The following is a 57,671-nucleotide window of genomic DNA, read 5'->3' on the forward strand; positions in this document are numbered from 1 at the left end:
TCGCATTCTCCCGGTGTCGTGACTCAAAAAACGTAGCCAGTTAAGACTTAGGCCCGTCAGAACGGCTTGTTAGATTTTTCCTTCAAGCCTCATGCCTTTAGGCTGAGGTTCCTGACATCTACAAAGTTTATGGTTGTTCTTTCGTTTATTGTATCTATTTTCTGATTTGTTGCTCGATTAATTAGGTATTTTTTCTGTTTTTTTTGTTGTGGCTAACTGTACTTTTTCTACTTGTTTGCTAGCGTCCATTTCGCTAAAGAGTTGAATGGCGCGCTCAAAATTTTCTTGACTTTTCTCGATGTTACCCAGTTTTTGTTCTGTTAGTGCTAGTTGATAGCAAGCTTCGGCTCGGTCTAATTTAGCGCTGGCTCGATCGAGTATTTCTATTGCTTCTGCATGGTGCTGCAGGGCTTGGTCAAGTTCTCCCCCTTCTCGGTACAGCGCGGCTGTAGCGCTGAGAGCTTTGGCTTTGATGGTGTTGTACTGGTTTCGGTCGGCTTGGGCGATCGCTTGGCGGTACAAACTCAAAGCTTTCTCTGTCTCTCCCAGGTTTTGATAGGTGGCGGCGAGAAAAACTAACTTGTATCCCGTACCCACCAAATGACTGTTTTCCCGATCGGCATAAAGTTTTTCGGCGAGCTCTTCCGCCTCTTTTTTGGCTCCGACACAGGAGTTGAGGAAAGCTAACCCGACATCGAGCGAATAGCTATTAATCCCGATTTCGTCCCGCGAATTTTTCAGCTTGACAAATATCTCCATAGCTGATTCTAATTCGCGCATTTCTATTTGACAAAAACCTATATTAATTGCAGCGTTAACTTTCCAGAATTCCAGATTAGCTTGTTTACCGTTTTCAGGTTCGCTGCTTTTCGCTAGAATTTGCAAAGATTTAGTGGCTTTTATTTCTGATATCTGGTGGCATTCTATGGCTTGATTTATTTCGCCTAAAATCCGGTAAGAAATGCCTAATATACTGTATAAACCGCTCAAATAATAATCCGAAGTCACATTGTTGACGATACGAGTAGTGGCTGAAATTACTGGCTGCAAGAAACCTAATTTGTAGAGCGCTCTACCGAGCTTGTAATCTTTGGCAAACTGGATATTGATTTTTTTGAGGATAACGCTAGCGGCCTGGTCGAAACAGCTAATTGCCACATAATGATAGTAAGCTTCAAAAGCTTTCAGGGCATCTTCTACAGTCTCAATATTTTCAACACCCTCTGTCCAGAACTCGGCTGCTTTGCGGTTGGCAGTTTCCCAGTCTCCGGGCGAGAGCCGATCGACCGCTTCTTCGCGAATTGCTGGATGCAGCCAGTATTCGCCCTTCTGAGACTCAACTAGCGATCGGTGCAACAGCGATTTAATGATTTGTCGGCGTCCGGCTTCGGGCACGTCCCATAGCAAACACAAAACTCCGTCAGTAGGGACTGTCGGCACGTCTTGATACCGATAACAGCCCAAGCGACAGAGGAGTTGATAGGCTTCGGCATCGAGTTCTTGCAGGCGGTTAAACTGACTGGTAACTAAATTTTTTAAGTCAGTTTCAAGGAGCGGATCTTCGCTGTTTTCCCGCCAGTAGGCCGCCATATCTCCGTCAAAATCTTCTCGGATCGTGCCGCAAATAATGCCCATTGCTTTGGCATTGCCGCCGTAAACTTTGTGCATTTCCTTGAGGGCGACATCATCTATATTGATGTTGCGGCCGCTAAAAAACTGCCGCCAAACTTCAACTTCCAATCCCGGAAGCAAGTAGTGTTCGACGGTGACATCAGAATCGCACAGTCGATCGCGACTGGTAATCAGCGTTACCGACTGCACCGCTGCGTCCGCCAAAACTCGCAACAGTTCCACGTAAAGGCGGTGCGGTTCAATAAACTTACCTTGTCCGTCGAGTGCGGCTTCCAAATTGTCAATCAATACGCCGACTTTGTGAGTCTGAAGCTGTCGCTTCAGCCGCCCCAGGGTGACGCCAAAGTCGGGCCCTGGTTCTTCCTGAAAGTCTTGCTTGAGCCATTCTTCGATCGCGCTTTCCAAGGCCGTGATGTTTTCTGTCTCTTTTGCCATCAACAGTTCAATGGTTCGATCGAACCCTTGAGATTTGAGATACTGTCTGGCCACAGTCGTTTTGCCGATACCGCCGGCACTTTGGATGACAATCACTTTAGCTCCTTGGGCGACAAGAGTATTGAGATCTTCGATCGCCCCGAAGCGGCCCAAAAAGTTCGGGTTTTCCATGTCCAACTCCGCATCAAGTCCAGGAGATACTTGGGCCGGAACAGTTTGTCCCGACTGCGGTTCAAGTTTCGAGTAGCTGCGCCAATACCGCTCTACAACCGCCTGAAGGTTGTCTCTTTTGATTTTTTCGCCTTCTCCAAACAGCGCTGAAAGTCGCTTCCACAAATTAGAGGCAGCATCCTTAACAGTCCCTACTCCATACCCTTCACTATCTGCAACCTGTTGGTACGTCCTGCCTTGCACGCCTTGCCAAGCTTCGCGAAAGATCGCGCTGTCAAGGTTGTCGAGAGTTTTCAGGTTTCGAGCCACAAGTAACGAGTTGGTAAAATCCAGTGCACGATCGGCTTCCATTTAGTCACCAGGTTTAGCGTTACCGATCTGAGACAACTTTAACAGACTTTTTCCGACTCGCTTACACGCTCAAACAGTGGACTTGTATAGACTTTTCCCGACTGACACGGCCGAGGTTGGCCGGGGATACTGTTGAGTGTGGAGGGGAAGTTGACAGACAAGCTTCTAACTTACACACCGATCGAGTCGAGTTTATATTTAGGAGCAAGCAGCGATGTCTATTAACGATGTTGAAACAGCGATCGTAGATGAACAAATTCGCCCTCAAGAATGCGGCCGGGTTCGTTTCCAAAACAGTTGGTGGCCGGCGAAGTGCGATAGAGACATGACTTTTGAACCCGGTGAGGTGGTTCGCGTCGTGGGAATTGAAAATATTACTTTGATCGTTGCAGCGTCGTTTGCGCTCAGTTCTGAAAGTCAAGACAAATCTACAATCGGGAGTAAGCAATCATGAATTTTGACAATTCTGAAAAAGCGATCGTTGAAGAAGAAATTAAACCTAATCAGTCCGGCAGTGTGCGATTTCAAAGCAGTTGGTGGCCTGCCAAATGCGTTCGAGAAATAACTTTGCCACCCGGTGAAGTTGTTCGCGTCGTGAGACTGGAAAACATTACTCTGATAGTTGAAGCCTAGTTGGGAAACAATCTGTAGGTGGGGAGTTATCGGAGGGTATAAAAAATAAATTTGCGATCGCGTTTCTATTTCGATACATTTCTCTTCAAGCGCGCGATCGTACTCATCACCTCTGTTAATTTCCAGATTCTAGAGTTTGACCTCAACCACAACTCGTCGCTGACAGTCGCCAGTCCGCCAGACCGCCAGGGAATGAATTCCCTGTCTAATAGCTAAAGTCCTCTGAAGAGGACTAATGAGTTTTTCAGTCCTCTTAAGAGGACTTTAGCTTTGAGGCAGGGGTTTCAACCCTTGCCGGACTGCGGGTTTGACCTAGTTGTTGACACGAAGAAGGACACGGCATTGCCGTGTCCCTACTTACGCAAAGCCTATGTGTCATGCTGAGTGAAACGAAGCATCTCGCTCGATGCTTCGCCCAAATGCCTAAGTCCTATTTTTCATAACGAACTAGAAGATGCCAGAGAAAAATATCCGGGTCGTCATGAGCTATCATCTCTTTAAACATCGAAACAAAAGGCTCATAGTCCAAAAACTGCATCTCCAAACTGAGTTGTTTTAATCCCGCTTCTTTAAAGATGCGATTTAACCGCAAGGGAGTGTAATAAATCTGGGCAGTTTGCCACTCAGCATCCCAAACTTTATTGCCGTAGACATCGATAAATCCCTCTGTAACACAGTGAGCGTGTTTGCGACTAAAATAGGCAATTTCTAAGAAGCATAACGTGGTTGGAAAATATCCGTATATCTTGCCACCTGGCTTGAGAACTTTACCAAATTCCCGAATCATCTCGCGGTTGGTTTTATCCTCACTGGAAACCACGGAATTTGCGAGTAGGACGTAATCAAATTTCTCGTTCCACTCCGGTTTTAGTTCGGTGGTTCGCGTGGAGTCTACTTCGTCAAACACGATTTGCTGATTGTTGAGTCTGGAATCTCCATCTGCTTTTTTCCAGTCTGCTTGTGCTTTTTCAATGGCTGTTTTGGAAAAATCGGTACAGTAGATTTGTCCAATTTGCGGGCAAAATTCTAGTAAGGTTTTCTGAAGATAAATTTCCGAGCCACAACCGGGAATTAGGACTTTGATATCAGGCGAGTTGGGAATATCATAGCCGGGAGAACGCTCTGGACGGATTAAGTTTTTGCAGATTTTGGGGTCTTGGGTGAGGCTGAAAGAGGTGTTAGTATAATCTTCGTGATTTTTATCCCAGAGAGCTTTCTCTTCTTCAAGAGATTTCGAGCCTAGGTTATGAGAAGAGGGAATTAGCCATTTGTAATCATTTGTGCTGGTCATAATTTTTAACTCCAAAATATTCAGTACAGGTCAAATCTGTGTGTCATACCAATTTAATGTGAAGTTGCACATATCTCGATCCCCCTAAATCCCCCTTAAGAAGGGGGACTTTGAGCGGAATCTTGTCCCCCCCTTATTAAGGGGGGCTAGGGGGGATCGGATTCTATGCAGCCTCATAAAAAATTGGTGTCAACCGCTAACAACCAAGCTGCCGTTTTCCAGCACGTACATGACATCCGCACGCAAGGCATGGGCCATGCGGTGGGTGATCAAAATCACTGTGCGTTCTTTGGTGATGCGCTCGATGGTGGCGAGGATTTCGGCTTCTGTGGCGGGGTCAAGGGCGGATGTGGCTTCATCCAGAATCAGAATTGCTGGATTTCTTACCAAAGCTCTAGCTAAAGCGATTCTTTGCCGTTGTCCCCCTGATAACTGTCCGCCCCTGTCACCAACGGGTGTGTCGTAGCCTTGGGGTAAGGACAAAATAAATTTGTGAATCTCGGCGGCTTTGGCTGCGGCTTCGACTTGTTCGTCAGTGGCTTCTAGATAGCCCATGCGGATGTTTTCTCGCACCGAGCCATTAAAGAGAATTACATCCTGAGAAACCAGTCCAATTTGAGAACGGAGGGAGCGTACTGTTGCATAACGTAAATCGATTCCATCAAACAGAATGCGTCCTTTATCCGGGTCATAAAATCGCGTCAGCAAGTTGACAATTGTACTTTTGCCGGCTCCACTTTGACCGACAAATACCGCGAAGTCTCCTTGGCGAATCTTCAGGGAGAGATTTTTAACTCCTCCTCTATCTTGGGAGTAGCTAAAGGTAACATCGTCAAAGTTAATATCACTGGAAAAGTGCGGTAAATCAATCGCATCCGGTGCATCCTGAATCGCCGGGGTTTCTGATAAGATATCGCTGATGCGTTGCAGCCCTGCCACTCCATCAATAAATGCAGGTATTGACGAAGTTAAACCGAGGATATTGAGATTCAATCCTAGCAGTAAAACTTGAAAGGAGGTCAGAGTTCCTACAGAAATTATATTCCTGTAGGTCATCACTGCACCGATACTTAAAACGATAAGCTGCGTCATGACAAAACCAATCATGGGTACTTTCTGCACTAAGTAGGAGAGAAAGGTTGCGCGGACATAAACCTGTTTTAAGTCATTCAAATCGGTGGAAAAATCCTCAGTCATTTGGTTTTCCAGCCCGAATATCTTGACAACGGTTTGCGAGAGGATATTCTCTTCGACGACGCTGGCAATCTGTCCTTCTTTTTGCAGCAACTTATAGCCGACTTCGGTGGCAAGGCTGGCTATTTTTGCTGGGGCAATGGTGCAGAGGGTTAAACCGATTAAACTGAGCAGGGCTAATTGCCAGTTGAGGAAGAAGAGGAAAACCAGAGAAAATAGGAAGTTACACAGTTCTAAAACAACGACTGTCAGCCCCATTGTAATTACACCATTTTCCACCTTTTGGACATCGGCGATCAGACAATTGACAATATCCCCGGCTGAACGTCGCCCAAAAAACTCCATTGAAAGGCTTTGGAGATGCTCGAATAGAGAGTGTCGGATATTGTTAGTTATCAAAATGCCTAAACGCGCTCCTAGGAAAATTCCTAGCAAACCGATGCAGGCATATAGAATTGCTCCGACAACTAGCAATGACAGGATTAGAACCAGAAGACTATAGTTTTGGGGAACGATGGCGGCATCGATGATAAATTTTAAGCTGGCTCGGAAGACTGAATCAAAGGCTGCGTCGAATATCAGGCAGGTAAAGAGTAAAATGAATTGCCATTTGTAGGAGGCAATGTATTTGTTGAGGGTTTTAAAGAACCAAATAAGTTCCATGAGTTATGGGAGTTTGTCTACAGGCACGATTTATACTTTGACGTAGCATTTATCCAGTTTTAGATTGGATTCAGTTGCTCTTTTTTTGAGGCTGCATCCTTTCTATGTCTCTATCATGACTCCCCTACCTTGCTCCTGTCAGTCGGAAAAGTCGGATCGTAAAGTCGGAAAAGTCGGATCTTTGCCTAATTGAGATATTTCTGAGTGACTGCAATATCACTCACTAAAAGACATCGGTAATAATACTGAAAATTAATCGAGTTGTCTGCGCTAATCGGCGTATATTTTTTAATTTATCTAAAAAATAATTCTGCCTTGTCTTATGGATAAAGACAAGGCTTGACACTGAGTTACACAGTTGTCCGCTAGGTGGCGAAGTCAAATTTATTTAGATGCAGAAAATTTTCGCCTACCCAATTCTACCCACTCGTGACTACAGTCAAGCACACTATTTGTACTCAGGGCTAACGAGTAGGTTATCAGAATTCGAGAGGTTTCTTTTTTTGACCTCCTCCCTTAAGCCACAGTAGCGGCGCTCATATTCAGTGAGCGTAGCCCCTTGCGCCCGCTTGGCATCTTTACAAACGAAGACCTCGCCCAGTTGCGGATGGCTGATAGGCTGATAACCAAAATGAGTAAGTCCGATCAGTTCTCGCCCGGTAACGGTGAATTGATATGTGTCGTGGTAGATATTTTGGCGTTGCCGTGGAGAAGCGACATAGAAAGGAAGCAGGGCATTGATTCCACCGATTACCCAAGAATCGTTGATCATAACTGTCCACTTTTTGTCCTCGACCCTGAGAATGCTACCCGTGCGCTGCTCATTAGTGAACAGGAAATTCTTCTCCTCTAGTTCCGACAGACCTATGGGGGGTACTCCATCCTTGACTATCCGACCAATGACAAGGAACTTCAGAGCCGAATCGTAAGCATTACAGTAGACCTGATAACAAGTCTTTTCATAGCCCTCCTTATAACTCTCAAGATAGTCTGTATTGCTGGGAATTACACCACCTAGATAGGCAGCGCGAAAGTCCGACTCGAAATTCGCCGAGATCTTTTTCATTTTGCTTTCTCTTTGTGTTCAATTGAAATTCTTTCAGTTAGAGAGAGTGCAAGAAGATGGTGCAGCTATCTCTAAATTAGTTGCGATTTGCGAGTATGTGGAAGCTGGTTCAAGGAGCGATCGCTCTCCCGACTCCTGAACCAGATCGTGTTGAGGAGCGATCGCCTTTCAGCTAGAGGGAGTACAAGCAGCTATCCTCGAACTTGTTGCGCTTTGCAAATATGTGGAAGGGTTCAAAGTGCGATCGCCCTCTCTCACCTCAAACCGGAGGATGTCAAGCCTTAGTTACAGAGTAAACCAGCGTGTAAATACACCCCTCCGAGTCGTTCTTCATCACATAGGTATTAATTTTTGGTTTCATAAGCTTCCGACGCACCTCATCCTCTTGTTTTTCGTAGTCGGGTGCGTCATCAGGAATTTTAGCCAATGCTTCCTTTAAAGCTACTCGTTGTTTAGCCTTTGCTTCAGGCGTATCTTCCTGGAGAGCAAGTTCTTCTGAGACGACTAACTCTCCGAGAAAGTCATCACTCATCATGTCCCACTCCCAAAGAGTGAGCTTAATTTCGTTGTCGAAATTAAAAGATATATCTGTTTTTATCTCCTGTTCTTTGGAGATATCGACATATTTCTCGTCTGTGGGAAATACTTTTTCATCCCCGCGCTTAATGTACAACTGATCGGCAAACTTTTGTCCAATAGAAGTAAGAACGCCCGTCAAACCTTCCGCTTGTTTTAAGACGTTTTGCACACCCAGCAAAGCTTCGCCGACTGTAAAAAATCCCCCGACAACTTGACCGCCTGGTAAGAGTTTTGCTACAGATGATGCTTGCTCTACATAACCGCCAATTTGTTGTAACAAACCGCTATCAACTCCAGAACTTGGAATTTCGCACCGAACAGTGTGAAGTGTAAATGTTGCAGTCATAGGTGGTTGCTCTCCCTGTAAAGTAAAACGATGTAGAAAGGAGAACCAATGTCTCTGTTCTACACCTATAAGACGATTCCAGAGATCAATTTCTGAATTTTTCGAGTTAGGCGCTGTTTTTTCCTAACTCAATGCACCCCATGAAACCCACCTCAAACACGAGAACTATAAATTCCACTCATCCCACCAGATTTTGTCATTAACTTAAGGTCAGCAACAAAAAATGTAGGGTAGGCGCTGACGGCAGTGCCTACCCTACTACATCAATTTTTAATCACTGATGTTCACTTACTGATAAATGTTCCACTATCAGAAGTGATTTTTAATGTTAGAATATGCGGGTTCTCATGATTTTTTTCTCGTTTTTGCTAGTTTTACTTGTGGTTTTTGATTGAGTTTTTATCCTCAATCTTTTTCAAAATTAGTCGAGACAAAATTGTATTTTTGTCTCTACACCTATAAGACGAATCCAGAGGTCAATTTCTGAATTTTTCGAGTTACGGGCTGTTTTTTTCTATATCAATGCACCCTCAGCACAAGAACTCTAATTTCCACCCATTGCACCAGATTGTGTCATTGAGTTGAGGTCAGCAACAAAAGATGTAGGGTGGGAAGGCCCACCCTACATCTTTAAATCACATTTAATCAGCTTACCAATGTAGTTTTGCTGAAAAAATATTGGTTTTAGAAGAATCTACGAATCATAATTAGCCTCCTTTTAGATTAGTTTGATAGTTTTTTTTATTCGAGACGAAATTGTATTTTTGTCTCTACACCTATAAGACGAATCCAGAGGTCAATTTCTGAATTTTTCGAGTTAGAGGCTGTTTTTTCCTAACTTAATGCACTCTGAGAGGTTCAGAACCCCGACTTTCCTAAGAAGTCAAGGCTCTACGCTTTAGCCCGATCGCCCTTTCGCCTCTTACCTTTGAACCGTTTCACAGCCTCCTCAACCTCCCCGCGAAAAGGGTAGAGCAACCGCCGACTCAGCGCACTTCGATAAGCCTCCACTGCCTCCGTCACATCCCCCAAGCCCAACAACGCCCTCCCTTGCCAGTAACCAGCCATAGCCGGGTCAAACTCCATCAATTCCTGAGACTGACCAGCCTTTTCCAACCATTTCCGACTCGCCACCTCATCCCCCAACACTCCATAACTCTCCCCCAGCCACACCGCAGCAGATACAGATTGCAGATAACCCCCCTCTTCCGGTAGCAACTGCCATCCTTGCGCCAAAGCCTCCACCGCTTCCCGGTGTTTCCCCGCCAGCGCCAACACCCGCCCGTGACAAAACCAAGCTTCAGGTAACTGCGGTTCAAGTTGCGTCCCCTTCGCAGAGACAGCACACCCCCGATCGATTTCCTGAAAACTTTCCACCAACACCCGCCCCGCCGTCGTCCAAACACTCCAGCGTTCGGGAAAACGATCGAGCATCTCTTCTACTATTGATGCAAGGGTTACTTGAGGGTTAGCTCCCCCTAAATCCCCCAGGGCTGTTTCATTCTCTTGTAGGGGCAAACCCCCCGTGGTTGCCCCGATCGCTGAAATGCCCAATTTCTGCTGTCTGGGCCAGGGCGGGCACGGGGGCACCGCCCCTACAAAATCTTGGTTTTTCTGAGACTGAAACCGCCCTGCTGTGGGCTGGGGGGGATCGAGAGGAACTGGGGGAGATGTTAAAGGCAAAATCTCACACAACGCCCGATAAATTTCACAATCCTGGGGATAGAGACGATAAGCCTTCAGCATCGCCTCAGCCGCCCTCTGATATTCCCCCGTATGGAACAAGCACCGCCCATAGGAATACCAGCCCCTAGGATGATTCGGGTGTTCCTCAGTAAACCGTTCCAACACCCCAACCCCGTTAGCCGACTCCCCTCGGAAAACGTGATAATAGGCCAGCAACTCGCGGGCATCCGCCGCATCAGGAGCCAGTTGCAGCACAGAATTAATTATCTGTTTAGTCTGTTTGCCCTCCTCACCCGATACCAATCTCATCCGGCAACGAGTATCCGCCAGTCGTTTGAGCGATCGGAAATCACCCGGAGCCACCTCTAGCACTTTGCTCAACCGCCGCTGCGCTTGGCGCACATTCCCCACCGCCTGACTCGCGTCGTAGCTGTCAATCAGCGCTACAACATCATCTGGCTTCAGTGACAAAACCGTATCAAAGGCTCGCAAAGCTGCAACCGCATCCCCTCTCCCCCTTTGCACCTGCCCCAACGCCAGCCAGTGAGCCGCATTATCTGGTTCTAGGGAAGCCGCCGACTCAAAAGCCAGTATCGCTGCCTGAGTGTCACCTCTACAGAGTGCGATCGATCCGCTGATATGCTGTCGAGTCGCCTCATTGCGTGCATTGGCCAAGGCACTTTCATAAACCGCTACTGCCTCAACCTCTCGTCCCATAAGCTGCAAGAGTTTCCCCAATTGCAACCGCACGCCAATCAATGGTTGCTGCCGATCGATCACTTGGCGATACTGCTCAACCGCCTGCTCAATACGACCCATTGCATACAGCAGATTCGCCAATTCCAACCGTTTCTTCCATCCAGAGGGATACTGCTGCACGTACTCACTTAATGTTTTCAGCTTCTGGTCAATTCGGGCTGGCTTTTCGTCTAGAACTAGGTAAGCATTCAACTCCACCCCAGAGGACTGAGTGAGGGATACCACCCGGAGTGTAGTGTTTCTAGACATATTGCTGTTACCTGATAATTAATTGTCTCGCCAATGTTCTGAGGGATGGGGGCGATCGAGTCGGATGCGATCGTTTCATCGAATTGTAGGGGCAATCCCCCCGTGGTTGCCCCAGCCGTGGCTGTCCCAACCGTGGCTGTCCCAACCGTGGCTGTCCCAACCGAGGCTGCCTCACCCGTGGCTGCCCCAACCGAGGCTGCCCCACAATCTTGACGGGGTAGGCACGGGGGCACTACCCCTACAGCAAAATCATCGCTGCTCAAGGCAACGGCAACGTCCCCCTTTTTAGACGACTCGGAGGAATCTAACAAAGCATCATCCAACCCTGACAAATACCTGCTCAAACGCTTTTGCAGAAGTTCTCGTGCCTGTTGGATGCGCTTGTAAACGTTATTGAGCGAGAGAGCAAGTTGTTGGGCAATATCTTGATAGGCAATCTGGTGGCAGTAACGCAGGATAAACGGATTGCGTAATCGAGAAGGAAGAGTATCAATAGCGCGGCGAATGTACTGTCCCAACTCATGATGTAGAAGTGCTTCTTCAGGAGAGTTCAAACCAGAAATAACTGCTGAGCTTCCTGTTGCAGCTACTTCTTCAATATCCTCCATTTGCATTGCTTTCCGGCGACGTTCTCGGTGTATATCTATACATAGATTATGGGTTAAGCGGGTGAGCCAAGCTCGGAGGTTGGTGATTTTTTCGGCATAGTCTGGCAATTTATCCAAAGCTTTGAGCATGGCGCGACTGAGCACCTCTTCAGCATCAGTAGCATTCCCCCCCATCCACCTGAGACAGCAACGGTAAAGATAATCTCGGTTCTGCTGCCATAGCTGCCAAAATGCTTTCTCTATATCTTCAGGACAATACCGAATGTCTCTTGCAATAACGGATTGAGAATTTGACATGATTTTAAAAGTGGTGAAAGATAAATGTGAAGGAACATTCCTCTGTTGCTTTTTTGGTTGCACCCCAATCCCGCAAACATCTAGCTCAGTGTGGTCTGAGTATTTATGCGGATAAAGATTGGATTCAGTTGCTCTTTTTTTGAGGCTGCATCCTTTCCATGTCTGTATCCTGGTTCCCCTCCCCCGCCCCTGTCAGTCGGAAAAGTCGGATCGGAAAGTCGGAAAAGTCGGACGCCCTGGTTTTGCTATCTATCTTTAGATAGAGGCGATCGACAGCAGGAGTGGTACTCTTCTATGTCTTTTGGTAGATTCTATTAAGAGTATGTTTGGCATTTCGGCATAAAGCAAGTCGGAAAAGTCGGATCGTAAAGTCGGAAAAGTCGGATCATTTGGATCTGACGGGGTGACAAGCAAATTAAAAGCCTTGTGCTGACAAGGGTTTAAGCCGATCGCCCTCACAAAGAATTAGGCGGGCGCGATGGCATTTTTCGGGTTTCGACAAGGTGGAATCAGGATCGGGGGCGATCGCCCGGATCGTAATTGTCAATAAGTCTGTCATAATAGCTATTAGAAATTTTTCCACCGACTTACTACGGTGCATAACTCAAAGTTAGGGTGTAAAACTGAAAAACCTTACCCGATGAGATTGATTGGTACATGACTTTTGAAGAAGCCCTAGAATTTATCGAAGCAGCCTTAGAGTCCAAGACAAGTAAACCCTTAAGTTTGCTTGAAAAAGAAATCTTAAAAACAGCTTGGAAAAACGCAACTTATAGTGTCCTTGCTGACAGCTTGTACCTGAGCATAGGACATATCAAAGATTTAGCGGCCATCCTGTGGCAGCGCCTTTCAGACGTAATGGGAGAAAAAGTTAGTAAGAATAACTTTCGCTCTCTGCTAGAGAAGCAAAGCACCACAAGTGCGATCGCCGATACAAAAGGCGAATCTATGACGATGACGGAGGCCGGAGGAAGTGACATCGATCAATTAGAAACTTGCAAAGGTAACATTTTAATTGTTGATGATCTCCCACAAAATCTGCGTTTTCTAACAGAAATTCTCACTAAGCAGGGGTACAAAGTTCGGGGCGTCACCAATGGTTCGATGGCTTTGAGGACAGTTCGCAATCATCCCCCCGATGCTATATTGCTGGATATTAAAATGCCAGACATGGACGGCTATCAAGTCTGCGAAGCCCTCAAATCCGATGAAAAAACCTCAGAAATTCCGATTATTTTCTTAAGCGCACTTGACCAAATTTTTGATAAAGTCAAAGCTTTTAAGGTAGGGGGAGCTGACTACATCTGTAAACCTTTTCAGCCGGAAGAAGTGCTAGTTCGGCTAGAAAGTCAGGTCACTATCCAGCACCAAAAGCGCCAGCTAAAAGAAGCAATCGAGCGACACCAGCAAACCGCAGAAATTGCCTACCAATCTCGCACCCTGTTGGCAAATTTGCTAAACTCATCTCTCGATGGAATAGCTGCGGTGCAGGCGATGAGGGGGGATATTGCTGGAGAAATTGAAGATTTTCGCTGCTTGATAGTTAACCCTGTCTTTGCCAGACTTTTAGGAAAAAAACGAACCGAACTCGCGGGCGAACCCGTTCTGAAAAAACTGCTCAATCAATTGAGTCCAGGATTGTTTGATTTGTTAGTAGAAGTTGTTGAGACTGGAGAATCGCTTGAAGGAGAGGTTCATCTAGAAAGTAATTACAGCAAATGCTATTATTTCACTGCTGTGAGATTGGGAGACGGTTGCTCAATTACCATCCGCGATCTTACAGACTTAAAACAGTCGGCATTAAAGTCAATGATTGAACAGAACCAACCGCGTACTAGCATCAAATAGGATAAACCTGAGATATTGCATCATTCTCAATAACCCTTCTATGGGCGGGAGCTCCTGCCCACCTCACAAGAAAATGCACTTCTTGTGGAACAGGCCGGAAAACCTGTTCTTGAGAAGGGCGCAACATACAGCGTATCGCAGGTTTATGAAGTGCAGCTTTAGACACGGCAGTGCCGTGTCCCTACGGAGATCGATCGATAGGCGGGTGTACTTCACCAACCAAGGGTTCAGTTAAATCGAGAATCTTCTCAAACTGAAACTGTGTCACCCAACCCCTGAGAGTTTGAAGCTCGGAAGCGTGAGATTCAGGAATCTCCTCAAGGAGTTGAAAAACTGATTCCGAATCCGCGTCAATAGCTGCTTCATATAATTTTACCATCCATTTTTTTGACATCGCTGCTAATAAATCCGTTAGATTTAACGGTTCTCCAGTCACATTAGAGGAGTGGGATGGTAGCTGTTGATCCTGATAAATATAACCGACTCCCAAATGTTTAGCCATAATGTCAAAGATGGCTTCTGTGTGGAACGGTTTTCGTACAAAATCATCACAACCAGCCGATAAAATAACTGCCTTTTCTTCTTCCCACACGCTAGCAGTAATAGCAATAACAGCAGTAGGTTGACCTTTGATGGTGCCTTTAATGCGTTTCGTGGCTTCATAACCATCCATAACGGGCATTCTCATGTCCATCCAGATCAGATGGGGTGAGTATGAATCCCAAATTTCCAGCGCTTCAATACCGTTAGTCGCTTCTTCAACTTCAAAACCAACAGGTTTAAGGAGTTTAACTAACAGTTGCCGATTGTAATCTCGATCGTCCACTACTAGGATGCGATATGGGGGTTGGTTAGGCGCTAAGGCAACGACGCGACGATTGTAGGGTTGGTTGTGAATTGCGCTGGCATCAGCGATGCCCACAGGAATGTCAAATTTAAATGTTGTACCCGTCGTGTCTTCTAAAAATTCCTTAAGAGGCATTCCGGGAGTGAAAGCTTTACCGTGACTAATGACTGTTATTTCACCTCCCATCAAGCGGACAAATTGACGGCTAATGGTCAGTCCTAATCCGGTTCCTTGCTGCACTTTTTGACCGGATGCTGTTTGCACGAAGGGTTGGAATAGTTTCTCCAGTTCCTCTGCCGCAATGCCAACTCCCGTATCTTTGACTTCAAAGGTAATGGTTGTTGGTTGTTGGTTGTTGGTTATTTGTGTTCCGGCTTCAGTTTTGGCTTTTGCCTGTTTACTTTTTACTTCTACAGACACGCTTCCAGAAGAAGTAAACTTAACGGCATTACTGATCAAGTTAATCAGCACTTGCCGCAACTTAACTTCATCAGCGCAGATATATTTAGGAACATCAGCAGCACATTCAAATCGTAAGCGTAAGCTTTGATCGTTTGCTTTCAACGCAAACATATCCTCAATATCAGCTAATAAGTGATTAATGTCTAAATTATTTTCAGATAGCGTCATGCGTCCAGCTTCAACTTTGGAAAGGTCAAGCACCTGATTAATTAGAGATAATAAATGCTCTCCACTGCGCTGAATGATGTTGAGGTTCTCTTTTTGTTCATTTAACAGATTTGTATCCTGATTCATCAGTTGAGAAAAGCCGAGAATGGCGTTCAGGGGAGTTCGCAATTCGTGGCTCATGTTGGCAAGGAAAGTGCTTTTGGCGAGGTTGGCGGCAATGGCTGCTTCTTTTGCCCGTTCGAGTTCTGCTTCTGTTTTTTTGCGAGCGCTAATTTCCTGTTCTAAGCGGATATTTTCGATCAGCGCTTTTTCGGCCTGCTTGCGATCGCTAATATCTTGAAAAGCTGCGATCGCATACTCTACACTACCCGTTTCATCGAAAATTGGTGTGCTGGTTACTTCTAAGGGAACGATTCGCTCACTGTAGTGCAGTTCCAAATCATCCGCCCATGTTTTTTCACCGCCAAGCGATCGCACCAAGGGTAGCTGTTCCACTGGATACATCTGGCCTGTGCCTGCCCGATAAACGTGATAGGTTTTTGAGAGTTGCTCGATTTCGGCTTTGGGTAAATCTTGAATATTCAGTAACTGCTGTGAAATTGGATTGGCGTAAACCAGTTGTCCTTTGGCGTCGTGAACGGATATGCCAAAAGGAATGGCATTAAGGAATTTATTCAGGCGATTTTGCGTCGATTGTACTTGGGTGTAGAGTCTGGCGTTGGTAAGGGCGATCGCCGCCTGAGTTGAAAGCAATTGAATCACTTCCAGGCGATCGGGTGTAAAAACGCCATCTGCTAAATTATTTTCCAAGTAAACAATGCCAATTAATTGCCCTTGATTGAGTAGAGGGGCGCAAAGGATAGACTTGGGCTGCTGTGTTTTGATATAAGCATCTTGGGTAAATCGGCCTTCACGGGCAACATTGGTTTCAATCAGTCCTTGTTTAGTCCTCTCAACATAGTGAATAATCGACAAAGGAAGACAGGTTTCTATAGGAGTAGATTGCAACACCATCACTTGATTTGAGTTAGCGTCACCTGACGCTTCGACTCGCAGTTGTCCTTGAGACTCTAAAATTAGATAGCCAGTTTCTGCCCCGCAGCTTTCCAGCAGGATTCTCATCAAAGTCGTGAGGAGTTTATCCAGCTCAATTTCACTGGCAATTGCCCCAGATGCTTTCATCAAGGCTGCCAAATCCAGGAGTTCACCTGAAGTGCTGCTAGATGTATCAGACACGTTGCTGCGGGAATTTATGGACATATTGGCTGTCGTAAAACGCTTTAAAAGTTCTGGATACTGCCGTTTCAAATCTGTCATTTTAGCTGTGGCGCCCCAACGTACATAGCAGTAATAAGCATTTGTCATATAGGCTTGGGCAACTTGCTCTTTTCCCCAAGCGAGGTAGAATTTGGCAGCCAGTTCATTAGCCAAAGCCTCTTCGTTGATGTAGTCATGTTCTTTGGCTAAGGCAATGGCGCGATCGTAGTAGTCGATCGCCCTAGCATTTTCACCCAAAACTCGATATCGCTCTGCCTCCACTAGATAGAATTTATGGAGGTGAGTCATCGGAGCTGAACTCGCCCATTTCTCGATCTTTTTCTGATTGGATTCAACCTTTTTCAGGATTTGTTTTTGCTCAAATTTAGAAACATCAAAATATATAGCAAGATGAGTAAGGGAATTGTAAAAATGAGAAAGAGGAACAGAACCCACAGCACTGTTTATATTTTTTTCGACCAAGGCGGCATTTTCCCGGGCTTGCTGATAGTCTTGAAAAAGATAGCCGAGGTATAATTTAAAAAAATAGATGGAGTGACAAATATTTGTAGTATTCGCCGCCAAATGAATGGGCAGCATTTTTATTTCATCATAGCTTTCACCGATTAAACGGCACTTATCTTCAGCCCGACCCATTAAGTTCAATACGACCTGCCGCTGGAGTTGATTGTAATAAAAGAAGGTTTCTTGATTGAATTGCCGGAAAACGTTACTGTACATAGCCATCTCGCGTTCCAGCCTTGTCAGTTCCTTGCCCGCTACCAGGGAATAGTAGCAGTATGCGCCGGCTGAAAAACTCGCATATTCTAAATCTCCGGTTTCCCGTCCAATCAAGTAAGCATCTAGCAAAGGGGTTAAGCTTTCCCTAATATGCTCGTGCCAATGTCTAATAAAGTAATTAAAAATAAATAAAGTCCGAGATTTAAGTTCTTTGGTCTTGAATTTCTCGACTAACAAGAGAGCAATTTTCCCAAATTGATAGCCGGAGTTAACATCGTTTACAACTTCTCCAGAAAGAATTAGTCCGTAGGTAGCATAAGCATAGGATGACACAGAAGTATTACCATATTTGATAGACAAATTAACCTGTTTAAACACAATCAGCGGAAACAATTCTGGTGTAGCGAAATAGGCAGCCGACAACATAATTGATAGGATACGCATGGTGGCTATCTTGTCAGGATCGGTCATTTCTGGCAGGTCGATTAAGTCCTCGATTCGTTTCCCGGATAGCCCGATCTTTGTCCTGGCGAGTGCAATGATAATATCTAATTTATTTGGCTTCTTGGGAAAGCGAAACCCTAACAGTTTTAATACTGAAAGTGCCGTATCTATCGCTTCTAACGGTTTGTTTTGTGCTGTATAGGCTTGAATCTTGACTTCATAGACTTTCACTTTGTCCAGCAATGAAGTAGCTTGTTGAAGCACAAGGTTAGCCAATTTTTCCATTTCCTCAACATGGCCACTCAAGATAGCAGCTTCTACTGTTTCCACATACAGTGCTAGACTTAGGTCATACTGACGAAGCCAACTATCTGCACTCAGGCAATTTATACCAATGCTTAAGTAATTCCAGGCCGGTTTCCAAGCTGCTGATGCCTTCGCTTTTTTGCCAGCAATCAGATTTAATTGAGCAAGTTTATCTTTTTCTAGCTGAACGTCAATTGCTTCAATACCGAAGTTGAGCTGATTGACAATATCAAAAATCTTTTGTTGGAGTACCTGTGGTGGTGTATTTTGTAACAAAAGTTGCCCGACTTTCCAGTGAACCGCTTGCTTGTCGTCTGGAGGAATTAGAGAATAGGCGGCTTGCTGGATGCGATCGTGAGCAAATTTATAAGTAATTTTTAAGTCATTCGCCTCGCAGTTTGTTTTCAGGAATTTGTAATCATCCCCAACGGGTAATATCAATCCCGCTTGAATGGCATCCCATAATTCAGTTGCCGCTGCTTTTTGAGAAGTTTCATTAATAATTGAAAGCGTTTCTAAATCAAATTGGTTGCCAATGCAAGCGGCTAATCGTAAAACTTTTTGTGCTGACTCTGATAATGTTTTAATTTTATCTGCCATGAACTCAACAACGTTATCAGTAATATTCCTCGTTATAATTTGCTCTAAATCCCAATGCCAAGCCCTAGCATTAGTATCAAATTTCAACAAGTGCTCTGTATAAAGTGACTTGAGAAACTCTTTAATAAAAAAGGGATTTCCTTGTGTTTTTTGCCAAACCAACTCGGCTAATCTTTGCGTAGGGACGCACTCGGTTTTCAGCGTATCCGCAATTAATTCATTAACCTGGTTTAAATTCAATGGTGAAAGAGAGAGATGATTAATTACTACTCCCTGTTTTTTCATCTCAGATAAAGTCAGCATAGTAGGATGAGTTGCACTGACTTCGTTATCTCGATAAGCTCCGATTACAAACAGATATTGAGTAGTATAATCGGTCATTATCAACTGGATCAATTGCAACGTAGCGCTGTCTGTCCACTGAAGGTCGTCTAGAAATAGAACGAGGGGATGTTCTTTTTGGCAAAAAACCTGAATAAAGTTTTGAAAAGTTAAATTAAACCGATTTATTGCTTCTGTTGCAGGTAATTCGGGGACGGGATTTTGTTTGCCAATAATCAGTTCCACTTCGGGGATGACATCAATAATAATTTGTCCGTTGATTCCTAATGCACGTCGAATCTTCTCTCGCCACAGTTGTAATTGGGGTTCAGTTTCGGTGAGCAATTGCCGCACCAATTCTTGGAAGGCAGCGACTAAAGCTTGATAGGGAATATCGCGTTGCAACTGGTCAAATTTACCTGCAATAAAGTAGCCGTTTTTTTGAGTTATGAGCTTGTACAATTCCTGAACTAAAGCTGATTTTCCAATACCAGAGTATCCAGAAATTAGCATGAGTTCAGTTTGTCCTTCTACGGGCAGATTTTGTGACTGAGTTGTCGTTGGGTTACTCAGGTTATTTGCTAAACCAGCCCCTACTTGTTGTTCTTGTCCCGACGCTACGCGAACAAAAGCAGTCAATAAGGAGTCAATCTGTGATTCTCTGCCGTACAGTTTTTGAGGGAGTTGCAATTGAGGAGAAATATCTTGGTCTCCCAATAAAAAAGCTTGAAATTTACCATTTCTAAATTGAGCGAGACAAGTTTTTAAATCTGCCTTGATTCCCCAAGCACTCTGATATCTATCTTCCGCACTTTTTGCCATTAACTTCATGACAATTTGTGAGAGAGTCAAGGGAATTTCTGGATTATTTTCATGAGGTGGAGTGGGTTGTTTGGCAATATGGCAATGGACTAACTCAAGTGCATCGACGGAAGCAAAAGGCAACTGGTTGGTTAACAGTTCATAGAAAGTAACGCCAAGAGAATAAAAGTCGGTGCGGTAGTCTAGTGAGCGATTCATCCTGCCTGTTTGTTCTGGAGAGATATAAGCCAATGTCCCTTCTAGAAGATTAAGACTTTTGAGGCTGGGATTCTCTTGGGATAGGATGGTAGATAAGCCAAAGTCAATAATTTTTAATTGTCCGGTTTGAGGATTCAAGACAATGTTAGATGGATTGATATCTTTGTGAATGACATTTTTTTGATGAACTTTGCCTAAGGCATCTGTGATTTGGATGGCTAGGTGGAGAAACTCTGGTAAAGCCAAGGGACGGCCATCCAGCAGGATTTTTAAGGACTCTCCTCCAAAATCCTCTAACAACATGACTTGTGTGTTTTCGTATTTTCGCAGTTCGTAAGCTTTAATCGTTTCCTCTAGGTTGAGACGGCGAGTGATTTCGTATTCCTGCTGATAGCGGTAGAGTTCGGCTGGTGTGGGATAATCCTCTTTGAGGAGTTTCAAAATCAAAGGTTGCTGATTTGATTTGAGGATGCCTCGGTATACGAGGGAATTAGCACTTTCGTAAATCTGGCTGACAATTGTGATATCTGGCAGTGAAATCATGTTGGGAATTATTGCTGCCTAAAAAAAATGAGTATACAAATAAATATAACATGGGTAGGAGCGGGTGAGAGCAGCAGTAAACTCGCTCCGAATATAAATCCTTGCCTTACCCGCCCCTAGAACTCCCGATGTTTTATTATCGCTTTTTTGCTCTGGACTTACTTACGCTATATGTAGCGTACAAGTGTACTGGCACTTGAAGCCTCTAGCTACTGTGCGATCGCCAAAACTCGAAAATCTAGAAACGGACAATAATTAATGATAAAATAGCTTAAGGATTCAGCTCCCCAATTGTGGTAATCTGACCACAATCCACTTTCATTCTCGATCGAGTGCGTGCAGCTATGCGAATCGGTAAAAATTTACAAAAGTTTCTGCTTTTCACCATAGCGTTATTTTTCGCAGTATCGCTGTTGATTAAATTTACTAAATTTTACAATTATTTCGGCATCAACCGCGCCGATACCGAAGTGAAAGTTGTTGCCCTCACCTACGACGACGGGCCCTATCCTCCCTATACAAACCAGCTTTTAGATATCTTAGACCGCTATCGAGTTCAAGCAACTTTTTTTGAAATAGGCCGCAATATTGAGAAACATCCAGAAATCGTGAAAATGATTGTCGCGAGGGGAGATGAGTTGGCAAACCATTCCTACTCTCACACATCGCAGTTGCCATCCTGCTCTGGCTGCAAGATAATCTAATTGAGGCATCAAATTCGGAACTAAAGCTGCCCGAAACTGCACCGGTACAGTAGAGTTACTAGCAATTTCTTTAACCAGTTCCAGGAGCAAAACGAGGTTGTTAGTGGCTTCTGGGAGGCGAGAACCTGGGAGAAGGGCGATCGTCCTAACTCCGGGCATTAACTGCAAATCTTTGCCCGTAGAATTGAGGTTGTCCATGACAGGATTGCCGACAAACTGAGCTTTCTTTAAACCCTGTCGGTTTAAGTCAGCAGCAGTCAAAGCATCTCTATTGACACTCCCCGCCCTATAAGGACGGGGATTCTTTCATCGCCGGGAGCGCAATCGCTTTACCCTCAGAAAGCATCTTGACCGTGTGTCCCACGGCTGCAAGTCCTCGAATGAGAACTACTTGAGCGGCTGCAACGTCTCTATCCGTCGTATAGCCGCAATGTTGGCACGAATGAATACGCTCGGATAGCTCTTTCTTGCCCGTCTCGACTAAGCAGTTAGGACATATCTGACTGGTTTTCTTGCTGTCAACCTTAAGAAAGAACACTCCGCGTTTGCGACAGCACTGCTCTAATACTTGAAAAAATTGTCCCCATCCAGCGTCTAAGCAGTGCTTCCCTAAGAAGCCTCGCACTAGACCTTTGAGTTTCAAATCTTCCACAAATATCATCCCCGCCCAATCGCAGAGATTGTGAGCTACGAGCCAGTAGTAGTTTTTCCGAGTATTTGCAATTCGTTCGTGCAGTTTGCTGACTTTAACTTGCGCTTTCTTGCGGTTATTCGACCCCTTAACTTTTCTCGATACTCTCTGTTGCAGTAATCTAAGCTTGCGTTTGAGCTTCTTGAAAGGTCTTGGATTGGGGAACAACTTACCGTTAGAAACCGCAGCAAAGTGACTGATTCCAACGTCTACTCCAAGCGCTTCGCCATGTGGCATGACATCTGGAACGGATACATCCCACTGCAATGTCAACATGGCAAACCATCCGCTAGCACGTCTCACTATCCGAACCTGTTTTAGCTTTGCGCCATCAGGAATAGAACGCGATTGGCCCAACTTGATCCAGCCAATTACAGGTAGCTTGATAGCGCCATCTCTTACGGCATCTATCCCAACTTGAGGAAAAACGAAAGAGCGCATGGTTCCACTCTTCTTGAATCGAGGGAAACCATGTCCTTGCTCCCACATGCTGACGAATGCTTGTTCTAACCGACGAAGCGTCTGTTGTAGAACTTGAGATTGCACTCGCTGTAGGTTGCCAGAAGTTTTCCTATAGGCTGTTAATGTCTTGCATTGACTGGCATAAGTAGGGCGTTTGGTTTCTGCTGGAATGATGTATTCGGACTGGAGAGAACAAGCATTTATCTGACAGCTACGAGATTTAAACCAATCTTTGCGCTCGGCTAATGCATAGTTGTAGACGCGCCGACATTGTTCGAGCCAGTCTTCAAATATGGCAACTTGCGCTGATGTGGGTTTGAGTTTGTATTCGTATGTCAGACTAAACACTTGCATCACCTCCTCTATTTACTAGAGCTTAAAAAACGTTGAATCGCTTCTTAAGCTATAGTATTTAAAGAGAAAGCCGTCCTAGAAGGACGGGGCTTTAAACCCAATTTTTAGGTAAAAACCGCCAGACATTTCTCTGAGCAAAGCAACTGCCACAAGATTAAACCCAAATCGACTCGCCCCTCGTAATAACTAGAATGAGCGGATAGAAAAATTATATAGGGGCGGTCGGTCGATCGGGCGATCGCCGCCGCGACAATATCCCCAGTCGCCACCACCAAATCGCAGTGGCGCGAATGCCTCCAAACAGCCTGCAATTGCTGCCAAGTCAAAGCATTCAGCCCCGCGCCAATATCTTTGAGGAAAAACAGGGGATTCATGTAAAAAACCCCCCAGACGGCATTTGACTGGTGGGCCCAATAATTGGCACGGTCGATCGGCGGTAAGCAGCCCCGTCACCTACAATCGGCATTGCCGAAACATCAACATCCGCGCCAGATACTCTCAAAGCTTTGAGAATTTGACAGTTAATCGAGTCTTCCCCGTGGCCGTTGCTGAGGAAAAGTATCCCCTTCGATTTCATATAATCAGAATACAATCAGAATCAGTGCCGAGCTTTTTTTAAAGACAGCCGTGCGATAGCTAAACTCGGGCGGGCTAACTTTTTGTTAGTCTAATTTAAATACATTGTGGAAGTGAAACAGCGTGAATATTGAAATTGGGCGGGGCAAAAGCGCTCGCAGAGCTTACGGCATAGATGAAATTGCGCTTGTACCCGGACAGCGCACCCTCGATCCGAGTTTGGCAGATACCAAGTGGCAGATTGGCGGGATCGATCGAGAAATCCCGATCATCGCCAGCGCCATGGATGGAGTAGTCGATGTCCGCATGGCCATTTTGCTGTCGGAATTGGGAGCAATGGGCGTGCTCAACCTAGAAGGAATTCAAACCCGCTATGCCGACCCCCAGCCTATATTAGAGCGCATCGCCAGTGTCGGGAACCACGAATTTGTTTCCCTGATGCAGGAACTCTATGCCGAACCCATCAAGCCAGAATTAATCGACCTGAGAATTAAAGAAATTAAAGCAGGAGGAGGGATTGCCGCCGTCAGCGGTACACCTGCCGCTGCGAGCAAATACGGCTCAACAGTTGCTGAATCGGGAGCCGATATATTTTTTGTGCAAGCAACAGTAGTCTCGACAGCTTTCCTTTCCCCTGAAGCGATCGCGCCTCTAGACTTAACTCAATTCTGTCAAGAGATGCCGATACCAGTAATTTTGGGCAACTGCGTGACCTACGAAGTCGCCCTGAATTTAATGAAAACTGGCGCTGCGGGCATTCTCGTGGGCATTGGGCCGGGAGCTGCTTGCACATCTAGGGGCGTATTGGGTGTCGGTGTTCCTCAAGCCACAGCGGTAGCAGACTGCGCCGCCGCGCGGGACGACTACTATCGCGAAACTGGCAAATACGTGTCGGTGATTGCTGACGGCGGTTTAATTACCGGCGGCGATATCTGCAAGTGCATTGCCTGCGGTGCCGATGGAGTGATGATTGGTTCGCCCTTTGCCAGGGCCGCCGAAGCTCCCGGCCGCGGCTTTCACTGGGGGATGGCGACTCCCAGCCCGGTTTTGCCGCGCGGCACTCGCATTCGCGTGGGGACTACGGGTACTGTGGAGCAAATTTTGCGCGGGCCGGCCCTCCTAGATGACGGTACGCACAACTTGCTCGGAGCTCTGAAAACTAGCATGGGCACCCTGGGCGCTAAGGATCTTAAGGAGATGCAGCAAGTGGAAGTGGTAATTGCTCCTTCTCTGCTGACTGAGGGTAAAGTCTATCAAAAAGCTCAACAATTGGGCATGGGTAAGTAGATTTACCGATCGAATACCAGCATACCTTGACAAAATTTGTTCAAGAGTCTCGAAATTTACAGAATATTGTGGAATTATCGAGAAGTAGGTGTCACAATATAAGAAGCGGAGACGCATGTTTCCGTTCACTCCTCACACCACACTCCGCCCGGACTACTGTTCGGGCGGTTCCTTTTTTGCCGGACATCTTGGCTCTTGCTTACTAGATACAGAACAGAGGCTTGTAGCTCCGGAGAGGCCCAGAGTGGGAGAGTGGGAGAGTCTGGGAGTGGGAGAATTTTTCTTCTCCATAAGTGCCTTCTACCTTCGGAAACATAAGTGCCTTCGGAAACATAAGTGCCTTGTTCCTTCAGAAACCTTGTGCCTTCTTCCTTCTACCGTCTTCCCTCTTCCTTCTACCGTCTTCCTTCTTCCTTCAGAAGCCTTCTGTTAAAATCGTTGACGCAAGTGGTTACACTTTTTGCTAGACTTGTTATCCGAGAAATAGTATTTACAAGGATGGCTAGGGATGTCAGCAGCCGCGCAAGTAACCGACTCTACCTTTAAGCAGGAAGTGCTCGATAGCGAAGTTCCAGTTCTAGTGGATTTTTGGGCTCCCTGGTGCGGGCCCTGTCGGATGGTGGCGCCCGTCGTAGACGAAATTGCCCAGCAATATGAAGGGCAGGTCAAGGTAGTAAAAGTTAATACCGACGAGAATCCTAACGTGGCCAGCCAATACGGTATCCGCAGCATTCCGACGCTGATGATATTTAAGGGCGGTCAACGTGTGGATATGGTGGTTGGGGCAGTTCCGAAAACTACTCTGGCAAACACTCTGGAAAAGTACATTTAACCCAACTGCGAGCGGTTTCGCGCTGTTCTTTGTGGGCCGCGAAAGCTAACTCGCTTCAGAACCGGGGCAAAGCTACTGGAAAAGTTATTAGTTGCCAGCAGGGCAATTTGCTGGTGGCTATTAGCTTCTAAATTTAGCTTGCCCCTTAATTTTTAGTAGCGACAATTTGTTATTGTTTCGGAAAAATTCATGATTCGTTCTGAGTCTGGTCAAGGTTTTGAGTCCCTCCAAGCTGAATTGATCGATTTGATCGATCGCTTCCCAATGTTGAAGCACTCTGAGTGGATCGAACGATCGCTCTCTACTATAGTGCAAATGGCAGGAGAGGAGCTCGATCGCCTAGACTGGAAAATTATGGCTGCGTCGCTCCGAGATATGGAGAGCGCTTTTGAGATGTTTTATCCTTACCGCCACGTTCGCAAAATTGTGATTTTTGGTTCGGCGAGGGTGTCACCGCAATCGGCGGAATATTTGATGGCCAGAGACTTTGCGCGGGCGATGGCCCAGCAGGGGTTTATGGTGATTACTGGCGGGGGCGGGGGAATCATGCAGGCGGGGAACGAGGGGGCGACTGCTGAACGTTCTTTTGGGCTCAACATTCAGTTACCTTTCGAGCAGGGTTCTAATCCTTTTATTGCGGGCGATCGCAAATTGCTCAATTTTAAATATTTTTTCACTCGCAAGTTATTTTTTCTCCGGGAGAGCGATGCTTTAGCTCTGTTTCCGGGCGGTTTCGGCACACTGGACGAGGCTTTTGAGTGTCTGACTTTGACTCAAACTGGCAAGTTCGGGCCGGCTCCTGTGGTATTGATCGATCGACCGGGAGGAGATTATTGGCACGATTGGAATTATTTTGTGCAAAAACAATTGCGGGGCCGGGGTTTGATTTCACCCGACGATCGCAGCCTGTATACGATTACTGACGATATAAATGTCGCTTGCGAGGCGATCGGCAGTTTTTATCTGGTTTATCACTCCTGCCGCTACGTGCGCGAAAAATTGGTAATTCGCTTGAAAACAGAGCTTTCTGAGGAGAATGTCGATCGGCTAAATACTGATTTTAGCGATATTGTTGTCACTGGAAAAATTGAAAAAAGTAAAGCTTTGGAACCGGAAATAGGAGATGAAACTTTCGATCTGCCGCGCCTGACTTTGCATTTCAACCAGCGGGATTTTGGGCGGCTTTATCAGCTAATTGCTGCTATTAATCAAATGGGTGCAGCTTCGCCGGCGGCGGCCCATCCAGAACAAAAGTAGTTATTAGTTATCAGTCATTAGTCTTTTTAAATATGGGTGAGATTAGATAGAAGTTGGACAACTTGTATTTTGACAAAAGCGCTCTGCTGAGATAAGTTTTTGTAAAAAGTAAAAAAAAAAGCGTCCAAGAGCTAAAGAAAATCTTGTCAATACCTTGATGGCGTTGTTTGGGAAAAAACAGCAAAATGCTAGACCTGCTGCTAATTGCAATTTTGGGATTTCTCGGCAGTTTCGGTCACTGTGCTGGGATGTGCGGCCCGCTGACAATGGCGTTTTCTCTTTCTAATTCCCGCAACGATAAATTAGCTGCTTTCCGCTTTCATTTGCTGCTAAATTTGGGGAGAATTACTGCTTACGCTTTGGTTGGTGCTGCAATTGGCGGACTGGGTTCGGTGTTAATTGCTGGCGGACTTTTGGCAGGTACGGGTAGCGAATTGCGGCGGGCGATCGCACTTCTAACGGGCACGATGCTGATTTGGTTCGGAGTAGGGCAAATTAAACCGAACTTGCTGCCGGGATTGCCCCGATTGCACCCGCTGTCGCACGATCGAGTCGGACAAGCAATGAGCCAGCTTTCGGCACAAAAAAACTGGTGGGTGCCGATTGCTTTGGGTTTGCTTTGGGGTTTGATTCCCTGCGGTTTCCTCTACGCAGCGCAGATTAAGGCGGCGGAAACCGGAAACCCGGTTTTGGGTGCGGCGACGATGCTGGCTTTTGGACTCGGCACGCTGCCAACTATGCTGGGAGTGAGTTTTTTTGCTGGCAGATTGAGCGCGGACAAGCGCAGTCAACTGTTTCGGATGGGTGGCTGGGTGACGGTGGCGATCGGGATTCTTACCTTGCTGCGAACCGATGAAATGGTCGATTTTACCGGCCACGCAGCGCTGCTGTGCTTGATGCTAGCACTGTTGGCCCGTCCGGTTAGCAAGTTTTTGCCGCAACTGTTGCGCTATCGCCGCGTCTTGGGTGTGGGCGCGTTTGTCCTAGCAGTCGCCCACACGTTTCATATGCTGGATCATACGCTGAAATGGAATTTTGACGCGCTATCTTTTATGTTGCCGCAGCACCAGTTGGGAATGGTGGCTGGGATGCTGTCGCTGCTGTTGATGTTGCCGGCGGCGGTTACAAGTTGCGATCGTATTCAAAATTATTTAGGCCAACTGTGGCGAATGCTTCACCTGTTAAGCGTTCCAGCTTTCTTGCTGTGCGCTGTACACGCTGCACTCATCGGTTCCCACTATCTCGGCGGTTTTGAATGGAAGTTGCACAATCAACTGCTGACAGCCGTTTTAGCGGTGGTTACGGTGTTAGTTATGTTTGTGCGATCGCGCTTTTTTTGGTCAATTTTATCACTCGACAAGTTCTATGTTTCGCCTGTCAAACAAAAGTAAAAGTTTAGGATTGTTAGTTTTTTTGGGATTGCTAATTGAAGCAGCAATTCCCACTGCGCCGCAGTTAAACTCGATTTCAGTTTTGGCGCACCAAGTCGAAGTCTCGGGAGATGTAGCCGCTACCTTTCACCTAGAACCAAACCACAACCCCCGCGCCGGACAGTCTGCGAGAGTGTGGTTTGCGCTGACTCGCCGGGGCGGCAAAATTATCCCCTTAGAGCAGTGCAATTGCAAATTAGCGGTTTATCCAAAAGAGCGCCAAGAAGGGGATAAGCCACTGATGCAGCCGCCTTTAAAAGCCATATCAGCCGAGAAATATCAAGGGATTCCCGGGGCTGATATCGTGTTTCCCAAGGCTGGCATTTACCAGCTTGACTTGAGCGGAACAGCCAAAAACCAAGCTAATTTTAAACCGTTTAAACTGAGTTACACTGTTACCGTTAGGTAATACCATTTGAGATTTTAAGGACTAATTCGGGAGAGAGCTTATGTAAATTAACCGCAGAGAGCGCAGAGAGCGCCGAGGGGAGAAAAGAAGAGGAAGATTGACAGCAAGTTTTCTATTTTAGTTAAGGGGGACAGGGGATCTATAATTTAGTTAAATTACTAATATAGCAACTACCAAGAGGCTTAAGACGTGCTTAATTGCTGAAACCATTGATTTTATTTCGCTTTGCTTCTTCCTTCTTCCTTCACACAAAAAATCTTAATTTTTAATAAAGATAAGTCCGTACATTTTGCACTAAGTAAATTTCTGCGTTACCTTGTCAATGTCCATTATGGAATTTGTGCAAGCTAACCTCTCTGGAGCTGACCCAAGGATATAACGATGGATATCTTATCTAACACCGTGGCGCTATCGCGGATGCAATTTGCGCTAACCGCCATATTCCATATGCTGTGGCCAGTTCTGACCACTGGAATGGGGATTTATCTGGTAATTGTTGAAGGAATGTGGCTGAAAACTCGCAATCCCGACTACTACCATCACGCTCGTTTTTGGTCTAAACTCTACCTCCTAAACTTCGGTATAGGAGTAGCTTCAGGAATTCCGATGGAATTTCAGTTTGGCACGAATTGGGCACCATTCTCTGAAGCTGTTGGTGACTTTTTTGGCAGCATTTTAGGCTTTGAAGCTTCAATGGCATTTATGCTAGAAGCCGGCTTTTTAGGAATTATGCTGTTTGGTTGGGAGCGCGTTCACCCAATGATCCATTATTTCGCTACAATCATGGTAGCGTTCGGCGCTAACCTATCCACAGTCTGGATTTTAGTCGCTAACTCTTGGCTGCAAACTCCTGCGGGCGGAGAAATGGTCAATGGCAAGTTTATTGTCAGCGATTACTTTCAAGCAATTATGAACCCGTTCGCATTAAACAGCATTCTTCATATGTTTTTTGCGACGTTAGAAACTTCGCTGTTTGTCATTGGCGGAATTAGCGCTTGGTATATTCTCAATAAGCGCAACCAAGCGTTTTTTTCCAAGTCTTTAAAAATTGCCATAGCCACAGCAATCGCCGTTGCACCTTTGCAGATATACATCGGACATTTGAGCGCCGAACAAGTTTATCACTATCAACCCGCTAAATTAGCAGCAATTGAAGCTAAGTGGGAAACCTCACCAGCGGGAGAGTCAGCAGATTGGACTTTGCTAGCTTTGCCTAATGAAAAAGCCCAAAAAAATGACTGGGAAATTAGCGTACCCAATGGCTTAGGATACGTTCTGGAATTCAAACAAAAACTCTCCGAACCCGTACTAGGTTTAAAGGAATGGAAGCCAGAGAATAGACCACGGATGGTGGGTTTAATCTACTATTGTTTCCGCATCATGTCCGGTATTGGATTCTTCTTTTTAGGACTGATGCTGTTCAGTATAATTCAGTGGATGCGAGGCAAACTTGCTGCTGAAAATATCGGCAGTCAAGCTTGGCTGATGCGCGCTTGGGTATTAGCTGCTCCCCTAGGATATATTGCTGTAGAATCGGGTTGGATTGTCCGCTGTGTCGGCAGACAACCGTGGGCTTTATACGGGCAAATTCGCACTGCTGACGCGGTGTCAAACATCCCCGCCAGCAATGTTTTAACTTCTCTCAGTTTCTTTGCCGTTGTTTACAGCTTTTTGTTTGTTTGTGCCTTGTATTTTGGCAGCAGAATTATCCGCCAAGGCCCTAATTTAAGTCTGCCTGTGCCAGGTTTAGACAATCAAGCCGAAATCGAAAATCAACCTGCAGGACACATTCCCGATCAACGTCCCGTAGAAGCACAACACTAGGAGATTGTATGCAAGCTTTGGAGCATTTTCTCCCGCAAGTTTGGTTTGTCATTTTGGCTTTGTTTCTCTTGCTCTACGTCATGCTAGACGGTTTTGACTTAGGAGTAGGAATCTTGTCTCTGACTTCTGACGACGAGGAACGCAGGGGCATTTTAATGACGAGTTTGGGCAACGTTTGGGACGCGAACGAAACGTGGCTGGTGTTGATGGCAGGCGCTTTATTTGGTGCATTTCCACTTGCTTACGGCACCATTTTAACGGCATTGTACATACCGATTTGCGTGATGCTGTTTGGTTTGATATTTCGGGCTGTAGCCTTTGAGTTTCGCGAGCATTGTAATCGCAAATTACTCTGGAATTATGCCTTTGGTGCAGGCAGTTTTTTAGCAGCTTTAGCTCAAGGATTTGCCCTCGGTGCGGTGCTCGAAGGCATTGCGGTTGACGAAGCCGGTCACTTTGTGGGTACTACTTGGGACTGGCTGGATTGGCGATCGCTCTTGGTTGCTTTGACGCTGATTCAAGGCTATGTTTTGATCGGTTCAACCTATCTCATTATGAAAACGGAGGGCGAACTGCAAACCAATCACTATCGCACGGCTAAAATTGCGGCGGTGACAACTTTAATCGGAGCGATTTTAATTACGATCGCCACTCCCATTTTTTACGAAAGCGCTAGAGCCAGGTTGTTCGATAAACCGCTAGTTTATGTCTTTGCCGCGATTCCTTTACTGGGAGTGCTGTTGGTAGGACTGCTGCTGAAAAGTCTCGCAAACAAAGAAGAACGCACGCCGTTTGTCTGGACGATTCTGATTTTTTTGCTCAGTTTTATCGGCTTGGGGTTGATTGTTTTTCCCTATATTATTCCCTCCAAAATCACGATTTATCAAGCCGCAGCTTCGCCCAGCGCCCTGGTATTTATGATTGTGTTCATGGGCGTTCTGCTCCCGATTATGATTTTTTACAACATCTACAATTATGTTGTGTTTCGGGGTAAGGTTGTCGGCGGCCACTACGGGGAATAAAGCATAATAAAACCGCAGATGCAGGCAAATATACGCAGATAAGCTCAACTCTAGATCCGGGTTTATCTGCGTATATTTGCGGTTAAAAATTACAAATTATTGTTTTCCGATACCATCACAACTTACGCAACCATACTATACATAACATAGCGCCAATAGTGCAGAATAGCGAAAGGAACTGGTGGAGAATTAGCGATCGCAGGTCATGCGATTTGAAATTTGAGATTTGAGATTGCTGCCACGGATGAGTCCGGAGGATTGCGATCGGGATGCGGAGCTTTTTTCAAAGCTACACAGATAAATCCGGGGACTTGTGACCAAGTAGATTTCGGTCAAATAATAATTGATAAACATGGGGAAAAAATTACAGTTAATTCTGTCCCAACCGAGGGTGCAGAATTTGCGATCGCTATCTTTGTCACATAATAAAATACAATGGAATGGAATGTTTTAATTTAACTGTTGTATAAACGAGTTATGGATGCGATCGCCAATTTGTCAGATTATGAGATTACAGAGCAACTTTATGCAGGTACACGTACCCTAGTCTATCGAGGCATCCGTACCCGTGACCAATACCCAGTCGTCCTCAAACTGCTGCGAAACGAATACCCCACCTTCAACGAACTCGTCCAGTTTCGCAACCAATATACCATTGCCAAAAATCTAGACTTCCCTCACATCGTCAGACCGCTGACGCTGGAAGTATATCACAATAGCTATGTCCTAGTAATGGAGGACTTTGGCGGAGTCTCCCTACCTACTTATCTCAAAACAGCAACAAATCAAACCCAATCATTTCAAGCTTTACCTTTAGCAGAATTTCTCCAAGTCGCCATACAACTAACAGATATTATTCACTACCTTTACCAAAACCGAGTCATTCATAAAGATATTAAACCCGCTAATGTTCTCATTAATCCAGACACCAAACAAATTAAACTAATTGACTTTAGTATTGCATCCCTCCTACCACGAGAAACCCAAGAAATCCAGAATCCCAATATTTTAGAAGGAACATTAGCCTATCTCTCTCCCGAACAAACAGGACGGATGAATCGAGGCATTGACTATCGTAGTGACTTTTATTCCCTGGGTGTGACCTTTTATGAATTGTTGACAGGAAAGTTGCCATTTATCTCGGATGATCCGATGAAAGTGGTGCATTGTCATCTCGCCACACAGTCGAAACCGATCCATCAAATAAATCCAGAGATACCCCTAATTTTAGCAAAAATTGTCAGTAAGCTGATGGCAAAAAATGCCGAAAAACGCTATCAAAGTGCATTAGGACTCAAGCACGATTTAGAGATTTGTTTAGTTCAGTTACAAAAAACAGCCAAAATTGAAGATTTTGAACTCGGAAAGCGAGATATGAGCGATCGCTTTACTATCCCCGAAAAGCTCTACGGTAGAGAAAAAGAAGTTGATCACCTATTAGCTGCCTTTGAGCGAGTCAGCCTGGGAGCAACGGAAATGATGCTAGTAGCAGGTTTTTCTGGAATTGGGAAAACCGCCGTTGTCAATGAAGTTCATAAACCCATTGTCCGTCAGCGCGGTTATTTTATCAAAGGCAAATACGATCAATTTCAACGCAACATTCCCTTCAGTGCCTTTGTGCAAGCCTTCCGCGACTTAATGGGTCAACTGCTATCAGAATCGGATACCCAACTGCAAACATGGAAAACCCAGATTTTAGCAGCAGTGGGAGACAACGGACAAGTCTTGATTGATGTGATTCCTGAGTTAGAAGGCATAATTGGCGATCAACCTCCTGCAACAGAATTGTCAGGAAGTGCCGCCCAAAATCGCTTTAATCTGCTGATGCAGAAATTTGTGCAAGTTTTCACGAGCCAAGAACATCCTTTAGTGATGTTTTTGGATGACTTGCAATGGGCGGATTCAGCATCCCTGAATTTGCTACAATTATTGATGATCGATACAGGATATTTATTAGTATTGGGGGCCTATCGAGATAATGAAGTTTGGCCCGTGCATCCATTTATCTTAAGAGTGAATGAGATAGTTAAAACGGGGGCAACAGTGAATACAATTACTTTGAAACCGTTAAGCGAACTAGATATGAATTTGTTGGTGGCGGATACGCTGAATTGCGAATCATCACTTGCCCAACCTTTGACAAAATTAGTCTCTCAAAAAACTCAGGGGAATCCTTTCTTTGCAACTCAGTTTCTCAAGACATTACATGACGAGCAGCTAATTAGCTTTAACTGGGAGATTCGGCATTGGCAGTGTGATATTGCCCAAGTGAAAGCCTTAGCTATCACTGATGATGTCGTTGAATTCATGGCGTTGCAATTGCAGAAGCTGCCCAAAGGAACTCAGTATCTTCTCACCTTAGCTGCTTGTATAGGATCACAGTTTGATTTGAATACGTTAGTAATTGTCGGTGAGAAATCGGCTGGAATGACGGCTATGGCTTTATGGAAAGCATTACAGGAAGGTTTGGTGATTCCCACGACGAAAATCTATAAATTCTTTACGGAATCGGAGAGTGATGAAGTTTTAAATGCTTCAGCTAATCCGACTTATCGATTTTTACACGATCGCGTCCAGCAAGCTGCATATTCGCTAATTCCTGATTCGCAGAAAAAAGCAACTCATCTCAAAATAGGACAGTTACTCCAGCAAAATTGCGCCGAGATAGAGCGAGAGGAAAAACTGTTTGATATTGTCGGGCATTTGAATCGAGGAATTGAGTTAATCACCCAACCGACCGAACGAGAAGCCTTAGCTAAACTAAACTTGGCAGCCGGTTGTAAAGCCAGAAATTCTACCGCCTACACCGCAGCCAGAGTTTATCTACAAGTGGGGGTTGAGCTACTGAGGGCCAACTGCTGGGAAAGCCAGTATGAATTAACCCTGGATCTCTATGTTGCTGCTGCTGAAGCCGCCTATTTGAATGCTGACTTTGATGGCATGGAAGAGATGGCAGCACAGGTGTTACAGAATGCACAGACAATCTTAGACAAAATCAAAATTTACGAAATTCAAATCGTCGCACAGACAGCACAAAGCAAGACGTTAGAAGCCATTGCAGTAGCAAGAGATGCACTGTGGCAATTGGGGGTTGAACTCCCCACCGAAGCTGACGAAGCCTTGATTGGTAAAGCGCTACAGAGCGTTGCGGAGCAACTAAGCGGCAGAAAAATTGATGAACTAATCGATCTGCCTGTGATGAGTGATCCTCAGACTCAGGCAGCTATGCCAATATTGGCCATGTTATTTGCACCCATTCTCCAGGGAATTCCAGGCTTAGTGCCCCTACTGAGCTCCACGATGGTAAGTTTATCACTCGAATTTGGGAATGCACCCGCATCGACGGTGGGCTATGCGATTCACGGGCTTGTATTAAGTGCCTTTTTGGGAGAGGCAAAAACGGGCTATAGCTTTGGTAAATTGGCACTCTCATTGCTCGATCGGGTCAATGCACGAGAATTTAAGTGCATTACTCATAATATGTTTGGGGCATTTATTCAGCATCATCAAAATGCTATGAGGGCAGGGCTACCAACGCTGAAAGAGGGCTTTATGGCGGGCATGGAAACTGGCGATTTTCTTAACGCTGGCTACAACATAGCTACTTACAGCTACATCAACTTTTTCAGTGGGGTAGAACTGGATACTTGGGAACCGGAACTTGCAGTCTACAGTGCTACCTTGGCTCAGGTGAAGCAATATTCGGCTCGGACTTATTTGCATATGGAGCGGCAGATGTTGCAGAACTTGAGGGAAGTTGGTACTCTGTCGGATTGCTTAATCGGTGAAGCCTATGATGAAACGGTAATGATTCCTAACCACTATCAGGATCGTGAATTCAGTGCGCTCGCCCTTGTCTACGTCTACAAACTACTGCTTGCCTATTCCTTTGGTAATTATCCGGCTGCTCTAAACTACATTAGCCGAGCCAAAGAGTGTGTGATGGCATTATCAGGATTGGTTCATGTTCCCATTTTCCATTTCTATGCAGCCCTGACGCATCTGGCAGTGTTTCCCACACACCCAGAAACCGAGCAAGCTGAAATTCTCGCCTCTGTGGAAACCCATCAAACGACTCTGCACCAGTGGGCGCAAAATGCTCCCATGAATCATCTGCATAAATGGTATTTGGTTGAAGCAGAACGGCAGCGGGTTTTGGGTAATAAAGCAGATGCCCTTGAAATGTACGATCGCGCCATCCAACTAGCTCAAGAAAATCAATTCATCAACGAAGAAGCCCTCGCCAACGAACTAGCAGCTAAATTCTACTTGGAATGGGGCAAAGAAAAAGTAGCTCAAGCCTACATGATTGAAGCGTATTATTGTTATGCCCGATGGGGAGCTAAAGCCAAAATAGACTATTTGGAAAAAAGTTATCCTCGCCTACTCGGTATTATCCTTCAGCAAGCTCAATCATTTAGTTCCTTTAAAGAAACGATCGCCCGGGGAACGATTACTTATACCCACTCTTCTAGCAGCAACTCTGAATTTCTAGATTTGCCTACTCTGATCGACGCCTCTCAAGCCATTTCTGGGGAAATTGAACTAGATAAACTCCTGACTACTCTTTTAAAAATAGCGATCGCGAATGCTGGGGCAACTAAGTGTGTCTTATTGCTCAAACAAGAACAGTATTTACAGGTAGTGGCTCTTGTAGCAGAGGGACAGGAACCTGAGCTATTACCATCAATACCTCTAGAATCAAGTCAGGATGTAGCGATTAGTTTGGTCAATACTGTCAAGCGTACTTTGAAACCTTTGGTAATAGTTGATGCTAGGCTAAGTTCCAAGGTTGCGAGCGATCGCTATATTGAACAGCACCAGCCGATAAGTGTTCTGTGTATTCCAATTCTTAATCAAGGGCAGTTGATAGGAGTTTTATACCTGGAAAATAACCTGACGGTTGGGGCATTTACCAGCGATCGCATTGAAGTGCTAAATTTGCTAGCTTCTCAAGCTGCTATTTCTTTAGAAAATGCCCGTTTGTATCAAGAATCTCAACAAGCCTTTACCCATCTCAAACAGGCACAAATAAAAATAGTTCAAAGCGAAAAGATGTCAGCCTTGGGAAACTTAGTGGCTGGGGTTGCTCACGAAATTAATAATCCAGTTGGTTTTCTTGTTGGTAATATTCAACCAGCCTTAGATTACATCAAAGATTTGTTTGGATTGCTCGATTTGTATCAAGAAAAATATCCCCAACTCGATCCAGATATTCAAGAGGAAATCGAGAACATCGATCTTGACTACATCCGCGAAGATTTACCGAAATTAGTAGGTTCGATGCGGGAAGGCGTGAAGCGGATTCGGGATATTAGTACCAGTCTACGGACCTTCTCCCGTGCCGATACTAACTATCCCGTAGCTTGCAATATCCACGATGGCATCGATAGCACCATTATGATCCTGAAACATCGGCTCAAGGCTAACGAAACTCGTCCAGAAATCAAAGTGATTAGGGAATATGGAAATTTGCCACAAGTCGAGTGTTATGCCGGCCAGTTGAATCAAGTATTTATGAATTTGTTAGGTAATGCGATTGATGCTTTGGAAGAATCAAATCAAGGACGACCTTATGCAGAAATTGCCAATCAAATTACCATTAATACCGACATTTCTCGGGACAAGAAACAAGCAATAATTTGCATTAAAGATAACGGTGCGGGCATGAGTGAAGCAGTGCGAGAGAAGATTTTTGATGAGTTATTTACTACCAAGGGAGTAGGGCAAGGGACGGGGTTGGGATTGGCGATCGCACGGCAGATTGTAGTTGAGAAACACGGCGGTACAATCGAGGTAAATTCTGTATTGAGAGAAGGGACGGAGTTTACGATATCATTGCCGATGAAAGGATAAGACTATCTTGATAGCTCGCCATCTTTCTCTTCAAAAGTAAAAAGAAATAAAAGCGGTAGAGTCTGTAGGCTGGGGATGTGGCAGTTCTATTTTCCTGAGACTAAACCAATAAAAGTGTATAATTAGTTACAATAGTCAATGTCTGAGATGGGGTAATCCAGATGAGTGCAGCAGTGGATTTGACGAAGCGAGTTTCAGGATATCATCTGGGTGAGCAATTATACTGTGGTTCCAGAACCCTAGTTTATCGAGCCATTCGAGAAACAGACCAGATTCCGGTTGTCATTAAACTATTAAATCGAGACTATCCCAGCTTCAGCGAACTGCTGCAATTCCGCAACCAGTACACCATAGCCAAAAATCTACGTTTGCCTGGAGTCGTTGAACCCTACAATTTGGAATCCTATCGCCACAGCTATGCCCTAGTAATGGAGGATTTTGGCGGCATTTCTCTGCGAGACTACGCCCAAGAAACCTCGCTGACTCTGGCACAAATCTTGGAAATAGCCATTCAAATAACTGACATTCTAAACGGACTGTACCAAAACCGAGTCATCCACAAAGATATAAAGCCAGCTAACGTCCTCATACATCCAGAAACTAAACAAGTCAAACTGATTGACTTTAGCATCGCCTCCCTACTGCCGAGAGAAACTCAAGAAATTCAAAATCCCAACGTCTTAGAAGGAACCCTCGCCTATATTTCTCCCGAACAAACTGGAAGAATGAACCGAGGCATCGACTACCGCACCGACTTTTATTCTCTGGGAGCCACATTTTACGAACTGCTGACAGGAAAACTGCCATTTGAATGTGACGACCCGATGGAGTTGGTTCACTGCCATATTGCCAAACAGCCTCCTGCAATAAACAGCAAAGAAATCCCGCAGGTGGTTTCGGATATGGTGATGAAGCTGATGGCGAAGAATGCCGAAAAACGCTATCAAAGTGCCTTGGGATTGAAGTATGACTTAGAACGGTGTTTGCAGCAGTGCCAAGAAACTGGAAAGATTGAAACATTTGAGTTGGGAACGCGGGATATATGCGATCGCTTCCTGATTCCCGAAAAACTCTACGGTCGAGAACGAGAAATACAGCAACTTTTAGAAGCCTTTGAACGAGTAGCACAAGGCAACAGCGAAATGATGCTGGTTGCAGGCTTTTCCGGCATAGGAAAAACCGTTGTGGTTAATGAAGTTCAAAAACCCATTGTCCGACAGCATGGCTATTTCATTAAAGGTAAATTTGACCAGTTCAATCGCAATATTCCCTTTTCGGCATTTGTGCAAGCATTCCGCGATTTAATGACACAATTGCTCAGTGAAAGCGATCTCCAACTCCAAGCATGGAAAACCCAAATTTTAGCAGCCCTTGGTGACAACGGACAAGTCATTATTGAAGTCATTCCCGAACTAGAACGGATTATCGGGCAACAACCCCCAGCCCCAGAATTGTCAGGGAGTGCTGCTCAAAATCGGTTCAATTTACTGTTCCAAAAATTTATCTCTGTTTTTACCACAAAAGACCATCCCTTAGTGATGTTTCTGGATGATTTGCAGTGGGCTGATTCAGCATCTTTAAAGTTGATGCAGTTGCTTATAGGTGAATCCCAGTCCAGTCACCTGCTACTAATTGGAGCCTATCGAGACAATGAAGTTTCCCCTGCTCATCCCTTAATGTTGACTTTAGATGAAGTCACAAAAATCGGGGCAATAGTCAATACCATTACACTAGCACCTCTGGCTCGAACCAGTTTGAATCAATTAGTAGCAGATACGCTGACTTGTTCTCCTAAGTTAGCAGAACCGCTGACTGAATTGGTGTATAAGAAGACAAAAGGAAACCCATTTTTTGCGACGCAGTTTCTCAAGGCGTTGCATCAAGATGAGTTGATTATTTTTGATGTTAAAGCAGGATATTGGCAGTGCTGTATTAGCAAAATTACCGAAGCAGCACTGACGGATGACGTAGTTGAATTCATGGCGCAGCAGTTACAGAAATTGCCAGTAGAAACTCAGGAGGTTTTAAAATTAGCCGCTTGCATTGGCAATCAGTTCGATCTGACAACATTAGCAATTGTTTCGGAAATCTCGGAGACGGGAACGGCAACGGCTTTGTGGAAAACTTTACAGGAAGGTTTTGTTTTACCTCAGAGTGAGATTTATAAATTTTATGTAGGGGAAGAAGAAAATATCGATCGAGGTACTTCTCAAACAGTTGTCTATCGCTTCTTGCACGATCGCGTCCAACAAGCCGCTTATTCTTTGATTCCGGAAGAAGAACGCGCGCTCGCCCATTATCAAATCGGGCAACTGCTGCTGCAACAAATTTCAGCAGAAGCTAGAGAAGAACGCATTTTTGAATTAGTCAATCAATTAAATTACGGCACGACGCTGGTTGTCGAAAAAACAGAACGAGACGATTTAGCACAACTCAACCTGATTGCTTGCCGCAAAGCGAGATCGGCAACTGCCTATCAAGCAGCCCGCGAGTATGCCACAGTGGGGCTGCAACTGCTGGGAACAGACGCTTGGGAACGGCATTACGAAATGACCCTATCCCTGCACGACTTAGCTGCCGAGGTGGCTTTCTTGGCCGGCGATTTTGAGCAGATGCACCAGTGGATTGAAGCAGTGATTCACCATGCCAAAACACCTTTAGAACAGGTGCAAGTTTATCAAGTTAAAATCCAGGCATTGGTAGCCCACAATAAATTTGTCGAGGCGATCGCGATCGGTCAATCAGTCTTCCAAATGTTGGGTGTGAATCTGCCAGATGAACCAACCCTAGACGATATTCGGCAGGTGAAGCAAGAAATTGATGCCTTAATTGAGGGTCGCTCCATTGAGTCATTCATTCATCTGCCGAAAATGACCGACCCTCAGCAATTAGCCATTATGCAAAATGCGGCTCGGCTGACACCCGTCTGTTATATGTCAGGAACAAAGCTCTATTTCCTAGTCGTGGCGCTCCAGGCCAAGTTGTCCATTCAATTTGGCAATAGTCCGGTTTCCGCTTTTTGCTACGTGGGTTACGCCTTCCAACTGAGGATGCTGTGGGGCGACATGACAATGGTGCCTCAGTTTGGGCAATTAGGATACCAACTCGCCTTAGAACCCGATGCCAAAAACATTCGAGCCGCAACCGCCATGTTAATGGGGGCATATGTGGGTTCTTGGACGATCCACCTGCAAGAAACGCTGCCGATTCTTCTCGATGGCTATCAAGCTGGATTAGAAACAGGCAATCTCGAATTTATGGGCTACGATGCCCAGTTGTACTGTTTCAATGCTTATTGGTACGGTCAACCCCTCCCTGAACTCGAACCGCAAATTCGCGCCTATTACCAACAGTTGTGCGACCTCCACCAAGTCACAGCAGCAAACTGTGTGTTGGCCTACTTGCAGGCGGCTCAAATTCTCTTGGGTCAGTCAGAGGACGAAATTCCCTTACGCCAGGATGACTATGAAGAAGAAGTCCTGGCTCAGGCAAAAGTCGATTTTTACCGACTATCCTTCTTCTACTTGTATCGATTCACATTGAATTACTGGTTGGAAGACTTTGCTAAAGCAGAACACGATGCCGCTCAAACGCGACACTATTTGGCTGGAGGGATGGGAAGTATTGTTGAACCGATCTTCTACTTCTATGATTCTCTAAACGTGCTGGCCACTCCTGGTGAATCGATGTCCCAGTCGGAGCCGCGATGGCAGCGAATGGAAGAAAATCAAGCCAAGCTCAAAGACTGGGCAGATTATGGCCCTATGAATTACTTGCACAAATATCATTTAGTTGAAGCCCAAAAGCATCAACTCCTCAATTGCAAAACAGAAGCTATCGAATTTTACGATCTAGCAATTAAAGGAGCCAAGGAAAACGGTTATATCCAAGAGGAAGGATTAGCTAACGAACTCGCAGCAAAATTCTACTGGGAGTGGGGCAAAGAAAAAGTCGCCGCCAGCTATATGCAGGAAGCATATTACTGTTATGCCCGTTGGGGAGCTAAAGCCAAAATTGAAGACCTAGAACAACGTTATCCCCAATTACTTCTACCTATTCTAAATCAGCCCAAACTTCGCTTTAATCCTCTAGAGACGCTGGCAACGATTACCCACTCTTCGCAGACTTCCAGTAATAGCAGCACCAGTATTTCCGATGCCCTAGATTTCGCATCTATTGTGCAAGCTGCTCAAGCTTTATCCAGTAAAATTCAGCTTGATGAATTACTCGATACCCTCAACCAAATTATTTTGAAAACGTCTGGGGCAGAAACTTGTGCTTTGCTGCTCCCCCATGAGAAGGAATGGCAAATCCGGGCAATAACTCACATCAATCCAGATAACCAACCACCCACAACCCTGCTGCAAACCCAACCTCTAGATGGCTCGGCGGTGATTCCGCTCAAGCTGGTTTATTATGTCAAACACACCCTGGAAACTGTGGTTATTGAAGGTGGCAAGACCGATATTCCGGGTTTAATGAATGACTGTACGCTCCAGTATCACTCTCAGAGTATGCTATGTACTCCGATTCTCGATCGCGGGAACTTAGTTGCCATACTTTATCTGGAACATAGCTCGACAAAAGGAGTGTTTACTCGCGATCGCCTCCTCATCCTCAACTTCCTCTGCACTCAGGCTGCCATTTCCCTAGAAAATGCGCGATTGTATCAGCAAGCCCAGGACTACGCTCACCAGGTGGAACAATCTCAACTGCAATTAGTACAGAGCGAAAAAATGTCGGCGTTGGGGAATTTAGTAGCCGGGGTTGCCCATGAAATTAATAATCCAGTCGGATTTATTTCTGGTAATATTCATGAAGCGATCGCCGCCGTCAAAGATATTACAGAATACTTGCAACTGTATAAAGAAAAATTTCCCAGTCCGGGTGAGGAGATTGAAGAAAAAGCTGAAGATAGCGATATCGAATATCTCTTAGAAGATTTACCCAAAATGTTAACTTCGATGCAAATCGGGTGCGATCGCATTCAAGGTATCAGCACCAGTCTTCGTACCTTCTCCCGCTCCGACAAAGATTACAAAGTTCCTTTCAATATTCATGACGGAATTAACAGTACGATTTTGATTCTCAAACATAGATTGAAAGCGAACGAACAGCGTCCAGCGATTGAAGTTGTGAAAGAGTACGGGAACTTGCCATCAGTTGATTGCTTCCCCGGACAATTAAATCAGGTGTTTATGAATATATTAGCCAATGCGATTGATGCACTGGAAGAATCAAAGCGGGAACCGAGTTTAGAGAAGACTAAAGCCCCAGCCCATTGCATCACGATTCGGACAGAAATGAAGTCTAAGGATTGGGTGAATATTCGCATTTCTGACAACGGGCCAGGGATATCAGATGAGATAAAAGGTCATATTTTTGACCACTTATTTACAACTAAAGGTGTGGGTAAAGGCACGGGATTGGGTTTGGCGATCGCGCGGCAGATTGTAGTTGAGAAACACGGCGGTATGCTAGAAGTCTACTCAACTTTAGGTCGAGGTACAGAATTTACCATTTCACTGCCATGTTGATTATTACCTAGGTAATTTATAGCCAATTTTTGGATTTTTCTGGAAAATTAAAAGTTTTTTACACCCCACTTTACAATTTATAGTGAGCGATAACTTCGGCCAAATTATTGATACTTCCGTTGCACTAATTTATAAAGGAATCTCGATCGCAAATTCCGTACCTTCTCCTACGGTGGAACAGCAGCTCAAGGCTCCGGCGTGTTTTTCCGCGACAATTCGGTAACTGATGGCTAACCCCAAACCCGTGCCTTTTCCCATCGGTTTAGTCGTGAAAAACGGATCGAACAATCGGCTCCGCACGTCTTCTGTCATGCCGATCGCATTATCGGCAATGCGGATGCAAATACTATTTTCGTTCAGGGCTTCTGTGCGAATCCTAATAGTTGGTTTCCAATCGTCGCCGCCGGCCGCAGATCGCCTTTTTTGGTTGCAAGCATCTTCCAAAGCGTCAATACTGTTGCTAAGCAGATTCATAAATACCTGATTGAGCTGACCTGCATAACATTCTATTAAAGGGAGTTGACCGTAATCTTTGATTATTTTTATTTCTGGATAGTCGCCTCTGGCTCGGAGTTTGTTGTGCAATATTAAGAGGGTATTATCTATGCCTTCGTGAAGGTTAGTAAGTTTTTTTACCGAGTCGTCTAAACGCGAGAAGTTTCGCAAACTCAGAACTATTTCGCGAATGCGATCGGCTCCCATTTTCATCGAAGATAATATTTTTAGTAAATCTTCTGTCATAAATTCTAAATCGATATTGTCAATACATTGTCGAATTTCTACCACGGGCTGAGGATAGTGTTTTTGGTAAAGTTCTACAAGCTGCAACAAGTCTCGGATATATTGGGTGGCGTAGGAAATATTGCCGTAGATAAAACTGACAGGGTTATTAATTTCGTGAGCTACTCCAGCTACCATTTGACCGAGACTTGACATTTTTTCGGTATGAATTAGGTGAGCTTGAGTTTCTCGAAGTTCTTTGAGAGCGATTTCTAGCTGCTGGGCTCTGTTGTTGGCGATCGCCTCGGAGAGCCGCAAAGCATCCTCGGCTGCTTTGCGCTCTGTCATGTCAAAAATGGCGCCGTTGAGGGATAAAACTTCACCGTCTGCGTTGAAAAGGGCTTGACCTTTCTCTGCAACCCACCGCACATTTCCGTCGCAGTGAATTAGGCGATATTCGATGATGTAAGGTTGTTTTGTCTTAATAGCCCGATCGATAATTGTCTCGATGTGCTCAGCGTCATCGGGATGAACTATACTCGGAAAAGCCTGCACCGGTTTTTGCATAAAGTTAGCTGCGGGATAGCCAGAAATAGCTTCGATGCCACTGCTGATAAAAGTTAGGCTCGATCGCCCAGCAGCACTGCATCGGTAAACCGCACCGGGAATGCTAGAAACTAATGACCTAAATTCTTCTTCTCTTTCTCGCAAAGCTGCCTCAATCCGCTTGCGTTCGCTAATGTCGCGAGCAAACGCGCACTGATATTCTTTGCCGTTAAATTCCAAATGGTTGATGGTAATTTCTACCGGAAAAATGCGACCGTACTTAGTGAGGTGGTGAACTTCAATATTAACCGAACCGCAGCGTTTTAAGACTTTCCAGTGCAAACTCCAAGCAGTTTGGGGAAAATCTGGATTGATGTCGTGCACGGTCATCGAGAGCAATTCTGCTGCAGAATATGCCAATGAAGTGCAAGCAGCGTCGTTGACGTACAAAAATTTACCGTCGGGCCCGATCCAGAATATCGCATCTGCCGATCGGTCGATCGCAAATTGAGTCAGTTGCAACTTTTCCTCAACCCGTTGGCGATCGGCAATTTCTTTTTCTAACTGTTCGTTAAGCGAATTGAGAGCTAAAGTGCGATCGACAATAGTATCTGAAGCGTAAAGATCGATCGATTGTTTTGGCAATTCTCCTTTCTCGATATCATGCTGGTGCTGATTTTCTTCTACCTGTTTTAACGACTGTTGTTGAAATTTTTCTCTTTGATTGAAACCAGACTCGGCAAGTGCTTTCGGCATCAGGGCGAGGGCGACTGCGGCTAAAAGCCAAGAAATCAAAGCACTTGTAGCTTTGAGAGTTACCGACAGCCAATATATGGAATGCCAAAGCGTCCAAACTTCTGTCAATTTAGCCGCGCCCCAGACAAAAAAAACAACGGCAAACACCCGGAAAATCCTGCGGTGAGAACCTTGGCGGGTAAAATAAACTAAAGATAGGGCGATCGAGCAATAAGCCAGTGCCGTCAGCGAGTCAAAAACAGCGTACAGTCGCAACTCCGGCACCGCATTGCACCCGAGTGCCGAAGATACAGCAAGTGGTGAAAAAAAAATTGTTAATTGTTCTTGCATGAAGTTCAAGAAAAAAATTATCTGTACCAATGCAAATCCGATCAAATCTAATTATTTGATTTTGGCTAGTGAAATATTTACATAATTATATACTTTTTTCATTTTTTCTGAAACCGCTATTTTTTCAGCGAATGTCAAAACTGTCGAGGTTTGGCCCCGCGAACGAAGCTTTATCCCAAGTATGAGCAATGCCGATCGTCACTGCTCGCAACGCTTACGTTCCTCGCAGTGAGGGAATAGATAGGTTCGCCTCCTTATGGCTTCTGAAACATTTAAATTTTTAATGATCGTTATTAAGTTTGCTTTTAGATGACTTAAGCTGTGAGCCTGGGGTCTTAAACCCCAGGCTCTCTCATGGACTAGCAGACTTTTAAGGCAGAGAAAATCTCAATTTATGCGCTCGAAATCCACACTTAAGCGCCGCCCAGCGCCCAATGCACCAAAGTCCGAACTCCAAAACCGGTAGCCCCAGGGCCATTGTAGCCATTTTCTTTGTCACTCCAAACCGGGCCGGCAATATCTAAATGCGCCCATGCAGTATCCTTTACAAACTGCTTCAAAAATAGCGCCGCCGTAATCGAACCGCCGGGACGCGGGCCTGTGTTTTTCATGTCGGCGTGCAATGCTTTCAAGCCCTCAAAATATTTTTCTTCCATCGGCATTCGCCAAAATTTTTCGCCTGCCAATTCTGAGGCGGCGACTATTTCGGCGGCGACGCTATCTTGAGGACTCCACAAACCCGCGATATCGTCGCCTAAAGCAATTACGCAGGCCCCGGTTAGAGTTGCTAAATCGACAATCGCGTCAACTCCCAATTTATCAGCAAATACCAAAGCATCAGCCAGGGTTAAACGGCCTTCTGCATCGGTATTGTTGACTTCAATTGTTTTGCCGTTGGAAGCTGTAAGGATGTCTCCAGGGCGCATGGCGCGGCCGCTGATCATGTTTTCAGTGACGGCGCTGATAAAGTGAACTTCCACATCGGGTTTGATGTGTCCGATCGCCTTTGCCGCTCCCAAAGTAGCGGCAGCGCCGCCCATATCTATTTTCATCATTTCAATGCCGCTGCCCGCACCTTTGATGTTCAAACCCCCAGAATCAAAGGTCAATCCTTTGCCCACAATAGCTATTTTGCGGCGCGGTGTGCCTTCGGGTTTGTAAGTTAAATGGATGAATTTTGGTGGTAAATCCGATGCTAGGGCTACGCCGAGAAAGGCTCCCATGCCTAGTTTTTCACAGTCTTCCCGCTCCAATATTTCTAATTCTAAACCGCATTCGGCAGCCAGACTTTGAGCAGTTTCTGCCATGGTAATCGGGGTGACAAAATTTGCCGGGGCTGCGACTAATTCCCGTGCTAAAATGACTCCGGCAGTGATTTGGCGGGCGCGGGCGATCGCACTTTCGGTACCGGCAAAACCGAGCAAATGAATTTGTTCGAGTTGCGGGCTTTTGTCTTCATGTTCCGATTTGAAACGGTTGTCTTGATTCAAGGAGAGTTCTACACCTTCGGCGATCGCGCTTGCTGTAACATCCGGTGCGTTTTTCCACACCGGAAAGCTAATTCCGAGCGTTTTGCATTTCTCTTTTTTGGCTAACTTGGCGCAAACGCCTGCTGCTTGCCGCACGGTGTCTAATTTTAAGTCCTCTGTTTTGCCCAAACCGACGATCGCAATTTTGCGAATGGGATTATTGCCGCCGACACGGGTGATGGCGCTCGTGCCCACTTTGCCCTTAAAATCTACTTCCAGTAGCAGCTCTTTCAAAGTGCCTGCCAGCTTTTCATCTAATTGTGCCAGATCGCCCGTGAGTTCCAGGGCGTCCTCAAATAGACCAATTGCCAAGGCGTCTCCGGTCCAAACAGAGCGGGGCGTATCGGTGACTAGAAATTCCATGTTTTGATTTAGAGTTGAGATTTTAGACTTTAGATTGTACTTTTTGACACCCCCCCGGCCCAAGCGCGAGGGATTCTAGCGGTTGTCTAAGACGAGGCTGAAGCCGTCGTCAAAGACGCATCACCAGTTAAGGGACTGTCATTGACCCCATCCTCTGAATCAACGATTTCCATTGCAGATACCGCTTTCTGAAGATTCAAAGGACACGCAAATCCTACCCACTGCCCAATATTTTGCGAAGCGTTCCAGTCCGCGTTACAGCGATACCCATCAAATCCTTTGAATTGGTGCTTGACTCGTTTGCCGATAACACCATTTCGATGATCCGATTTACTGGTATAGGGTGCCGGCACCGACTCAACGGGAACACCTGCACGAATCGCTTTATAGCGGGTGAAGATTTCAAGCTGATAGAACGCCCAAGCATCTCGGTTCTGAGCTGCATCCGATTTGGTTTTCTTGCGTTGCTTTGAGGTACTTCTGATTTCAGAAAGATCCTCAAACCGCAATCCCATTCCGAAGTATGAAGCAAACTGAACCAACTGCCTAGAAATCTCGTGATTGATCTGCGTCATGATGCGACGCTCACGCGATTCTAGCTGCTTAACCTTTTTCAGCTTTTTCGCTTCTTGGAGAACCTTACGGGTTTCCTGAAACCGTCGTCGGGCGGCTTTAACTTTGCGACCATTCCAGAATTTGCCGAAGGAGTTGGGCAGTGCTGCGACTGCAATATTGTTTTGTCCTCGATCGACTCCAATCCAACCTTTAACATCACCTGCATCGGGAACTTCCATCGATACAGAAATGAGTGCATACCAAACACCTTTTTTGGACTTGCATAGCTTCAGACTGCCTAATTTGGCAGAACCTTCGATCGCTTTATCCAAAACTTCGGTATGCGAGGCGGCATGAACATCAAGAGGAATTCTTCCTTTCCGCCCTCGATAGAGACTGAAAGAGACAGTGAATAAATTGCCAGACTTGAGAACCTCATAACCTTGGTTGTTCACTTCAAGCCACATTTGCTTAAAGTGCTTCACCTTAGTTTTTGCATGGGTGTTCCGAATGGTTTGATTGATCCACATCGATCCAATCTCAATATGTCTAAACGCGGCACTCGTCAGCTTTTTACGCTCCTTGTTGTCAACTGCCAGCAAATCATTTGCAACAGCCGTATTGACGGCGGTTAGCCGCTCAAATTCAAGTGCTTTGCAGGCATTCAACCTGTGAAACGGAAGCTTTAACGTTAGTGTTAGCTGAGCCATATTAAGAACGACCTTAACTTGACCTGTTAATTGTATCCTGCAAATAGTCGTAGGATATGAAGAATGGTTAAATATCCGACCCATACTGCGGGAAGACAGCCTGTGGTTAGCTTTCCTCTCCCGGCCCCAGCACGGAGGCTCTAAGCATAAGTTTTGGTAGTTAGTGGTTTGTGGTTTTTCGTTGGTGCGGGTAAATAGATCGATCGCACAAATTTTCCGCTCCACATCAAAATAAATTCTGCTACTATATCAGCCAAGTCCGCCTGCGATCGGATCTTGCGCCAATCTCAATAATCTGTTTTGGGGTCGGGCCAAACGGCGCGCCCCACTCTTAACATTTATTTCTCGTTAAACAGGTATCCTGCCTGTGAGGGCGTGGAACACCCATCCTGCCTGTGATGGCTTTTGACAAACGATCGGTTATCTATTGTTATTCTCTTAAATTTTCCCATGCTAAAACGACGCCGGGTCCGATTTTCTGTTTTAATCAGCGTTTCAGTTTGCGTTATTGCGATCGGCTCTTTGGTTGCTGCGATGAAATGGATGGGTTTGGGCTCATTCCAGAAGGCCGGGCAGTCCCTGGAGGCAGCGAATTCCGAATCGCAAGTCAAGATGCTGGTGTCGCTGTCACCGAGCGAGCGATCGGCGAAATTAGTTGAACTCGCAGCCAGTCAGTCTGCAAGTACGAACCCGCAGCAGCAAATCTCCCCTCAAAGCCGCGCCCGCTACCTGCTTGCCAGCGATTTAATCCAACAAGGAAATGCGGCCAAAGCATTAAAATTATTGGACAAATTAGAGCAAGAATATCCGGTTTTAGCTGCTCACATTGCCTTAAAAAGAGCGCAAGCTTACCAATTGAGCGGCGACAAAGGCAAAGCCCAAAAAGCTTGGCAGGAACTGCTCAAAAACTATCCGAGCGATCCCGTAGCAGCGGAAGCTTTATATGTTTTAGGCAAGTCAAAACCGGAATATTGGCAACAGGCAATTACTGAATTTCCGGGTCATCCCCGCAGCGTAGAAATTGCCCTCGGCAAGTTAAAAGAAAATCCCAATCAGCCGCAGTTGATGCTGCTCGTAGCAAAATACGGTCATTATGTCAAAGACTACGGGACAATTTTGGAACAACTGGTGCAGCGAAACAGCGCCACTTTAAAACCGGAAGATTGGGAAGAAATTGCCTTTGGCTATTGGGAAAAACAAGATTACGGCAAAGGAGCTATTGCTTACGGGAAAGCCCCCCGCAACGCCAAAAATCTTTACCGAAAAGCTCGCGGTTTGTGGCTCGACGGAAAAATCCCGGAATCGAGAATTGCCTATCAAGAATTAGTGCGCGAGTTTCCCGATGCCGAAGATACTGGTTTGGGTTTAATTCGGCTGTCGCGACTGAGCGATCCAAAGGATGCGATGGTTTATCTCGATCGAGTTATTAGCAAATTCCCCAATTATGCCCCCGAAGCTTTGTTAGATAAATCCCAACTTCTCGACAAAGCACGCAGCGGTCAATCCGCCTCAGATACCCGCAAGTTGCTATTGACAAAATACAACAATTCTGATAAAGCAGGCGAATTGCGGTGGACGATCGCCCAGCAGTTTGCCAAAGGCGGAGATTTAAAATCAGCTTGGCAGTGGGCAAGAGAATTAACCACCCACAATCCCGACAGCGAACAAGCTCCAGAAGCAGCATTTTGGGTCGGAAAATGGGCACAGCAACTCGGCCGCCAACAAGACGCCAAGACTGCATTTGAGTACACTATCTTACGTTATCCCGAATCATATTTTGCGTGGCGATCGGCTGTACTTCTTGGCTGGCCCGTCGGCGACTTTACCACAGTCCGAGATTTGTCTCCCAATGTAGTCCGACCGCCTCAGCGCCCCGAACCAACTGCGGGTTCTCCTGCGTTGAAAGAACTCTATCAATTAGGTCAAGATAGAGATGCTTGGACGCTGTGGCAAATAGAATTTATCGACCGCGTAGAACCAAGTATTGCGGAACAGTTTACCGATGGTTTAATGCGAGTAGGAGTCGGAGACAATTTAGACGGTTTGTGGATGGTTGGTAGTTTGCGGCAGCGAGACCAACCAGATGATAGAACCCAATACCTGGAACTCAGACAGCAACCAATTTATTGGCAAGCACTTTATCCTTTTCCTTACTTAGAAACCATCGTCAAATGGTCGCAAGAACGCAAAATAAATCCTGTATTAGTAACAGCATTAATCCGGCAAGAATCGCGGTTTATGCCCGCCATCAAATCCTCAGTTGGCGCCACTGGTTTAATGCAAGTAATGCCGGAAACAGCAGCTTGGGTTGCCTCTCAAATCAGTCTCAAAAAGTATTCATTGGAGAATGTGGACGACAACGTTAAACTCGGTACGTGGTATTTAGATCACACTCACGACGAGTACAAGAATAACTCGATGTTAGCTGTGGCGAGTTATAATGCCGGGCCAACGGCAGTATCAGATTGGTTGAAGAGGTTTAATTTTAGTGACCCGGATGCTTTTGCGGAAAAGATTCCGTTTCCTGAAACGAAAGGATACGTGAAATCGGTGTTTGAGAATTACTGGAATTATCTGCGGATTTACAATCCAGAAGTTAATCAGTTAATGAGTGAGCATTATGCGGCTGCTCAGAAAAAAGCCAAGCCTTAGTAAATTTGGTTTAGGCTGTCAGAAGCCTGACCTCCCGTTCCACAAACAAATTTATTTGTTGTATTTATTGATTGTGGGGTGGGCTTCTAGCCCGGAACAGGCAAGATGCCCGTTCCACAAAAAAATTTATTTGTTGTATTTATTGATTGTGGGGTGGGCTTCTAGCCCGCCCTAAACGGACTCTCCGGCCCGTTCCACAAACAAATTTATTTTGTGTATTGATTTTGTGGGGTGGGCTTCTAGCCCGGAACAGGCAAGATGCCCGTTCCACAAATTGAAATTATGGAATTATAAAATAAATCAGCGGCATCCCAAGGAATCGCGAGTAGAAATCCCTGTTTGAGAATTAATACCGCTCGCTTTTGTGCACAATTCTTTAACTTGTGAGCCGTCCATAATTGCGTCGGTAAAGTCAGCGCCGGTGATATCAACCCCCTCAAAAGTAGAACGCAGCAAAATTGTTTCCGCTAAAATTGCATCACTTAAATCGGCATTAGTAAATTTAACTTGATCTATCATGGCATTAGTTAAATTGGCGCCGTGCAAATTTGCCTGAGTCATCACCGAAGCGCTCATAATTGCTCCCCGCAAATCGGCATTAGAAAAATTAGTCAAGTCCATATTAGCGTTAGAAAACTCGGCAGAGCGCAGCATTTGACCGGAAAAATCGCGTCTTGTCAGTTCGGCGTTGCTAAAGGACAACGGCGGAGCGTAATATTTAGATTGAGCCTGGGCTGGCTGCGGCAGGATGAAGATAGTTAGCGCCAAAAGGAATGCTGCTAGTTGCCGGAGTTTCATAAGTCTGATATTCTCGCAAGGTGGGTATTTCGTAGTGTATCCCGAACTTTGGTCGATCGACTAAACAGTTACAATCTTAATTAATAGTGATGGAGATGGAAAAAAAGATATGCTAAGTTTTTTCTTAACTTGGATAGTAGCAGCGGTTTCTCTGATCATTACCGCTAACATTGTACCAGGTATTTCGGTGGTTAGCTTTCCGGCGGCGATGGTGGCTGCTGTTGTTATCGGATTGGTGAACGCGGTTGTCAGACCGCTTCTTACATTGCTGACGCTGCCTTTGACCATTATTAGTTTAGGTTTGTTTTTATTCGTTGTGAATGCAATTTCGCTTTCCCTGGCTTCGTGGTTGGCGGATGCGTTCAATATCGGCTTTGCGGTTAACGGTTTTTGGCCGGCTTTGTTTGGTTCGATTGTTTTGTCATTCGTTTCTGGGGTGATTGGTCGATTTGTGAATGCCAATACTTTGTCTCAGTAATACATTATCCCAGATACTCGATCGGGCAAACTGCAACCGCTACTGTTACCGCAGAACCCGCCCTAACCCCTCCTTGTGAAAGGGGGGGATTTTTGCTGCGAAATATTTGTTTAGGGACTAAGAGGGGATTTGAACCGCCGATTAACGCAGATGGACGCTGATGATTGATGGATATCTGCGTATATTCGCGTTCATCTGCGGTTAAATTTTCTTCTCTAACTGCACAAAGTGCCGCAGCTTCTGCTACGCTGGGCGTCCCGACTGCTTTTGCTGCAATATTTGAAGGATTGGGGACTTCTACGGAACTTAAAATTTCAGCCGCAAAGGTTTTTAACGGCCAGTTTCGCTCTTGACAAAGTTCTAACAAGCCGACTTCACCTGCTTTAGTGTCTATTGTAGCAATACCTGCGATCGCACTTTCGGCTAAATGATAAGCACGACATACTTGTTTAATCGCAGTTTCGATTAATTCTCTATCTGTTCCGCGTTCGCAACCTATCCCTATCCACAACACTCTTGGATGCAACTGAACCTTTGGTAAAGCAGATTCCGGCGAAAATCTTCTCTGCGTAAAACTAATCCAAATTCGGGCTTTGATAGTTGAGAGATTTTCCCCCTCCCAATACAAAGAATGTTTTTCTGGCAGACTGTTTTGCCACAAAGTAGAACCCACTTCTTGAATTACTTCTACAGTTTCCCCTCTAGCAAGAGCCGCCCCCACTCCTGTCCAGTCACCTTCCCCGCGCCTCCAACCGCTGGGAAGGTCTAGCATATCTAAAGTAAATTCATCGCTCATTATTCAGTTATCTATTCTGTAGTTTCACTGCGACCGCCATCTGTCAAAAAATTAACACTCTGTTTATTCAAACTCATGGTATAATTGTATCACAAACTACAAAAAGTCAAACATTTAAGATGGTAGAACTAAATCAGTTAGTGTTAGAGCTTGAAAGCAACCTCAAATCGGAAGGAGTGAAAAAAGAATGGAAAGAGCGCCGGCCAAGTTGGGTGAGCGATGTGGCAGCATCAGTTAACCTGACATATCTATCAGAATTGCTAGTTGAATGGCAATCTAACTTGCAGGGTAAATCGGTGGATATTCAGTGGGAAGAGCGTCGGAACCGTTGGGTAGAAGAATGTCTGGCAGCATCGATTGTTCAAGAAGTATCAAGTTTATTGCTGGAACTAGAAACCAATATAAATTCGGAAGCTATGGCTGATGAATGGCAGCAGAATCGCGAGAATTGGGTACAGCAAATGCACAGGTTTAAGGAGTAGTTTTGAGGAGTCTGAGCCTGTAGATATGCGTTCCCAGGCTCTAAAATTTCCTAATGACTAATCACTAATTCTTCATCTTTCAGCAAAACCCCATTCAGAAAAATATCTGCGACTCCTTCAGCCATTTCCTGCATTTGCTGCCGAGAAGCATTCGGCTCCATAATCGTATTTTGACTGAAACCTGCGACTGCCAACATTCCCAAAAATACCTGAGCGATAATCTTCGGATTCATCTTTGAATAAACTTCTTTTTTCATCGCCGTTTCAAAAAAGCCTCAGCCACATCGCTCATTATAAAAAACCAACAGTCTAAATCAATAAAATTTGTACAAATATAGCACAAACTGCAAACAAGACAAAATTAAATATGGTAGAACTAAACAAATTACTGTTAGAGTTTCAAGCCCACCTAAACGGGGATGCAGTGACGGAAGAATGGAAAGAACGTCGCAACTGTTGGATGAGCGAGGTGTCAGCCACCTTTGACGAAAAACACCTAGCCAAATTGCTAGTTGAATTAGAATCAAATTATCAGCGAGAAGCGGTACAAAGTCTCTGGAAAATGATCCGTGAAAGTTGGATAAAAGAAGGTCATATAGCATCGACGCTTGAAGAAGTATCAAGTCTACTGCTGGAACTTGAAAGCAATACAACTTGGGAAGTAATGACGGATGAATGGCAGGAAAATCGAGAGAATTGGGTACAGCAAATGTACGAATTTATAGAGTAATAATTCACTTAATCAAAATCAACTTTCATGGTGAATGATGTCCCTCCTGTGCGGTTGATTGTCTCGCTTCCCTCAATGACTTTAAAGCCCGATCGCTCGTACAAACTCAGGGCGCGATTTGAGCTTCTGACACTCAGAGATACCGATCGATAAGAAACTTTGGCTGCTGACAACAAACGAGCCAGCAACTGCGTTCCTACACCCTGATTTGTATATTCTGGAAGAACGGCGATCGCCAATTCCGGGGTAGTATCGTCAACCCAGCCAAACCCCTTGTCATCCCCTGTCAACAAACGCAGCCACGCGGCTCCTACTGGCTGGCTCCCGTTCAATTCGATCGCTGCGAAGCCCAGATCGTTTGCACGTCCCCAATTCTGGACATATTTTGCAATTAAAGGATGATTCACAACCGCTTGCACCGTTGATTCGCCTTCTTCTGCCATGTGCGCCGCTTCATAGAGCATTTGCCACAGGAAAGGCTCGTCTTCCTGCGTTAGCGGCCGAATAGAATAGTGCAAAATTTTGCCCATAACAACTTTTCCCTGTTGCCCTAATTATTCATCTTTCTGCAAAACCCCATTCAGAAAAATATCTGCGAGTCCTTCAGCCATTTCCTGCATTTGCTGCGGTGAAGCATTCGGCTCCATAATCGTATTTTGACTAAAACCCGCGACTGCAAACATTCCCAAAAATACCTGAGCGACAATCTTCGGATTCATCTTCCGATAAACTCCTTTTTCCATCGCCGTTTCAAAAAAAGCCTCCGCCACCTCGCTCATTTTTCCGATGACTTCCAACTGAATTCTGTCGCGCAAATCCGGGTGAAATTGTGCCTCCAAAAAACACACCCGCATCATGTCGCTATTCTCGCGGATATTCAGCATCCGCCGCCGCATCACCTGAGCCACTGCTTTGTAACTGCCCATCTCGCTTAATTCAGTCAGCAAATCCGTCAGCAACTCCACCCATCCTTCCGTCGCCACCTCAATCAAAATCGCTTTTTTATTATCAAAATGCCGAAATAGCGTACCCTCGGCCACCCCCGCCGCCGCTGCTAAATCGCGAGTTGTCGTGCCGTCGTATCCGCTGCGGGCAAACAACCGCTGAGCGGCTTGTAAAATCCGCTTCTTGGTTTCTGTTTCAGAAGGAGGAGACTGATTAAAAATTCGCATGGCTTTGCAATCGGTAATTGGCGACTTGGAACTACGGGTTCGGGACTGAAGGGCTAAATAATGTTAAGTTTTAAGTTGTGCGCGGCTTTTATCCCAAACTTAAAACTCCTGGCCGGGCTCCAGACCCTTTTTGAGATTTGCTGTATCAGCGTAACATCTGCAGCGCAACAGATCGCTTATGCCTCCAAAAATCTTTATCCTGAGAAAAGAATCCCTGGCCACCGAGCACAAACATTTTTTTGTTTGACACTCCAAAATCTAAAATCTAAAATCTAAAATCGAATGACCCCGCAGTTCCAAAAACCCCGTGAAGCGAAGCTATCCCGTAGGGAATCGCCCGATCGCCAAACTCGATTCATAGCCTCCCTGCTGGCCGCTGTACTGCTGTGGTGGGGACTTTCCCCCGAAATAGCCCTCGCCCGCCCCAACCCCGCTAGCGGCTCCCAAGCAGTCTCTGTTCAACCGTCGCTCGATCGAGTAATCAGCCAAGTCAGCGAATTTAAGCTCGACAACGGTATGAAATTCATCGTACTCGAAAGGCCCAGAGCGCCCGTAGCATCGTTTCTGATTCACGCCGATGTCGGCGGCGCAAACGAACCCGACGGCCAAACAGGAGTAGCTCACTATCTCGAACATTTAGCCTTCAAAGGCACGCCAAAAATCGGCACTACCGACTACCAAGCCGAAAAGCCGCTGCTAGAAAAACAAGACCAACTCTTCGAGCAAATGCAAGCAGCCAAGGCCAGCGGCAAAACTGAAGAAGTCGCCAAATTAAAAGCCGAATTTGACAAAATTGAAGCCGAAGCTTCGCAATTTGTCAAGCGCAACGAACTCGGCAAAATAGTCGAACAAGCAGGCGGAGTCGGACTAAATGCCGCTACTTCCACCGACGCCACAATGTATTTTTACAGCCTTCCAGCTAACAAGTTAGAAATGTGGATGTCGCTGGAATCCGAGCGATTTCTAGAACCAGTATTTCGGGAATTTTACAAAGAAAAACAGGTAATTTTAGAAGAGCGCAGGCTGCGAACCGAGAATTCTCCGATCGGACAAATGGTTGAAGTTTTTGCCAACAAAGCTTTCTCTGCTCATCCCTACCGTCGCCCTGTAATTGGCTCCACTGAAGACATTCAAAACCTCCGCCGCAGCGACGTGCAGAAGTTTTTCGAGACTCACTACGTCCCCAGCAAACTGACTGTTGCGGTGGTAGGAGACGTGAAAGCTTCGGAGGTGAAGCGACTCGCTCAAATTTATTTCGGCCGTTACAAGGCGAAACCAGCGCCTCCAGAATTGCAGATTGTCGAACCTCCCCAAACGCAAACTCAAGAAGTCACGCTGCAATTAAAAACTCAACCTTGGTATTTGGAAGGATACCACAAACCGGCGATGAATCATCCCGACAATGCGATTTATGAAATGATTGGTTCTTTGCTCAGCGATGGCCGCACTTCTCGGCTTTACAAATCTTTGGTAGAAGAGCAGCAATTGGCGCTGGTGGCTCAAGGTTCCAGCGGTTATCCAGGGGAAAAGTATCCGAATTTGATGTTATTTTACGCTCAAACTGCTCCGGGCCGTACGGTTGATGAAGTAGCAGCAGCTTTGAGCAAGGAAATCCAGCGCCTGAAAACTGAGCCGGTTTCTGCTTTGGAATTGGATCGCGTGAAAACTCAGGCGAGAGCCGGTTTGTTGCGATCGCTAAATTCTAATATGGGCATGGCATTTGCGCTGGTGGACTATCAAGTAAACACCGGTTCGTGGCGAAATTTGTTCAAGGAATTGGATGCGATTGCGGCTGTTACTCCTGCTGACATTCAGCGTGTCGCTCAGGCAACTTTCCGCCCGGAAAATCGCACGATTGGTAAGCTTTTGTCACTGTAAGAAGTCAGTTGACTGTTGACTGTTGTCAGTTGACTGTTGTCAGTTGACTGTTGTCAGTTGACTGTTGGCAGTTGACTGTTGGCAGTTGTCAGTTATCTGTTGTCAGTTATCTGTTGTCAGTGGTGAGCTTTCCAGCGGACAGCGAACAGTCAACAGTCAACAGTCAACAGTTAACATTTGTCAGTCAACAGTCAACATTTGTCAGAATGTATAACTTAGGAGAAAGAATGAAAAGGACTAAATTGAGACTGAAAAAAGTAAAGTTATTTCTGCTGTCGCTTTGCTTTTTTACTGTTTCACTGGGCACGTTTAATTTGTTACCTTCCTTTGCAGCGGCACCGAAACACTACGACGAATTAACATTCCCGGCGGTGCCAGAAATTAAACTGCCTAAATATACTCGCTTCGAGCTGAAAAA

The 57,671-nt window shown here is 45.5% G+C and carries 39 protein-coding genes and 1 pseudogene (1 of these 40 running past the window's edge); 20 read left to right on the forward strand and 20 right to left on the reverse strand.

Going from position 1 to position 57,671, the window contains the following annotated elements; all coding sequences use genetic code 11:
- Nucleotides 1-177: 177 nt before the first annotated feature.
- A complete protein-coding gene (locus QUB14_RS01740) occupies nucleotides 178-2,589 on the reverse strand; it encodes a tetratricopeptide repeat protein (protein WP_333213905.1) in 2,412 nt (803 codons plus the stop codon).
- Between the two features lie 214 nt (nucleotides 2,590-2,803).
- On the opposite strand from QUB14_RS01740, the gene QUB14_RS01745 reads away from it, so the two are divergent.
- From QUB14_RS01745 to QUB14_RS01755, 3 genes are read left to right on the forward strand one after another with little or no spacing between them, the layout of a single operon-like run.
- Complete coding sequence (locus QUB14_RS01745; RefSeq protein ID WP_333213906.1) at nucleotides 2,804-3,043, forward strand: NfeD family protein; 240 nt, start codon at nucleotides 2,804-2,806, stop codon at nucleotides 3,041-3,043.
- On the forward strand, nucleotides 3,040-3,222 hold the full coding sequence (locus QUB14_RS01750) for an NfeD family protein (protein WP_333213908.1): 183 nt from the start codon (nucleotides 3,040-3,042) through the stop codon (nucleotides 3,220-3,222). The genes QUB14_RS01745 and QUB14_RS01750 overlap by 4 nt, the downstream gene beginning before the upstream one ends.
- 51 nt (nucleotides 3,223-3,273) lie before the next feature.
- Nucleotides 3,274-3,438, forward strand: a complete 165-nt coding sequence (locus QUB14_RS01755) for a hypothetical protein (protein WP_333213910.1) — start codon at nucleotides 3,274-3,276, stop codon at nucleotides 3,436-3,438.
- Between the two features lie 214 nt (nucleotides 3,439-3,652).
- On the opposite strand, the gene QUB14_RS01760 is transcribed toward QUB14_RS01755, so the two are convergent.
- The 7 genes from QUB14_RS01760 to QUB14_RS01790 form a co-directional block, all read right to left on the reverse strand.
- Nucleotides 3,653-4,513, reverse strand: a complete 861-nt coding sequence (locus QUB14_RS01760) for a class I SAM-dependent methyltransferase (RefSeq protein ID WP_333213912.1) — start codon at nucleotides 4,511-4,513, stop codon at nucleotides 3,653-3,655.
- 189 nt (nucleotides 4,514-4,702) lie between these two features.
- On the reverse strand, nucleotides 4,703-6,370 hold the full coding sequence (locus QUB14_RS01765; protein ID WP_333213915.1) for an ABC transporter ATP-binding protein: 1,668 nt from the start codon (nucleotides 6,368-6,370) through the stop codon (nucleotides 4,703-4,705).
- 448 nt (nucleotides 6,371-6,818) lie between these two features.
- Nucleotides 6,819-7,436 (reverse strand): hypothetical protein, encoded by a 618-nt coding sequence (locus QUB14_RS01770; RefSeq protein ID WP_333213917.1) that lies wholly within the window; start codon nucleotides 7,434-7,436, stop codon nucleotides 6,819-6,821.
- A gap of 274 nt (nucleotides 7,437-7,710) precedes the next feature.
- Nucleotides 7,711-8,361, reverse strand: coding sequence for a hypothetical protein (locus tag QUB14_RS01775; protein ID WP_333213919.1), 651 nt, complete (start codon nucleotides 8,359-8,361; stop codon nucleotides 7,711-7,713).
- 891 nt (nucleotides 8,362-9,252) lie between these two features.
- Nucleotides 9,253-11,055, reverse strand: a complete 1,803-nt coding sequence (locus tag QUB14_RS01780; protein WP_333213921.1) for a tetratricopeptide repeat protein — start codon at nucleotides 11,053-11,055, stop codon at nucleotides 9,253-9,255.
- Nucleotides 10,995-11,960 (reverse strand): sigma-70 family RNA polymerase sigma factor, encoded by a 966-nt coding sequence (locus tag QUB14_RS01785; protein WP_333213923.1) that lies wholly within the window; start codon nucleotides 11,958-11,960, stop codon nucleotides 10,995-10,997. Before QUB14_RS01785 ends, QUB14_RS01780 begins: the two co-directional genes overlap by 61 nt.
- A 415-nt stretch (nucleotides 11,961-12,375) precedes the next feature.
- Nucleotides 12,376-12,519, reverse strand: coding sequence for a hypothetical protein (locus QUB14_RS01790; protein WP_333213925.1), 144 nt, complete (start codon nucleotides 12,517-12,519; stop codon nucleotides 12,376-12,378).
- Between the two features lie 98 nt (nucleotides 12,520-12,617).
- On the opposite strand from QUB14_RS01790, the gene QUB14_RS01795 reads away from it, so the two are divergent.
- A complete protein-coding gene (locus QUB14_RS01795; RefSeq protein ID WP_333213927.1) occupies nucleotides 12,618-13,808 on the forward strand; it encodes a response regulator in 1,191 nt (396 codons plus the stop codon).
- A 181-nt stretch (nucleotides 13,809-13,989) separates the two neighbouring features.
- Here QUB14_RS01795 and QUB14_RS01800 read toward each other — a convergent pair whose 3' ends face one another.
- On the reverse strand, nucleotides 13,990-20,517 hold the full coding sequence (locus tag QUB14_RS01800) for an AAA family ATPase (protein ID WP_333213929.1): 6,528 nt from the start codon (nucleotides 20,515-20,517) through the stop codon (nucleotides 13,990-13,992).
- A gap of 344 nt (nucleotides 20,518-20,861) precedes the next feature.
- Here QUB14_RS01800 and QUB14_RS01805 point away from each other — a divergent pair, with 344 nt between their 5' ends.
- A complete protein-coding gene (locus tag QUB14_RS01805; protein ID WP_333213931.1) occupies nucleotides 20,862-21,221 on the forward strand; it encodes a polysaccharide deacetylase family protein in 360 nt (119 codons plus the stop codon).
- Between the two features lie 286 nt (nucleotides 21,222-21,507).
- Here the strand turns inward: QUB14_RS01805 and QUB14_RS01810 are convergent, their stop codons facing one another.
- The 3 genes from QUB14_RS01810 to QUB14_RS01820 form a co-directional block, all read right to left on the reverse strand.
- Nucleotides 21,508-22,728, reverse strand: coding sequence for a transposase (locus tag QUB14_RS01810; protein WP_333214216.1), 1,221 nt, complete (start codon nucleotides 22,726-22,728; stop codon nucleotides 21,508-21,510).
- Between the two features lie 104 nt (nucleotides 22,729-22,832).
- A complete protein-coding gene (locus QUB14_RS01815) occupies nucleotides 22,833-23,102 on the reverse strand; it encodes a hypothetical protein (RefSeq protein ID WP_333213933.1) in 270 nt (89 codons plus the stop codon).
- On the reverse strand, nucleotides 23,099-23,305 hold the full coding sequence (locus QUB14_RS01820; RefSeq protein ID WP_333213935.1) for a hypothetical protein: 207 nt from the start codon (nucleotides 23,303-23,305) through the stop codon (nucleotides 23,099-23,101). Before QUB14_RS01820 ends, QUB14_RS01815 begins: the two co-directional genes overlap by 4 nt.
- A gap of 122 nt (nucleotides 23,306-23,427) precedes the next feature.
- Here QUB14_RS01820 and QUB14_RS01825 point away from each other — a divergent pair, with 122 nt between their 5' ends.
- The 9 genes from QUB14_RS01825 (at nucleotide 23,428) to QUB14_RS01865 (ending at nucleotide 42,758) form a co-directional block, all read left to right on the forward strand.
- The gene (locus QUB14_RS01825; RefSeq protein ID WP_333213937.1) at nucleotides 23,428-24,591 is read left to right on the forward strand and encodes a GuaB3 family IMP dehydrogenase-related protein; all 1,164 of its coding nucleotides are present in this window, start codon (nucleotides 23,428-23,430) and stop codon (nucleotides 24,589-24,591) included.
- A gap of 508 nt (nucleotides 24,592-25,099) precedes the next feature.
- A complete protein-coding gene (trxA, locus tag QUB14_RS01830) occupies nucleotides 25,100-25,423 on the forward strand; it encodes a thioredoxin (protein WP_006631199.1) in 324 nt (107 codons plus the stop codon).
- 189 nt (nucleotides 25,424-25,612) lie between these two features.
- Entirely contained in the window at nucleotides 25,613-26,680 is a 1,068-nt protein-coding gene (locus QUB14_RS01835; protein WP_333213939.1) for an LOG family protein, read from the forward strand.
- 185 nt (nucleotides 26,681-26,865) lie between these two features.
- Nucleotides 26,866-28,071: an urease accessory protein UreH domain-containing protein gene (locus tag QUB14_RS01840; RefSeq protein ID WP_333213941.1), complete on the forward strand. Its 1,206-nt coding sequence runs from the start codon at nucleotides 26,866-26,868 to the stop codon at nucleotides 28,069-28,071.
- Nucleotides 28,046-28,519, forward strand: a complete 474-nt coding sequence (locus QUB14_RS01845; protein WP_333213943.1) for a hypothetical protein — start codon at nucleotides 28,046-28,048, stop codon at nucleotides 28,517-28,519. Before QUB14_RS01840 ends, QUB14_RS01845 begins: the two co-directional genes overlap by 26 nt.
- A 381-nt stretch (nucleotides 28,520-28,900) precedes the next feature.
- On the forward strand, nucleotides 28,901-30,343 hold the full coding sequence (locus QUB14_RS01850) for a cytochrome ubiquinol oxidase subunit I (RefSeq protein ID WP_333213945.1): 1,443 nt from the start codon (nucleotides 28,901-28,903) through the stop codon (nucleotides 30,341-30,343).
- 8 nt (nucleotides 30,344-30,351) lie between these two features.
- Entirely contained in the window at nucleotides 30,352-31,365 is a 1,014-nt protein-coding gene (cydB, locus tag QUB14_RS01855; protein WP_333213947.1) for a cytochrome d ubiquinol oxidase subunit II, read from the forward strand.
- A 477-nt stretch (nucleotides 31,366-31,842) separates the two neighbouring features.
- On the forward strand, nucleotides 31,843-37,221 hold the full coding sequence (locus tag QUB14_RS01860) for an AAA family ATPase (RefSeq protein WP_333214218.1): 5,379 nt from the start codon (nucleotides 31,843-31,845) through the stop codon (nucleotides 37,219-37,221).
- A 161-nt stretch (nucleotides 37,222-37,382) separates the two neighbouring features.
- The gene (locus QUB14_RS01865) at nucleotides 37,383-42,758 is read left to right on the forward strand and encodes an AAA family ATPase (RefSeq protein WP_333213949.1); all 5,376 of its coding nucleotides are present in this window, start codon (nucleotides 37,383-37,385) and stop codon (nucleotides 42,756-42,758) included.
- 129 nt (nucleotides 42,759-42,887) lie between these two features.
- On the opposite strand, the gene QUB14_RS01870 is transcribed toward QUB14_RS01865, so the two are convergent.
- The 3 genes from QUB14_RS01870 to QUB14_RS01880 all read right to left on the reverse strand — a co-directional run bounded on the left by QUB14_RS01870 (nucleotide 42,888) and on the right by QUB14_RS01880 (nucleotide 48,267).
- Nucleotides 42,888-45,110: a PAS domain S-box protein gene (locus QUB14_RS01870; protein WP_333213951.1), complete on the reverse strand. Its 2,223-nt coding sequence runs from the start codon at nucleotides 45,108-45,110 to the stop codon at nucleotides 42,888-42,890.
- A gap of 413 nt (nucleotides 45,111-45,523) precedes the next feature.
- Entirely contained in the window at nucleotides 45,524-47,002 is a 1,479-nt protein-coding gene (locus QUB14_RS01875; protein WP_333213953.1) for a leucyl aminopeptidase, read from the reverse strand.
- 86 nt (nucleotides 47,003-47,088) lie between these two features.
- On the reverse strand, nucleotides 47,089-48,267 hold the full coding sequence (locus tag QUB14_RS01880; protein ID WP_333213955.1) for a transposase: 1,179 nt from the start codon (nucleotides 48,265-48,267) through the stop codon (nucleotides 47,089-47,091).
- Between the two features lie 450 nt (nucleotides 48,268-48,717).
- On the opposite strand from QUB14_RS01880, the gene QUB14_RS01885 reads away from it, so the two are divergent.
- On the forward strand, nucleotides 48,718-50,919 hold the full coding sequence (locus tag QUB14_RS01885) for a transglycosylase SLT domain-containing protein (RefSeq protein ID WP_333213957.1): 2,202 nt from the start codon (nucleotides 48,718-48,720) through the stop codon (nucleotides 50,917-50,919).
- 300 nt (nucleotides 50,920-51,219) lie between these two features.
- On the opposite strand, the gene QUB14_RS01890 is transcribed toward QUB14_RS01885, so the two are convergent.
- Nucleotides 51,220-51,717, reverse strand: a complete 498-nt coding sequence (locus tag QUB14_RS01890) for a pentapeptide repeat-containing protein (protein ID WP_333213959.1) — start codon at nucleotides 51,715-51,717, stop codon at nucleotides 51,220-51,222.
- 109 nt (nucleotides 51,718-51,826) lie between these two features.
- Here QUB14_RS01890 and QUB14_RS01895 point away from each other — a divergent pair, with 109 nt between their 5' ends.
- Entirely contained in the window at nucleotides 51,827-52,195 is a 369-nt protein-coding gene (locus tag QUB14_RS01895) for a phage holin family protein (protein WP_333213961.1), read from the forward strand.
- A 4-nt stretch (nucleotides 52,196-52,199) separates the two neighbouring features.
- Here QUB14_RS01895 and QUB14_RS01900 read toward each other — a convergent pair whose 3' ends face one another.
- The gene (locus QUB14_RS01900; protein ID WP_333213963.1) at nucleotides 52,200-52,991 is read right to left on the reverse strand and encodes a cobalamin biosynthesis protein; all 792 of its coding nucleotides are present in this window, start codon (nucleotides 52,989-52,991) and stop codon (nucleotides 52,200-52,202) included.
- A gap of 119 nt (nucleotides 52,992-53,110) precedes the next feature.
- Between QUB14_RS01900 and QUB14_RS01905 the strand changes: the two genes are divergently transcribed.
- Nucleotides 53,111-53,473 (forward strand): hypothetical protein, encoded by a 363-nt coding sequence (locus QUB14_RS01905; RefSeq protein WP_333213965.1) that lies wholly within the window; start codon nucleotides 53,111-53,113, stop codon nucleotides 53,471-53,473.
- A 50-nt stretch (nucleotides 53,474-53,523) separates the two neighbouring features.
- Here the strand turns inward: QUB14_RS01905 and QUB14_RS01910 are convergent.
- Nucleotides 53,524-53,765, reverse strand: a pseudogene (locus tag QUB14_RS01910) (TetR/AcrR family transcriptional regulator); the annotation flags it as partial.
- A gap of 75 nt (nucleotides 53,766-53,840) precedes the next feature.
- On the opposite strand from QUB14_RS01910, the gene QUB14_RS01915 reads away from it, so the two are divergent.
- Complete coding sequence (locus QUB14_RS01915) at nucleotides 53,841-54,203, forward strand: hypothetical protein (protein ID WP_333213967.1); 363 nt, start codon at nucleotides 53,841-53,843, stop codon at nucleotides 54,201-54,203.
- An 8-nt stretch (nucleotides 54,204-54,211) separates the two neighbouring features.
- Here QUB14_RS01915 and QUB14_RS01920 read toward each other — a convergent pair whose 3' ends face one another.
- Complete coding sequence (locus tag QUB14_RS01920; protein ID WP_333213969.1) at nucleotides 54,212-54,733, reverse strand: GNAT family N-acetyltransferase; 522 nt, start codon at nucleotides 54,731-54,733, stop codon at nucleotides 54,212-54,214.
- A gap of 24 nt (nucleotides 54,734-54,757) precedes the next feature.
- On the reverse strand, nucleotides 54,758-55,375 hold the full coding sequence (locus QUB14_RS01925; protein WP_333213971.1) for a helix-turn-helix domain-containing protein: 618 nt from the start codon (nucleotides 55,373-55,375) through the stop codon (nucleotides 54,758-54,760).
- Nucleotides 55,376-55,657: 282 nt separating this feature from the next.
- Between QUB14_RS01925 and QUB14_RS01930 the strand changes: the two genes are divergently transcribed.
- A complete protein-coding gene (locus QUB14_RS01930) occupies nucleotides 55,658-57,253 on the forward strand; it encodes a pitrilysin family protein (RefSeq protein ID WP_333213973.1) in 1,596 nt (531 codons plus the stop codon).
- 227 nt (nucleotides 57,254-57,480) lie between these two features.
- On the forward strand, nucleotides 57,481-57,671 hold the beginning of the coding sequence (locus QUB14_RS01935; protein ID WP_333214220.1) for a pitrilysin family protein. Its footprint extends 1,291 nt past the window's final position; only the first 191 of its 1,482 coding nucleotides appear in the window; the start codon lies at nucleotides 57,481-57,483; its stop codon lies beyond the right edge, outside the window.

The sequence above is a fragment of the Microcoleus sp. B3-D2 genome (assembly GCF_036705345.1).
Lineage (GTDB): Bacteria > Cyanobacteriota > Cyanobacteriia > Cyanobacteriales > Microcoleaceae > Microcoleus.

Excerpts from the sequence above, each read along its gene's own strand:
- QUB14_RS01740 (WP_333213905.1), bottom strand. The coding sequence starts at position 2,589 with ATGGAAGCCGATCGTGCACTGGATTTTACCAACTCGTTACTTGTGGCT.
- QUB14_RS01745 (WP_333213906.1), top strand. The coding sequence starts at position 2,804 with ATGTCTATTAACGATGTTGAAACAGCGATCGTAGATGAACAAATTCGC.
- QUB14_RS01750 (WP_333213908.1), top strand. The coding sequence starts at position 3,040 with ATGAATTTTGACAATTCTGAAAAAGCGATCGTTGAAGAAGAAATTAAA.
- QUB14_RS01760 (WP_333213912.1), bottom strand. The coding sequence starts at position 4,513 with ATGACCAGCACAAATGATTACAAATGGCTAATTCCCTCTTCTCATAAC.
- QUB14_RS01765 (WP_333213915.1), bottom strand. The coding sequence starts at position 6,370 with ATGGAACTTATTTGGTTCTTTAAAACCCTCAACAAATACATTGCCTCC.
- QUB14_RS01770 (WP_333213917.1), bottom strand. The coding sequence starts at position 7,436 with ATGAAAAAGATCTCGGCGAATTTCGAGTCGGACTTTCGCGCTGCCTAT.
- QUB14_RS01775 (WP_333213919.1), bottom strand. The coding sequence starts at position 8,361 with ATGACTGCAACATTTACACTTCACACTGTTCGGTGCGAAATTCCAAGT.
- QUB14_RS01780 (WP_333213921.1), bottom strand. The coding sequence starts at position 11,055 with ATGTCTAGAAACACTACACTCCGGGTGGTATCCCTCACTCAGTCCTCT.
- QUB14_RS01785 (WP_333213923.1), bottom strand. The coding sequence starts at position 11,960 with ATGTCAAATTCTCAATCCGTTATTGCAAGAGACATTCGGTATTGTCCT.
- QUB14_RS01790 (WP_333213925.1), bottom strand. The coding sequence starts at position 12,519 with ATGACAGACTTATTGACAATTACGATCCGGGCGATCGCCCCCGATCCT.
- QUB14_RS01795 (WP_333213927.1), top strand. The coding sequence starts at position 12,618 with ATGACTTTTGAAGAAGCCCTAGAATTTATCGAAGCAGCCTTAGAGTCC.
- QUB14_RS01800 (WP_333213929.1), bottom strand. The coding sequence starts at position 20,517 with ATGATTTCACTGCCAGATATCACAATTGTCAGCCAGATTTACGAAAGT.
- QUB14_RS01805 (WP_333213931.1), top strand. The coding sequence starts at position 20,862 with ATGCGAATCGGTAAAAATTTACAAAAGTTTCTGCTTTTCACCATAGCG.
- QUB14_RS01810 (WP_333214216.1), bottom strand. The coding sequence starts at position 22,728 with ATGCAAGTGTTTAGTCTGACATACGAATACAAACTCAAACCCACATCA.
- QUB14_RS01815 (WP_333213933.1), bottom strand. The coding sequence starts at position 23,102 with ATGAATCCCCTGTTTTTCCTCAAAGATATTGGCGCGGGGCTGAATGCT.
- QUB14_RS01820 (WP_333213935.1), bottom strand. The coding sequence starts at position 23,305 with ATGAAATCGAAGGGGATACTTTTCCTCAGCAACGGCCACGGGGAAGAC.
- trxA (WP_006631199.1), top strand. The coding sequence starts at position 25,100 with ATGTCAGCAGCCGCGCAAGTAACCGACTCTACCTTTAAGCAGGAAGTG.
- QUB14_RS01835 (WP_333213939.1), top strand. The coding sequence starts at position 25,613 with ATGATTCGTTCTGAGTCTGGTCAAGGTTTTGAGTCCCTCCAAGCTGAA.
- QUB14_RS01840 (WP_333213941.1), top strand. The coding sequence starts at position 26,866 with ATGCTAGACCTGCTGCTAATTGCAATTTTGGGATTTCTCGGCAGTTTC.
- QUB14_RS01845 (WP_333213943.1), top strand. The coding sequence starts at position 28,046 with ATGTTTCGCCTGTCAAACAAAAGTAAAAGTTTAGGATTGTTAGTTTTT.
- QUB14_RS01850 (WP_333213945.1), top strand. The coding sequence starts at position 28,901 with ATGGATATCTTATCTAACACCGTGGCGCTATCGCGGATGCAATTTGCG.
- cydB (WP_333213947.1), top strand. The coding sequence starts at position 30,352 with ATGCAAGCTTTGGAGCATTTTCTCCCGCAAGTTTGGTTTGTCATTTTG.
- QUB14_RS01860 (WP_333214218.1), top strand. The coding sequence starts at position 31,843 with ATGGATGCGATCGCCAATTTGTCAGATTATGAGATTACAGAGCAACTT.
- QUB14_RS01865 (WP_333213949.1), top strand. The coding sequence starts at position 37,383 with ATGAGTGCAGCAGTGGATTTGACGAAGCGAGTTTCAGGATATCATCTG.
- QUB14_RS01870 (WP_333213951.1), bottom strand. The coding sequence starts at position 45,110 with ATGCAAGAACAATTAACAATTTTTTTTTCACCACTTGCTGTATCTTCG.
- QUB14_RS01875 (WP_333213953.1), bottom strand. The coding sequence starts at position 47,002 with ATGGAATTTCTAGTCACCGATACGCCCCGCTCTGTTTGGACCGGAGAC.
- QUB14_RS01880 (WP_333213955.1), bottom strand. The coding sequence starts at position 48,267 with ATGGCTCAGCTAACACTAACGTTAAAGCTTCCGTTTCACAGGTTGAAT.
- QUB14_RS01885 (WP_333213957.1), top strand. The coding sequence starts at position 48,718 with ATGCTAAAACGACGCCGGGTCCGATTTTCTGTTTTAATCAGCGTTTCA.
- QUB14_RS01890 (WP_333213959.1), bottom strand. The coding sequence starts at position 51,717 with ATGAAACTCCGGCAACTAGCAGCATTCCTTTTGGCGCTAACTATCTTC.
- QUB14_RS01895 (WP_333213961.1), top strand. The coding sequence starts at position 51,827 with ATGCTAAGTTTTTTCTTAACTTGGATAGTAGCAGCGGTTTCTCTGATC.
- QUB14_RS01900 (WP_333213963.1), bottom strand. The coding sequence starts at position 52,991 with ATGAGCGATGAATTTACTTTAGATATGCTAGACCTTCCCAGCGGTTGG.
- QUB14_RS01905 (WP_333213965.1), top strand. The coding sequence starts at position 53,111 with ATGGTAGAACTAAATCAGTTAGTGTTAGAGCTTGAAAGCAACCTCAAA.
- QUB14_RS01915 (WP_333213967.1), top strand. The coding sequence starts at position 53,841 with ATGGTAGAACTAAACAAATTACTGTTAGAGTTTCAAGCCCACCTAAAC.
- QUB14_RS01920 (WP_333213969.1), bottom strand. The coding sequence starts at position 54,733 with ATGGGCAAAATTTTGCACTATTCTATTCGGCCGCTAACGCAGGAAGAC.
- QUB14_RS01925 (WP_333213971.1), bottom strand. The coding sequence starts at position 55,375 with ATGCGAATTTTTAATCAGTCTCCTCCTTCTGAAACAGAAACCAAGAAG.
- QUB14_RS01930 (WP_333213973.1), top strand. The coding sequence starts at position 55,658 with ATGACCCCGCAGTTCCAAAAACCCCGTGAAGCGAAGCTATCCCGTAGG.